Genomic DNA, 57,671 nt, shown 5'->3' on the forward strand with positions numbered 1-57,671 from the left:
CGACGGTGCCAGTTTCTTCATTACGTAGCGAGGCGCGCGGGTATTCGGGTTTGCAGCCGGGGACGTTGAAGTCGATCACGCCGGGGACCACGGAGGGGCCGACGGGTTTGGCGTCAGCGACCGGGGGTAAGGTCGATTTGGGCAACACGTTCGTATCTGGCCGGACTTGGGAGGTCTGGGAGATGGTGTTGGGGGTGACGACTTGTTGCTGTACCTGGACTTCCGGCGGGGGAATGAACGGGGGTGGCGGTGCCAGCAGCTTTGGTGGCGGCGGTGGCGGTATGTCTGGTGGTGGTGGCGGTGGTTTGATTTCTTCGACGAGTTTGGTCTCCAGGGGCTTTTGGATGAACTCGACTACTTTGACCCCTAATCCGTTGATCAGGGCGTACACGAGTACGACGTGAAATGCAACGACCAGCCCTATCCCTAGCAACTTCTTGCCCGGCTCTTGCTGGCGATTTGAAAAATCCATACAACAACTCCTGCGTCTCTTACGCTTATTCAGTTAACTCAAAAAAATGTACTTACGTCTTATCGATGAGGGAAGCACTTGATCATATGATCCAAGCGATCCAGGCAATCCAGGCAATCACTTGTCAACAGAAACTGTGACAAGGATGCATCTGCGGTAACTTGTTGCAAATCACACGAGTATGGAAATGCACACAACCGGTCAATCTGGCTGCATTCAGAATTTTTATTGGTGAGACGATTCTGACAAAGAAGAAAGTGACGGAGCAATGCCCCATCACTTCGTGTCAGAGAAAAATATCGCAGGCATACTAAGGCTCAGCATGTCCTGGATATCAATTACATCTTCGCGCGCAATGTCAGATAGAACTGACGACCACTTTGATAAATCGAACGCGGCTGATCTTCGTTCAGCGCATAGTATTTCAACGTTGGATTGTTCAGATTCTGCGCATCCAGAGAGATACTAAAGTTGTCATTGATCTTATAGCCAAAAGAGGCAGACACTGCACCCGTTGCTGCCTGGGAGAATGCTGTTTCACGATCAAGACCACTGAAGAAACTAGAACGATAGCTGTAAGATACACGAGCATTGAACTTGTCGTCTTCATAGTAACCGCTCAAGTTGAATGTATTCTTGGATGCACCGACAACCTCTTTGTTATCTGCATCTTTTGCATCCGCATAAGTGTAGTTAGAAGAGAAGCCGAAATGATTACCCAGTGGCTGTTCGTAAGCTAGTTCGATACCTTTGACTTTAGCGCTGGTGTTGATCGGCACAGACAAGATGTAAGGAACCATCGCGCCTTGCGGCACTTGAGCGCTGTAAGTCATGTAGCTCTTAGAGACTTGGCCAATACCTACATAGCTAGTCAGATCCATGTAGAACAAACCAGCAGAAACCAGCGAACGTGGCGCGAAATACCATTCCAGAGAGGCATCAAAGTTGTTTGAACGAATTGGTTTCAGATCCGGGTTAGCACCACTACCGCTACCAACACCGCCGACTACTGCCGGAGGACTCAGACTGATGGAGCTAGCCAGAGCACCGAAGTCAGGACGTGTCATCGTTTTGGAAATCGCAAATCGAGCGACTACATCTTTTTGTACGTCAAAGCGCAAGTTACCGCTAGGCAGAACATCATTATAAGTATTGTCAAACTGTTGACGCACGAATGGTCCAAACAATGAAGTTGTGATGGCACCAGGTGCTTTTGCGTCAGCAGAGAACGGTAACAAAACGCTTTCTTTGGTCTGTACAAAACGTAAGCCGAAGTTTCCGCTCCAGCCTTGACCTTCCAGATTGCTTTGAACATATGCTGCTGTCGTATTTTCTTTCAAAGCAAACTCAGACGCCCAGTTTTCGCGTGAACCATCAGTTGGACGCAATGCGTATTTAGAGGCATAAGCTGCCAGTTGTTCCGCCGTGTAGGACCAGACATTAGTCGGGAAGTTGCCACCCAGACCGCTACCGAAATTACCTGGATAGGTTACGGTACCACCAGAAGGTAACGCACTCCATACTGCGCCACTCAGCTCAGGACGTTGATTGTTGACGAAGTCATTATTGCGCTTATGCTCAGTACCTCGCACACCAAATTTCAATGTAGTGAACACACCTTGATTAATCGCATACTCACCATCAAGCTTTGCCCACGTTTCTTTATCTTTAACGTTAATCTGCTGATCACCGAAAATCCAGTCAAGACTGGTGTTAGCGTTACTTGCATTATTCGCAGATCCCAAGCCCCAGCTAGCGGCACTACCGATACCGTTCAACGCCCATGATGCGCCAGTACCCTTACCTGTATCCCATTCAGCGACATCTTGTGTGGTCGTTTTACCGACACCACTTGAAGTGCCCAACTGCGCATTCAACTTCAACGAACTATTGACTTTCCAATTTGCATCAACGTTGTAGAAATTGGTTTCAGAGCCCGCATCAGGACGAGAAATCTGATCGTAGATACCATATTGCGTACCAGCGACACCTGTAAAATTGGCTTTAGTCAAAGTCTTCACGCCGTTAGTTGTCGTGACAACATAACCAGCATCCGGTGCCTGACCATCGCCTTTATTGATGAAGTGAGTGCCCCACATCATGTAGTTGCGATTGTAGTTAGCGGCATCCAGGGTCGAGCTAAAAGCATTGAAATCAATCGAGAAATCATTGCTAGGCTTGAATTGAAAATCGATCAAACCACCTTGACGCTTACGTGTTTGTTCAAACAACGCAGAACCAACTAACACCGGATAATAAGCACCGGCTAAGTCGGGATTCGATTTTCCGACTTTGCTATTCGCACCGATCTGCTCGTAACCCAGCAATTCCTGACCATCTCGACGCAGACTGCGCTTTTCCGAGAACGCCTGAACCATGACACCGAAAGTGTTTGTATCATTTTTCCAGTTCAGCAAGGCACTGACTTGTGGATCTGTCTTTTTAGGCAAATCGGCATACACTGCGCCCAAAGTGACTTCTGCGGTAAATTGCTTTTTGAACTCTAGCGGCTTACGCGTGATGATGTCGATAGAACCGGCAACACCACCTTCTACCAGACTGGCTTCAGAGCTCTTATGAACTTCAATACGGCTGACCAGTTCGGATGGCAGCAGTGTGTAACTGATGCTACGACCAACACCAGGGCCACTTTGATTCAATACAAACCAGTCGCCTGCAGCCATATTGTGGCCGTTGATCAATGTCTGGGTCAGACTTGGGTTAGTACCACGCATACTGACGCGATCGTTTTCATCGAAACCACCCTCATTACCACTTGCAGAGCTGGTCGTTACACCAGGAACGCGTTGCAGAGAATCAGCAACGTTCTTGTCCGGCATCTTGCCAATATCTTCTGCAGTGATCACTTCCAGATGTGATTCCGCATTACGCTTTTGATTCAAAGATTGTTGTGCCGCTGCACGGATACCAGTCACAACAACTTCTTGCGCTTTAGGTTCAACCTGTTGCGCGTGTGCCGACATGGCGACTGTCATTACCAGCACAGCAACGCCAGAAGCGATCGGCGTCAGTTTAGGTGTCGAATTACTTTTCATTTACTCCCCCAAGATTGATCAATCAAAACTACTTGATGCCCCACTGCCAGAGCTTTTGTTTTTCCATGCAGATGAGCGTTTCGATACAACTTACTACTAAGCTTGAATTGCAAAACCACTTAAATGCCACAATTGAAAACATATTTTTTAATGCGCTCTATAAATGCCTGCTCTTTGAACTATTTCTGCTTTTTATCCGATTAAGATCAGGCGTCCTACACCAGCCTTAGCAAAACCAGCAGAGCCAATTGCGAAACCTCGTCGTACCGATACCAGATTCTAGTGGCACGACATATTTCGAAATTTTTTACCTCAAGATTTTTGCATTGAACTCACTGTAGATACCTCAAAAGTGGTTGTCAAGCGGTATCTACGTGGTATTATCGAAGTCATTATTGGTATTAACAATAATCATTAAGAAAAACATATAAGTATATGTTTTAAAACTATTTTTATTTAAATAATTTAAATTTTTTAGAGAAGTGGACTGATTAGTTTTTACAACAACAGAAGAATCTCATCTACTCTTATGAGAAGAATGTTTTTGTGATGAAATTTTTAATATCCGTGCCACCAATACAATCAGGGATTGCCCGACAAATCTCATGCCGGGCGATATTTTAAGTACCCTACAGATAGAAAAACAGGCCTTAATCATGTAGCCTGCAAGAAAATTGCTATTAGTTTCGTTAAGCATGCAAATAGTAAGCGCGTAATAGTCACATGTATTTTCATTCTTAAATTGGTATTAATGTCTTATTAAAAATTGGACTATTGGGTACAATAAATACCAAATGCAAAGATCCATGACCGAAGCCTCTCGCCAGTAATCACAATTTCGCCCACCACTGATCAGTGGCGGCGATCAATAACGACATCTACAACCATGACAACACAATTAGCCGCCATACGTGAATGGCGCGACGTCAGCAAAAAGACTCTTCTGAATGAGATTATTCCGGGCGGCCGACCAGCCGTATTGCGAGGATTTGTCGATGCCTGGCCAGCCGTCCGGCATGCCAAAATATCGGCCGCAGCGATCAGCACATACCTAAAAAAGCTCGACACAGGCAAACCTGTGGATGCCATTCTGACGCCACCGGAAGTCAGGGGAAGAATTTTTTATAACGAAAATCTGGATGGCTTTAATTTTTTACGTAATCAGGTCAGCGTATCTTCCGTCGTCGATCAGGCATTGCGTTATGCACAATTCGCCACAGCGCCGTCTGTCGCAATACAAAGCGCGATGATTACCGAATGCATGCCGCGCTTTATCGATGAGCATGCACTGCCGTTCATGGATAGACAGATTTTGCCAAGACTCTGGCTGGGCAATGCAATTACCACACCCGCACATATCGACACATCCTACAATATCGCTTGTGTAGTTAGCGGCAAACGTCGTTTCACACTGTTCCCACCTGATCAAGTCGCCAATTTATATATCGGTCCGCTCGACTTCGCGCCAACCAATTCACCAATCAGCATGGTGTCATTTACGCAGCCGGATTTTGTTCGCCATCCAAAATTTAAAGACGCACTAACACAAGCGCAGTTCGCTGAATTGCAACCCGGCGATGCGATTTTTATTCCTACCTTGTGGTGGCATCATGTGGAATCACTAAATGCCTTTAATGTACTGGTCAATTACTGGTGGACCAATGCCGTCGCTCCTGCGCAAGCGAGCACACCTTTCGAATGTCTGCTTCACTGCCTGAACAATTTTAAGCATCTGCCACCCGATCAGCGCGAGGCTTGGGGAGCGCTTTTTAAGCATTATGTATTTGATGGTAGCGCCGATCCTGCAATACATCTACCCGCGAATCGGCGCGGGGTGCTTGCTGGTCGCTCGGCATAAAATTAACGCTCCGGCAGCGGAATCCACTCGGACTCACCAGGTACCAGCGGGAAAATAGAGGCGTCCTGATTCGTCCATGCAATTTTTGCGGCATCAATTTTTTCCTTGTTAGTGGCGACAAAATTCCACCATAAAGCTGGTGGCGATTCCAGCGCCGCGCCGCCCAATAACATCAATGTCGTATCAGCACTTGCCAGGAGTATCGCATTCTGGCCTTGCTCCAGCACAATCAGCGTACCGGCAAGAATAGGCTCGCCATCCAGAAGGACACTGCCCTCAACGATGTACACGCCGCGCTCGGGATAATTCGCGGTCTCATTTGAGATAAGCAAGCTGCGGCCTTCGGAAATCCAGCCCGCAACATACAAGGTAGGACTATGGCAAGCGACTGGGGAGTTCTGTTCGTATGCCTGCCCCGCCAGCACATGCAAACGCACGCCATCCTGCTCTATCATTGGCAAATCCTTCGCAGGATAGTGATGAAAAGCCGGTGCAATGTCCTCATCACTGGCGGGTAAAGCCACCCACATCTGCAAGCCCTGAATTGCTATTTGCTGCTCACGGATGTCTTCCGGCATACGCTCAGAGTGAACAATTCCACGCCCTGCTGTCATCCAGTTGATATCCCCGGGAACGATACGCTGCACGCTTCCCAGACTATCTCTATGCATCATCGCACCAGAAAACAAATAGGTCACCGTTGCCAGACCAATATGCGGATGTGGCCGTACATCACCGACATGCGTTCCGGCCTCAAACAATGCAGGTCCCATATGATCAAAAAACACAAAGGGGCCGATACGACGCACTTCTGCATCCGGCAACAGGCGCCGGATAGGAAAGCCGATGTCACGAGTCTGGCCATGGATTAATTTACGGATGCTAGTCATTACATGTCCTTTGTATCTGGATGGTCGTTTTTCTAGATTAATTGAGGGTAGCAGCTTGCAAGATTTTCTGTCAGCGCGCTACACTGAGTTTTTGCCCAGCATAAAGTCTGTTATCGCCTGCTATGCCAATTCAGTATCTCGCTCAACTTACCTCACCTAAGCGCACGGCTCAAGCGAATCTGCACTTGGGCGTCACGTTAGCAAGTATCGCAGGCGCATTGAATGCAGGCGGTTTTCTGGCAGTCGGTCAATATACCTCGCACATGACCGGCATTGTCTCATCCGCAGCCGATGATTTGGTCCTTGGCAGACTAATTCCCGCCTTTGCCGCGGCGCTGATGCTGTGCGCCTTTGTTCTCGGATCTGCTAGTACCGCACTCATGGTGAATTATGCCAAGCGTAATACACCACAGTATATTTACACCCCCGTATTGCTGCTGGAAGCAAGTCTGCTGATCGTATTTGGTTTGGTTGGCACAAGTCTGCGCCAGCACGAAGTCATCACCGTGTCCTTCACAGCAGTATTGCTATGCTATGTGATGGGCTTGCAAAATGCACTGATTACCAAAATCTCCAATGCAGAAATCAGAACGACACATGTCACGGGATTAGTAACCGATGTGGGAATAGAGCTAGGCAAAATGATTTACTGGAACAGGGACAAAGTCAATCCAAGTCACGGGGAAGTTGCTGCTAACCGCTACAAACTGAGATTACATCTCATGCTGATCAGTGCTTTTTTTTGCGGAGGATTATTGGGTGCCGCAGGATTTAAATATCTGGGCTTTATTTCGACATTGCCTTTGGCTCTAGCACTGGTGACGCTGTCGATTGCACCACGATTCAAATCCGCATAAATGCAGAAAAAAAGCGCCTCATCATGATCAGTGATGAGACGCTTTTTTATTCTTTGCTTTACACGAGACTCAATCTAATTTAGCAGCATGCTCGCGCGTCGCATGGAAGACAACACCCGGCCAGCGCTCCTGAGTGAGTTTTAAATTCACGCCGGAAGTCGCAAGATAAGCCATGTTTCCGGCTGCATCAAAAGCAATATTGCCACCGGCACTGGAACGTTCAAAATCTGCCAGCATTTTTTTGTCATCGCAGGTAATCCAGCGCGCACTACTGATGCTAGTTCCTTCAAATACGGCATCGACACCATATTCGTTTTTCAAACGGCTGGCGACCACTTCGAACTGCAAGACACCAACTGCACCCAACACCAAATCGCTGCTGACTACGGGTTTGAATACCTGTACTGCGCCCTCTTCACCTAGCTGCTGCAAACCTTTTTGCAATTGCTTGATTTTGAGTGGATTCAGAATACGCGCCGTGCGGAAAAAATCCGGTGCGAAGTAAGGAATACCGGTGAATTGCAACAGCTCACCTTCAGAGAAGCTATCGCCGATCTGCATGTTGCCATGGTTTGGCAAACCGATAATATCGCCGGCATATGCTTCTTCCACTTGCTCACGTGACGATGCCATAAAAGTCACCACAGACGACACTTTGATGTCGCGGTTCAGACGCAAGTGTTTAAGTTTCATACCGCGCTCAAAACGACCTGAGCAAACCCGCAGGAAAGCAATACGATCCCGGTGAGCCGGATCCATGTTCGCCTGAATCTTAAAAATAAAACCGGAGAACGGCACTTCAGTTGGCACGACAGAACGCACACTGGCATCGCGCTCACGCGGCGCCGGAGCCCAGTCGAGCAAGGCGTTCAGAATTTCACGCACACCAAAGTTATTGATTGCCGAACCGAAAAACACCGGTGTCTGCACACCGGCTAAGAAATCAGCAAGACTGAACGGATGGGACGCGCCATGTACCAATTCGACCTCCATCTTCAGTTGTTCAATCTCAAGCGGAAACATTTCTGCCAGACGCGGATTGTCGATACCTTTGATGACTTCGAACTCTTGGTCGGCACGCTCACTACCCGGAGTGAACAACAAGATTTCATCGCGCAAAATATGGTAAACACCGCGGAAAGTCTTACCCATACCGATAGGCCAGGTAACAGGCGCACACTGGATCTTCAGTACCGATTCCAGTTCATCGAGCAACTCCAGTGGATCACGTGTTTCACGATCCATCTTATTGACGAAGGTAATAATCGGCGTATTACGCATGCGGCAGACGTTCAGCAGTTTCAGTGTCTGCTCTTCCACGCCCTTGGCAGCATCGATCACCATTAAGGCAGAATCGACAGCGGTCAGCACACGATAAGTATCTTCGGAGAAATCCTGGTGACCAGGCGTATCCAGCAAGTTCACCACATGGTCGCGGTACTCGAACTGCATGACTGAAGACGCGACGGAAATACCGCGTTGCTTTTCGATCTCCATCCAATCGGAAGTGGCGTGACGACCGCTCTTACGCGCCTTTACTGTACCCGCCAACTGGATCGCGCCGGAAAACATCAGTAACTTTTCAGTCAATGTTGTCTTACCCGCATCCGGATGGGAAATAATACCGAAAGTACGGCGACGTGCGACTTCACGCTGGATCAAATCGCTGGAGACAACACTGAGAGGAGCGTCGGACTGAATTGCTTCAGATTCGTTGGAAGGAGTAAGGTCAGACACGGTAATGGCCAAATTAAGCAAAGCTGGCTAGTTTAACGGTGTTTGGGGTTTGTGTCGAATAGACTACTGCTATGACAAAAATCGTGACAACGAACATGAGGAAAGCTACCTCGAGCCTGATCCCACATGGCGCACAGACAAAAACAGGTCAAAAAAGACAGATCAAAATCAGGCATGCGATTTTGCATAATCCAGGCACCGCTGACGAACCCAGTCACGGGCATCTGGATAATCATCAAAAAATTCTATCGGACAGATGTCTTTATAAAATTTCTCGTACACAGGCTCGATAAAATTCCGTCCGTCGACATCTGGTGCAGCGACATATACGCTGCCAACCAACTGATATTTACTGACTGCACCGCGGGCTTTATCTGTGAGTAATTGCAAAGCTTCTTTTGGACAAAGCAAAGAATTACTAACGATGGCAATCGTGCCCCAGGGACCTTTAAGTGACAATTCCTGAATCGTGGGCAGCATGGAATCTACCCACTCCTGCACCAGCTCAGTATTCCAGGGGCCGGTGACTTCTGAGACCAAAATCTGGCCATCCGTATAAATTTTAAAATTTCCGTGGGGTCGCATACACTACTCTTATAAATGTAATAACAAATTTTCAGAAATGCGTACTACTATTGGCATATCTTGAAAACTAAGTTGATTCGACATAGGAGTTCATGTGATACGGAAACTTTTTTACAAAAGACTCGGCACTTTATTGATGCAACAACTGATCAAAAAATGATACGGATGTTTGCAGTCAAATAGTGAATGAACGACAATGCTGTGACTGAATTTTAGTGTCTTCGGCCATTTAACAATGTGAAGCAAGGTTACAAATTTGTTAAACAATCTTAAGCATTAATTCGCGATCAAACGCAATAACGACTTACCTACCCTTTAAATAATCATACTGATGGACGAAAGCGTAACGACTTTCGTCTCTGATCAACGATAAGAAACGATAGACCAAAAGGATTCTGATTGTTGACCATGTCTCCACAAGGCTGCTGATGTTTTATGTAAAAAGAGTAAAAAAGCAGGATGAACTGCAAAAGATATTTGCTCTGCGCTACCAGGTGTATTGTCTCGAAAAGATGTTCCTGGATGCCAAGGATTATCCCGAGGGCGTAGAGAGCGATGATTACGATGAATCGGCAATTCACCTGGGTGCGTTTGCCTCAGGCGACAATATCGTGGGTTCGTTACGTCTGGTGCGTTCGACGACTATGCACTTCCCGATTTTCGATCACTGTAAGGTCTCACAACTGCCCAAAGGTGCAAACTCGCTAGAATTTGCCGAAATATCCCGGCTCATCATCAGCAAGAAAAAAAGAGCCATGATACGGCCACCGAAACAAACGATACCGCCATCAATCGGCGCGGTACGCAGCGACTTTACCGATTTTGGAATTTCCGATTTATTGATGGAACTGTTCCGCGTGATGTTTACTTATTCAAAACAACGCGGTATTAAATATTGGCTCGCCGCGATGGAGCCTAGCCTGATGCGCCTGCTGCAATACCATCATTTTAATTTTCGGCAAGTAGGTCCTGCCACCGACTACTACGGACAGGTCATTCCCTGCATTGCCTCTCTGGAAGAAATCGAGGAACAGTTCTCACAACAAAATCGTGAATTTTTCCTGGAATTTGCCAAACATATGACGGACCCGAGAATTGGCATTCATGAAGAAACGATGTGGCCTCCCAAAGAATTCAGATAATGGGTATATCAAAACAGATGCTACCTATATGAAACTCCGTGGAACAATCCGGCAGACATAGCAGTCTGAGTAAAAAGATGGTTTAATCTTTCTCTTGGTTAACTTATATTAACGCTAAGCTTCCCTGAATTTCACTGGATCTCGCATGACAAAAAAATTTATTGCTGGCGTATTAGCCAGTATCGCCCTGCTTCCGCAACTCGCTTTCGCATGGGGAGCAGACGGCCATCAAACCGTCGGGGCTATCGCTGACAATATGCTAACTGGGACCAAGGCCGGTAGCAAAGTCAAAAGTCTTCTAGGTACGCGCACACTGGAGCAAATCTCGGTCTGGGCGGATTGCGCCAAGGGGATCAGTCCCGAAAAAGATTTTGCCTATACGGTGACAGGCCGCTTCGCTGAATGTCAGCCATTTGAAAATCCTGAAGATATTCAAGCCTTCGCCGATTTTGTACGCCGAAATAACAATGCCTGCAATCCTGGCGCGGATGAAGAAACCTGCCACAAACAATATCACTACACCGACATCAGCTTGCAGCATGATCATTACAAAACCGGTTTTGCCGGCACCAATGATCACGACATCGTGAACGCTATTCAAGCAACCATCGCTGTCTTACGCGGGCAAAAAGCGCCAGCCCCATTCAATATTAAGGACGAGCGCGAAGCCCTGATGCTGCTGACTCACTACGTTGGAGATATCCATCAGCCTCTGCATGTGGGGTCGATTTTCCTGGATGCCGATGGCAAAATCCTCAACCCGGATGATAAGGGACTGGACAAAACCACGAATACGATAGGTGGTAATGCCCTGCAATGCCCTTGCGGCAATCTGCATTCCTTATGGGATGACCTGCCACAGAACTTCAAGCGTGGCAGAATGAACGACTTCCTGACGAAGAAAGCCAAGACGATCGCAAAAGACACAGCCCCTCCTGAACAATGGGCAGTCCTGTGGGCGGATGACGCCATTCGCAATGCGCGTATCGTTTTTGCAGGCGCTCAGTTCAGTGAACGTACACCCAATGTCAAGGGCAATAACTGGTCAATCGCATTACCTCTGGCGTATGAAAGAACGATGGCGCAAGTCAAAGAAGAGTCGCTGACCAAAGCAGGTGCTCATCTGGCGCAATTGCTGCAAACGATCTGGCCTGACTAAGGAGTAAGATGAATGCCTCATCAGGGTTACTATTTTGCCTCAATAAATCCTGACAAACTGAGGCATTCATTATTCGTTTGAAATGGCCGTTTTCTGTATTTTTGTTTATTGTAGTCGTTACGCGTAGTTGTTCGGATCGCTATGAATACGTCACTATTTCATTGAACGCTGTCGTCTGTCAGCAGCGTGTTTAAAATCTACAACCAGGAGTACCCATGTCTTTCTCACCCTTTCGCTGGATCAAGAACAGTATCGTTTTTGTCTGGAGGACGCTGGATTTTGGCCGCCGGCTTATCCTCAATTTCATTTTACTGGCACTCCTCATTGCACTGGCGGTAGGCATCTTTGGTGGGTCTGCGAAAAAAATTGACGATAAAACGGCTTTGCTGCTAGATCTGAAAGGTACGCTGGTTGAACAGAATACCGGCAGTCTGCGTGACAACGTCCTGGCAGAGGCGCAAGGTACAGCAAAAAAAACAACGCAACTGCGTGACATCCTGACCGTACTAGATGCAGCAGGCAAAGATCCCAAGATCACCAGCGCAGTCTTGCTGCTTGATGAGATGCAAGGTGCAGGCTTACCGATGCTGCGTGAAGTCGCCGCCGCGATTGACCGCTTCAAAGCCAACGGCAAAACGGTCGTCGCCTGGGGCTCGAGTTACGATCAGCGCCAATACTATCTGGCCTCGCATGCCACTGAAGTTTATTTGCATCCTATGGGCAACATCATGCTGAACGGCTTTGGCCGCTATCGCAATTACTATCGTGATGCACTCGATAAAATCGGTATCACCGTCAATCTGCTGAAGGTCGGTACCTATAAGAGTTTTGCCGAACCGTATATTGCCAACGAACCGTCTGCCGCCGCGACCGAAGCCGAGAGTTTCTTGTACAACGCGATGTGGGCAACTTACACCGGTGATGTAGAAAAAGCGCGCAAGCTGCCTGCTGGCAGCATCATGCAAGGCATCGACCAGTTACCAGAACTACTCAAAGTCACAGGCGGCGACATCGCCAAAATGGCTGTCAATACCAAACTGGTCGACGGTCTGAAAACACGCGACGAGTTGCGTCAGCTAATGATAGGCAAAGGTGTCAAAGACGATCAGAACAAGAGTTTCAAGCAGGTCGGCTTTGACGATTATCTGGCTCGTCAGGTACCTAAATTTCTCGGTGATGCCGTTGGTGTTGTGATTGCATCCGGCGAGATCAGCGAGGGCACTGCGCCAGCCGGATCAATCGGCGGACTGTCAACAGCAAATCTGATTCGCAAGGCGCGCGAAGACGACCAGATCAAAGCAATTGTCTTACGCGTCGATTCACCGGGCGGCAGCGCCTTCGGTTCAGAACTCATCCGTCGAGAACTTGAACTGACTCGCAATGCAGGCAAACCCGTTGTCGTCTCTATGGGCAATGTCGCCGCCTCTGGCGGTTATTGGATCTCGATGTCGGCAGATGAAGTGATTGCCGATGCAACGACAGTGACAGGATCAATCGGTGTGTTTGCCATCTTGCCGACGGCTGAAAAAGCACTGGATAAAATTGGCGTGCATACCGGTGGTACAACAACCACATGGCTGGGCGATGGTTTCAATCCTATGCGCCCTTTGAATCCAAAATTCGGTGAAGTTATTCAGGCAAGTATCAATCATATTTATGACGACTTCACTAGCAAAGCCGCAAAAGCGCGCAAGACCACACCGGACAAAATCGATGCAGTGGCACAAGGCCGCGTCTGGACGGGGCAGCAAGCCAAAGAACGCGGCTTGATCGATACGGTCGGCAGTTATGGTGACGCGATTAAATCTGCGGCAACACGCGCCAAACTCGGCAAAGATTTCCGCGTTTCTTACATCGAACGGGAACCCTCAAAATTTGATCGTCTCTTCACTATGTTCGGCGCCTCCGTTACCCAAGTCTTGAATGATCAGTTTAAGCTCGCCTTAGTACCGACGGGTGTACCACCAGCAGCGGCAACACAAATCGCTAAAGAGTTGAGCTGGCTGGCGGACCTAAATAAAGAAGGTAAAGGTTACGCGGTGATGACGCATTGTCTGTGCGGCGTTCCCTGAATCGTCGATTCTCAGATGATCTGAAAAAGCGAGCCTGATAGCTCGCTTTTTTATTTTCTGTCTTTTTATTTTCAATGCTGATAGTTTGAGTTTTTTAAACTTCTGAGTCTCTGTATTTACAAGCATTGAAAAAAATAATAGCAAAACCAATTGCCTGTTTTGTGAGATTAGCTTCACCCAATACTTACCATACAACGTTACGCTACCTAGAATTCGGACCCAGCACTCATGTCAGCGCAGCGATATAATGCCCAACCCTAGTCATTATTTTTCAGCCCCATTATGTTCACACCACCTGTCGCCAGTACACAACCCGATTACGCTCTGCTCGCCCGTCAGGTCAGCAGTATCCTTGAAGGAGAGACCGATCTTACGGCGAATGCCGCGCAATTTTCTGCGCTGGTGTATGACACGATTGCGGATCTGAACTGGGCCGGTTTTTATCTGGTTAAACCGGCGAAAAGTAGTTCCGGTAATACGCAGCAGGAATTATTAGTTGGTCCGTTTCAGGGTAAAGTTGCCTGCGCCCGTATCCCATTCAGCAAAGGTGTCTGCGGTGCATCGGCATCACAACGCCGAACTATTCTGGTGCCGGACGTGCATGCGTTCCCTGGTCATATCGCGTGCGACTCAGCATCAAATGCCGAGATCGTGATCCCTGTGATAAAAAATGGCGAACTGTATGGTGTGTTTGATATCGATAGCCCAAGCCTGAATCGGTTTAATGAAGAAGATCAGGCGGGCTTAGAGGCAATGGTTGCGGCCTTTGTCGCTGCGACAGATTTCACCTAATCGTTTTGCAAAAAAAACAAAAAAGCACCAGTGAATGCCGGTGCTTTTTTTACGCCTCAAATTTTGTTAAAACTGAGTTACTGAGTTACTGAAATTATTCGAATAAGCTCGAATTGTAATGATTAAGCACGGGACTTTCTTGCCTCTTCTTCATATAATTCTTTTTTAGATAATTTACCGACCGGTGTCTTTGGCAAATCTGCACGGATGTCCATTGCCTGCAACATCTCATGCTTGCCCAGTTTGTCTTTCAAGAACTCTTTTAACTCTTCCAGCGTAAAGCCTGCAGCGCCGGCTTTGAGCTTGATAAAAGCTTTCGGTGACTGGCCGCGATACTCATCGGGAACACCGATCACGCTGACTTCGGCTACTGATGGATGTTCATATACCGCCTCTTCGATATTGCGTGGATAGACGTTGTAACCGCCGCACAAAATCATGTCTTTCGTACGATCAACGATGTACACAAAACCTTCAGCATCCATGTAGCCGACATCACCAGTACGGAAAAATCCATCCGCCGTAAATGACTCGGCAGTGGCCTCCGGCTTCTTCCAGTATCCTTTCATGATATTCGCTCCGGCGACGCAAATTTCTCCACGCTCACCTATAGCGACATATTTGCGTGCGTCATCAACGCTAGCAAATTTAAACGTAATACCCGGGGTCGGCAATCCGCACGATCCAGGCTTACGCGGGCTCATGATCGATGTAAACGTACCGGTCGGCGAGGTCTCAGTCATTCCCCAGCCTTCAAGCAAAGTACAGCCGGTGATGCTCTGAAATTGTTGCAGGACTTCCGCAGGCAAAGGTGCACCGCCGGAGTTGCAGAATTTTAGCGAACTCAGATCATGATTTTTGATATCGGGATAATGGATGATCGCGGTGTACATCGTTGGCACACCTGGGAATACGGTAATCTTTTTCGATGACAAATCTTTGACTACGGCATCGACATCAAAACGCGTATGCAAAACGATCTCGGCGCCCAGTCGTATTCCAAATAACATATCTACCGTGAGGGCATAGATATGGAATAGCGGCAGCACAGCAAGCAGGCGCTCTGCCCCCTCTGTCAATACGGGCGGATCGACATTCAGTGTCTCCATGATCTGACTGACCGCGGTGGTCAGGTTGCCATGCGTGAGCATCGCACCTTTTGGCAAACCCGTGGTACCACCGGTGTATTGCAAGACCGCGACCGTTTCTTTGGGATCTGTCGCAGAGATTGTCTGATACTGTCCGTCGTTCGCCAGTAGCTGCGCGAAAGGCACGTGCAAGACGTCTGCCGGAATGGCGCATAGCTGCCGCGCCTTGTCGAGACTGGCGCGCACTGCATCTGGGTAAGGCGACATTTCGGCAATGTTACCGATGATGAGTTTTTGCAAGCGCGTATGACCAAGCATTTTCGCCATCTGCGGATACAGCATTACCATATCTAGCGTGACGAGCATATCGGTTTCGCTATCGGCGATCTTGTGCTCGAGGACTTTTTCAGCATCGAGAGGCGAATAATTGACGACCGTACCACCCGCTTTGAGGATCGCAAAAAAACTGATTACATAGTGCGGGGTGTTAGGCAAGAACAGACCAACATGAACGCCGGGCTTCACACCGATCTGCTGAAATCCTTTGGTCGCCTGATTAACCAGGGCATGCAATTCACGATACGTCGTTTTCTTGCCCATGAATTCCAGCGCAACATGATCCGGCCATTTGGCGAAAGCCTCATCGAGCAATTGCGGTACCGGCATGATGGGCAACTCCGCATCCCAACGTACACCAGCGGGGTAAGATTGTATCCAGGGAAAATCACTCATATTGTCTCTCTCACTCGGTTGGAAATGAAATATATTGCGGGTAGTGAATTACTATACTCCCACCTGTATTTTTTAAGTGCCTAATTAAAACCTGCGGTATATACCCTATTTTTAGGCATACTCCCTTTTAAATTTATATTTAGTGACACAAAGACCAAGGTCATATTGCCGTCAGCCCTCCATCCACCGCCAGCTGATGTCCCGTCACAAATGATGATAAATCAGAACACAGCCACAGCGCTGCATTGGCGATTTCTTCGGCTTCGCCAATGCGGCCAATCGGATGAATACTCTTGATGGTTTTTTCGCGGCGAGGCTCGCGCTCAAGCGCATGTGTCAGCATCGGCGTACGGATCACACCGGGACAAACGGAGTTGACGCGAATACCGGCTCGACCGTATTCCGCCGCCGCAGTTTTGGTGAGGCCAACTACCGCATGTTTGCTTGCAGCATAGATAGGCTGCAAGGGTGCGCCGACCAGACCTGCGACTGAGGCGGTATTGACGATATTGCCACCGCCTTGTTTCAGCATCTGGGCAATCTCATACTTCATGCATAACCAGACACCTTTGACGTTCACATTCATGATTTTGTCAAAGGTCGCCTCGTCCGAACCAGCGAGTGGCAAATGCTCAATCTCGATCCCGGCATTATTGAATGCGCAGTCAAGCCGTCCGTAAGCATCGACAATTCCGTTGATCAGTGCCTCTACTTCGGCGGCGTTCGCGATATCCGTTTTGACAAAACGTACCGCACCACCTGCTTGCGCGATCATCGCCTGCGTCTCTTCAGCACCAGCCACATCAATATCAGCAATCGTCAGGCGGGCACCGGCTCTGGCAAATGCCAGGGCCGCAGCGCGACCAATACCGCTGGCCGCGCCCGTGACCAATACGGATTTTTCTTTAAATGTCATGTCTGTCATTGCTGCGTTCCCGTTGAATTAATTTACAGTCCTATGATGCGAAAATCCCCGGCAGCCTTCAACGTCGAATTTAAAGCTACCGGGGTGAAGAACAGCGATGCTGATTAGTGTGCGCTGATCTTATATTTTTTTAATTCCATTTTGCCGATCTGGTTACGATGAACTTCGTCAGGGCCATCCGCCAGACGCAAGGTGCGCGCCTGCGCATAGGCATAAGCAACTCCGAAATCATTCGAGACCCCGCCACCGCCATGCGCCTGGATCGCCCAGTCAATGACGGTACAGGCCATATTCGGTGCAGCGACTTTGATCATCGCGATTTCTTTCGCGGCAGCTTTGTTACCCACGGTGTCCATCATCTGCGCAGCGTTCAGAACCAGCAAGCGGGCCTGATCAATCAGGATGCGGCTATTGGCGATACGCTCCAGCGTGACCCCCTGCTCTGCTACCGGCTTACCGAAAGCAACGCGCTGCAACGAGCGATTACACATATCTTCAAGCGCGCGCTCTGCCAAGCCGATCAGACGCATGCAGTGATGAATACGGCCGGGACCAAGACGACCTTGGGCGATTTCAAAACCGCGTCCTTCACCCAACAAAATATTCGATACCGGCACACGCACATTGTCAAAAACGACCTCGCCGTGACCATGCGGCGCATCGTCATAGCCAAAGACGGGCAAGGCGCGCAAAATCGTTACGCCCTTGGTGTCACGCGGTACGATGATCATCGATTGCTGCTTATGGCGATCGGCATTATCCGGATCGCTCTTACCCATGAAGATAAAAACTTTACAGCGCGGATCATTGGCACCGGACGACCACCACTTACGCCCATTGATGACATAATCGTCACCCTCACGCACAATCGATGCTTCGATATTCGTGGCATCTGATGAGGCCACCGCAGGCTCGGTCATCGCGAAGCAAGAGCGAATCTCGCCATTCAGTAAAGGTTTCAGCCATGTTTCTTGATGTTCCGGCGTGCCGTAGCGGGCAAAGACTTCCATGTTGCCGGTATCCGGTGCAGCACAGTTGAAGACTTCTGCGGACCACAGAGAACGACCCATGATTTCGCACAACGGCGCATACTCAAGATTGGTCAGACCCGCGCCGTGGCTGGATTCGGGCAAGAACAAGTTCCACAAATCGGCTGCACGCGCCTTGGCTTTCAGTTGCTCGACAATCTTCGTCGGAATCCAGGGATTGCCGGCTTTACGGTTCGCTTCGATCTCACCATAGAAGGTGGCTTCATTTGGATAAATATGTTCATCCATGAAGGCGATTAGACGCGCTTGCAGCGCTTTTACTTTTGGGCTGTATTGGAAATCCATGCTGTGTCCTTGCTAAAAAATGGGAGCGTCGTTTGTCTTACAAAAATGAGCTAATCAGCTAATCAGCTGATCAGGTAACCACCATCAACGTTAATACAGGCGCCAGTGGTATAGCTTGCGGCCTGCGACGCGAGATACAGGACAGTGCCCGCCATCTCGCTAGGTTCGGCAATCCGTTTCATCGGAATACGGCTTAAGGCTTTTTCCAGAATCACCGGATTGTGAAATAAAGCAGAGGCAAATTTAGTATCGGTTGCGCCAGGTAATAAGGCATTGGCACGGACACCCATGGGGGCACATTCCAGCGCAAACGATTTAGTCATGGCGATAACTGCAGCCTTGGTGATGGAATAGATACCTTGCATTGCCCCAGGAATCACGCCGTTGACAGAAGCAACGTTGACGATGCTGCCACCACCATTTTTTGCCATCAATTTGACACCGGCGGATGACATGAAGAAGTAGCCGCGGATATTCACATCCACCGTTTTTTGAAAGGCACCGGCATCGGTCTCCGTGATGTGACCAAAGTAAGGATTGGTTGCGGCATTGTTGACCAGAATATCGAGTCGTCCGTGCGCAGCCTCGATATCGGCAAACAAGGCGTCGATCTGCGCCATCTCACCGATGTGGCAGGCACGTGCTTCCGCCTTGCCACCAGCAGCTTTGATGGCGGCGACAACCGTCTCACAGGCATCGGCCTTGCGACTAGACACAATCACGGTGGCGCCATGCGCTGCCAGCGTTTTTGCCACTTCTTCACCAATGCCGCGACTGGCACCGGTGACGAGCGCGACTTTGCCGCTCAGATCAAATAGATCAACCACATCAGTCGAATTTGCCATGCGCCAGCTCCTATACGTAGGTAATATGTTTGGGGAGATTTAATTGTTCAAGATGAGAAAAATTATTCAGGTAAGCAAGCGCCAGTTTGGCGGGCTTACCTTCCGATGGCGGCTGTAAGTGAAGACGTGTCACAGCACTGTTTACCAGCGACCAGTTCAGTTCAGAAAACTTCGCGTCGGGAAAACCCAGCACATGCTGACAAATGGCAGAGATCGTGCCACCCGAGGTAAATATCACGATGTTTTTTGCAGTATCAGGATGGTGAATCTGACGCTCTAATGCAGTAATGCAACGCAGGCGAAAAGCCATCCAGGTTTCTGAATATTCGTGATCAAACTGCCCTGACATCCAGCGCGTAATCGCTTGTGCAAAAATATCTTGAAACGCCTGCTTGCCATTTGGGGTCGTAAGCAGGAACCGTTTTACCTCAGCCGGATCATCGAAGGCGGGCACATGTTTGGCCAATACTTCATGATGGTTGTACTCGTTAAAGTCGGGGTCACACTCCCAGTCTGCGACATTGAGCCTGTCTTCGGTTATGCCCTGCAAGCAAGCGATCGCCGTACGCGCAGTCTGTACATGACGGTGCAATTTACCTGTGACTACCCGCGATACTGCCAGATCGCGTGCTGCCCACCAGCGCCCCAGATGCTGCGCCTGCTCCTTGCCCAACTCAGATAGCTGATCATAATTTTGCTTACCGAAGGACGCCTGTCCATGCCGAACCAGATAAATTTGTGCCATTGCGACGACCCTTCAGTTTGCAGAGCGAATTCAGAATGAGTCGAGTGTAAGGCTCAGGATATAATTGATCAAATAAATAGTTATTATCAAGTTAAATTAATTTCATGCATATTTCAAAAGTCGATCTGAATCTGTTCACGGTATTTGAGGCTATCTATACCGAGGGCAGCGTGACCCGCGCAAGCCAGAAGCTGTTTCTGACGCAACCAGCGATCAGTCACGCACTGAACAGGCTGCGCGTCATCTTTGAAGACCCCCTATTCACCCGCCAAGGGCATGCCATGGTTTCTACACCATTGGCACGCAGCATCATAGAACCCGTAAGACAAGCGTTACGCGGTTTGGAAGTTACTCTGGCGGATGCAGGCAAGTTCGACGCGATGCTGGCGAACAAGCAATTCAATCTGGCTTTGCGTGACGTTTTGGAATCAACGGTACTACCGCCTTTACTCAAGAACATCACGGAGCAAGCGCCACAGGTCAGCCTTGCGGCGATTCAGGTCGAGCGCCGCGAACTCGTCAGCGAACTTGCCGCAGGGAGCATTGATCTGGCGATTGATATGTTATTACCCTTACCGAATGAAATCCGCCGTCAAAAAATAGTGCAAGACACCACCGTCGTCATCGCACGCAAAGACCATCCAGCAATTAAAAAAGGCAAGTTAGACCTAGATACTTATTTGCAAGCAGAGCATGTACTCGCCAGTTCAAGACGGAAGGGTATGGGATTGGAAGATTTTGAATTGAGCCGCCTCGGCTTGCAAAGACGCATACGGCTGCGCTGCCAGCACTATTTTGCGGCTTGTCGTGTCGCCAGTCAGACAGATCTGTTGCTCACCATGCCGGAAGGCTACGCACGGATTGCGAATCAACAGTTTGACAATCAGATTTTGTCGTTTCCATTACCAATGCCGTCCTGGGATGTGTATTTGTATTGGCATGAGAACGTAGAAAACGATCCAGCTAATCGCTGGCTGCGCGAGCAAGTCACCGCAGGGTTTTTGACAAAAACCAAATAAGATTTACGCAAACTCTATTTGATTTTTCTTGGAGAAATCTCAGAAAATTATTTCGTCGACTTATTCGGGTCTGAATCAACTTGCGGGTCAGGCAATAAACACGCGTCGACAATTTGCAAATCATTATCTTTTGCAAAACTAAGAACGAAGTGGTAGGCCAGCGGTTCAATCTCACGCAAGGCCTCATTCACGACAACAGAGCGCACACCATTCAACAAAATAGGACGTACAAACGGCGAGTAAATCAGGTGCGAGTTTCTCCCTGCATCAGGGCGAAAACAGGACATGGCACCGCACAGGCGCTCAGCCCAATCGCTGGGACGAAACTGTTTTCCATCACTGGTAACTCCTTGGATGAAAAATTCGCGTATCGGTGATGAAGTGTTTTTGATGGAATCGGCCATGTGATCGGCTTGCTCTGAACCTAAGAAGACAACCTGGCATCCATTGTAGGTCGGTAAACCTTGCGCCAAGCTTTCAAATAACCTGAGTATTATATCTTATAGAAGACTTGATTCAAAAACTGATCGCAGATAAACCCGTTTTGATGCATGCGAAGAAATGTTACCCACTAACTATAGTGTATTTACGAACTTAGTAAAGCTTACTGGCAGAATGACTCGGTAAAACAGTAACAAAACTACGGGTCGAACTGTTCAATAAGAAAAAGGCTTGCCGGAATACGCAAGCCTTTTTTATCGCCTTGACACAGATGCAAACTCTCGCGTCAAGCATCCTCAGAGGAAAGGTCCGAAGCACTCATTTCAGTTTTGAACAGCGCTGCATCCCGGACATTTTTTTGCACCGCTACGGCCGCAAACAAACTCAGTACGTAGGACATCGCGTAAAAACCTTTTTCGCTCAGGACAATCGTTGCATTCCACAAACCCACAGCAAGTAAAAGCAAGGCGGCACCAACCGATAACCAGCACAATCCAAAGTACAGCCCCGTCACTGGAATACCTTCCTGTTTGTCACGCACGGATTTTTGTAAAGAAATCGCAGAGAACAGTCCATATAAAATGAGGGTGAAGTAATAACCTTTTTCATTCAGCTGCATAGTCGCATTCCACAGACCAATTGAATAAGTAAGGGCACCGATAAACAGGGCAAGCCAGGACGCACCGATAAATGCGCCGGATGGGGCGCTTTGTTTTAGTTTCAATTGATTTCCTTCAGTCTTTTTTGCAATGCTGCAATAAGTAAATTAAATATATCTTACCTGCGTGAAAAGGGACGCACGGCAAATTTATAACCAAACCGCAAAGGAGAGCAATAACAACAGCAGCATCCACAACAATAATGCCCGCCAGACCAGCCCGACGGCACTTTGCAATGATCTTGGTGAAGCTTCCGCACCTGGCTGGCTTTCGATATCCAGACTGTCAACATCCACGGCACTGGCATCAGCGCTCAATACCATCGCTTTTGCTTCAGGTTCGCCAAGACGTACCCCCAAGGCGCCACCACCCGCCGACAGAATGATGCCTACCAGTTCATCTGACCAGCGGTCAGCATAATTACGCCATGAGTACACTGCGTCCTCAAAATTACCTACGACAGCAAATGCAATCGCCGTAAGATGCGCCGGGATCCAGTCTATCCAATAAAAAATTTTCGTTGCATATTGCCCGAACTCTTCGTTCTTCATATGTTCTGGCTCATTCCAGGCTCGTGCCAGGTACTCGGCAACACGGTACATTACGGCACAAGCTGGCCCAACCGGCATCAGAAACCAAAAAAATACACCGAATACATTACGGTGAGTCGCGATCAGTGAGCGCTCAACCGCGATCCTGGAAATTTCAGAGATATCCATGCCGGACGTATCGAGATGCGTCCATTCGGCGAGATGTGCTTTAGCCGCATCTTCGTCACCGGAGCTCAGTGCCAGCTGGATGGAGGTGAAATAATGGCTGTAGCGTCGGAAACCGAGAGTCAGATAAACGATCAGCACATTCCATGCAAGCGCTGCAAATGGATTGATACGCAAACACAACCAATAGATCAATGCCGTAGGTAAAGTCAGTGCGATAACGAGTATCCACCATCCCATGCGACCGTGTTTGGCCTTACCTGCGTTACACCACGACTCGATCTTTTCTGCCAGATTTTGTACCTGTAAATAAATCGGATTGTCGACCCGCAAAGGTTTCAATTGTTCGATCAGGAGCGCACAAAGTATGGAAATGAATGTCATGGTGAGATAGTTTAAATCGTTTCCAGCTTGAAATGGATTTGTTAATGCGGCAAGTGTAAACTGATTTAGCTGGTTTATGAAGCCCAGCATTATTGCGAGCCTAAGCGCTTACTGCCTTATGCCCGCAAAAAATGAAATAAGTTACGTAACATGCCTGCCGTTGCTCCCCAGATAAAGTGCTCACCGTAGGGCATCGCATAGAAAGTTCTCTGACCTTTTCCGTCAGGCAAATCAATTATGCGGCGCTGATGATGGCATCCATCCATTAAAAAAGACAAGGGCACTTCGAATAATGAGGCGACCTCAAAAGGATCTGTTTTTAAATCAAACGGAGGCTGCACTAATGACACAACCGGTGTGACCTGATAACCAGTACCAGTCTTATAATCGGGCAATACGCCAAGAACATTTACGTGCCTGCGGTGCAGGCCAATTTCTTCCTCAGTCTCGCGCAAGGCAGTCTCGATCGCTGACCGATCGCTATCCTCAAACCTGCCACCGGGAAAACTTATTTGCCCCGCGTGATCATTCAAATGGGCCGCCCGGTGGGTCAGCAACAGAGTTAAGCCCGTGTCGCGCAACACAAGGGGCATCAATACTGAAGCAGGTTTAAAGCTGCGAATCGTCGAGAGCAAATGCTCATCAGTTGTTTCCGGAGTCCAAACTCCCGGCTGTGCAAAACGCTGTTTTAGCCATGCTGAGGATAAATGGGATTCTGGTACGGCATCCTCTCCCGCAACAGAGTGCACAGGCAATTCCTCTGGATTGAACTTCAATTTCACACCGACTTCCTTAATTAAACTACTCGGGGCTTTTAGTGATGAGCTAATATTTATTTCATTTCAAAATGCAAAAAAGGGACGCCGAGGCATCCCTTTTTTGCAACGCATGACAAACAATATTACTCTGCTTTCGCAGCTGCTGTCTTACGTGTTGGCAATTTCTCTTTAATACGAGCAGATTTGCCTGAACGTTCACGCAAATAGTACAACTTAGCGCGACGTACATCACCGCGACGTTTAACTTCGATCGAAGCGATCAGCGGAGAATACAATTGGAATGTACGCTCAACGCCTTCACCAGATGAAATTTTACGAACGATGAAGTTTGAATTCAAACCACGGTTACGACGGGAGATGACAACACCTTCGTAAGCCTGTGCACGCTTACGAGTGCCTTCAACTACGTTGACGTTAACAACTACTGTATCGCCAGGAGCGAATACAGGGATATTTTTGCCGAGGCGTGCAATTTCTTCTGCCTCTAATTTTTGGATCAGATCCATTTTTTACTCCTGATACCATCTTGCTGACGCTATACCTGCTGTGCTCAGTAGAGGATGGGGTTAAACAAGCAGGTCAATACCTGCACTTAAAGTCAGATCCTAGGAAATGACTGAACTACAAACTACTCAAAAACTTCTCGTCAGCCTTGCTCAGCAAACCTGCATCACGCGCCTGAATAATCAGGTCGGGGCGTTTGCGCAGGCTCGCTTCCAACGATTGTTCACGACGCCATTTTTCAATGTCAGCATGATTTCCCCCCATCAAGACGGCAGGAACTGGAATTTCTTCAAATACATCCGGTCTGGTGTAATGCGGGCAATCAAGGAGGCCATTTACAAAACTATCCTGTACGGCAGAATCATCATCATGCAAAACCCCTGGCAATTGCCTGATGACGGCATCCATCAACGCCATCGCTGGAATCTCACCACCAGATAATACAAAATCGCCTAGACTAACTTCCTCGTCTACATACTGATTAAGCAAACGCTGATCAACCGCTTCGTACCGGCCACAGAGTAAAACAACACCATCCAGTTGCGATAACTCCATCACACGTCGATGCGTCAAAAGACGTCCCTGCGGTGACAGATAAATTACTTTGGAAGCAGCATTATTTCCGGACTGTACCTGACGCTGTTTTGCTGCATCAATTGCTAACTGCAGAGGTTTAGCCAGCATCACCATACCAGGACCCCCACCATAAGGCCGGTCATCCACGGTACGATGTCTATCTGTTGTGAAGTCACGGGGATTCCACAGAGATATAGCACACTTTCCCTGTTCAAAAGCACGACGAGTGACGCCGGACTTGGTCAGCGCAGCAAACATTTCAGGAAACAATGTAATGACATCAAACTGCATATCGCATGCCTTTCGATCTCAGAAAACTATTTCTCATTGCAGCACGCTTAATAATCCAAGCCCCAGTCGACGATAATTTTGGCGCTCTTCAGATCAACCTCTTTGATAAAGCTGTCTACGAAGGGAATCAACCGTTCCGATTTAGCCAAATCAGCCTCAGAGACGTTAGCTGCTGCAACCCGTAAAATAGGATGAGCACCATTATCCATCAAGTCTCTGACCTGACCTAAGTCTTCACCTTGCAAGTTGTGCACTGATGCGCCAATCAGATCCACCCAGTAGAACTCTCCATCCGGTAAGACTGGGAAATGACTACGGGGAATCTTAACAATTGTGCCCTTGAGCGCTTCCGCTGCATTTCTGTCAGCGACGCCTATTAGTCTCGCAACAACATCCTCGCCGTGAATCTTGGACTCCATGCGATCAACATCGTGCAATTCAGGCCATATTTTCGCATTCTCCAGCCACCATGTTTTGGCGCTGAGCAACGCATCGGCATCATTGGAGTAAGGGTGCACTCTTACCCAACCATGAATGCCGTATGCCCCCGAGACGTAGCCCACTAGGACTAAATCTTCAGGAACATGCACTCCAACTGATATCACTTGCTAACAATCAGGCAGCAATTAAGCTGCAGCTTTGCCAGATTGCGCTACCAGACGAGCAACTGCTGGTGACAATTGTGCACCAACGCCTTGCCAGTAAGCCAGACGATCTGCTGCAACACGTACTGTCTCAGCATTACCATTTGCGATCGGATTGTAAAAACCGATGCGCTCGATGAAACGACCATCACGACGATTGCGTGAATCTGTTGCAACGATATTGTAGAAAGGGCGCTTTTTTGCGCCACCACGAGCTAAACGAATAACGACCATAATATTTCCAAAAAATGTCTAAACGCGGAAAAAGCCGCAAATTATAGCCTGCTTCGAGATCAAACCGCAAGCACTATCCAAGATTCAGTCGTGTTTTACCGACGATGTCCGGGCGACTAACCCAGCCGAGATTTGAGAATAAGCCAGCAGGGGGCATCGTCTTGCTCTAGAATCACGCATTACTTTGCAGAACACCTATGAATACCATCCATAAAAACAAAACCATCACTACCCTGCTTGCCGCAACACTCGGAAGCGCGGGTCTGCACCGCTTCTATTTAAAAGGCAAGCAAGACATTTGGGGCTGGCTACACTTAGCAACACTACCATTGTCATGGCTGCTTGGTCATTTCTTTTTCGGCTCGCCACTACTTGTGACTGCAAGTCCATTTATCTTGTCATTTTTAATTGCTATGCTAGAAGCATTAGTACTTGGACTGACAGCCGATGAGAAATGGGATCAGCAATATAATGCGCAATCCGGGCAAACCAGTGAATCTTCATGGCCTTTAGCACTGATTTTAGTATTAAGTCTTGGGGTAGGAGCTTTTGCATTAATCGCCACAATTGCACGCGCTTTTGACCTGTTATATACGGGTGGCTCTTTCGGCTGACATAAGAAACAATCTCAATAAAAAAGCGGCCTCAGCCGCTTTTTTATTGTTTGATCAGCACACTAATCAGAACTGATCTTCAGTCAACGCCAAAACACCGGCACTACCTTCTACAATAGAAGTACGCAATCCCTGAGCCGCAGACAATATGTGATCTGCGAAGAAACGTGCCGTAGCGATTTTAGTCTTATAAAAACTAGAATCACCCTCACTCGCCTGCAATTTATCCTGGGAGATCAATGCAGCCCTAGCCATTTGCCAGCCGCCAAGCACAATACCAGCCAGTTTCAAATATGGAACGCTACCGGCAAACACCGCTTTAATATCCGTTTTAAAATTCGCCGCGACAAAAGCGACTACCTCCTCCATAGCATCTGCACCCAATACCAGCTGGCGCTGGATTGCCTGCAAATCATCGGATTGCACTGCAGCTAATTCGGATGCTGTTTGACGCACCTGGGCAATCAGCGCCCTGGCCGTTGCGCCGCCATCACGAGCAGTTTTGCGACCAACCAGATCGTTTGCCTGAATCGCCGTCGTACCTTCATAAATCGTCAGAATCTTGGCATCACGGTAGTGCTGAGCCGCCCCAGTTTCTTCAATAAAGCCCATTCCACCATGTACCTGAACACCTGTTGACGTAACATCCAAAGACATTTCAGTAGACCAACCTTTGACAATAGGCACCAAGTATTCGTAGCAAGTCTGATTTGCTTTACGCACAGACTCATCGACGTGGTGATGAGCTGCATCACTCGCAGCTGCGGCTACATAAGCAAGCGCACGGGCACCCTCAATCTGCGCACGCATCGACATAAGCATACGACGCACATCAGGATGATGAATAATAGTGACGGGGCCAGCAGAACCCGATAAATCACGCGACTGAACACGGTCTTTCGCATAGCCTACGGCTTTTTGATATGCACGCTCAGCGATACCAATACCTTGCAGACCGACCCCGAAACGAGCTGCGTTCATCATGATGAACATGTATTCAAGGCCACGATTCTCTTCGCCAACCAACGTACCTATCGCACCGCCGTTATCACCAAATTGCAGTACTGCCGTCGGACTCGCCTTAATACCCAATTTATGCTCAATCGAGACGCAGTGCGCATCATTGCGCGCGCCCAGGGAGCCATCCGCATTTACTAGGAATTTAGGAACAATAAACAGAGAAATACCTTTGACGCCCTCGGGTGCGTCTGGTGTGCGAGCCAACACCAGGTGAACGATATTTTCAGCCATATCGTGCTCACCATAGGTAATGAAAATTTTCGTACCGAAAATTTTATAAGTACCGTCGCCCTGAGGAACTGCGCGTGAACGCACCATTGCCAGATCTGATCCCGCCTGCGGTTCAGTCAAATTCATCGTGCCAGTCCATTTACCGGCAATCAGATTTTCAAGATAAATCGCTTTTTGTTCATCACTGCCTGCCGTCAACAATGCCTCAATCGCACCATCACTTAATAACGGGCACAAGGCAAAAGAAACGCTCGCCGAATTCAACATCTCGATACACGGTGTAGCGACCAGCTTTGGCAAACCCTGACCACCAAAATCAGCTGGATGCTGCACGCCTTGCCAACCAGCCTCACCAAACATCTTGAACGCTTCTTTAAAACCTTTAGTCGTGAAGACCTCGCCGTCTTTCCAATAACTCGGCGCCTGGTCTCCTGGCCAATTTAAAGGGGCAACAACTTCGCCAGTAAATTTTGCATTTTCCTCTAATACAGCTTCAACAGTTTCCGGCGTCGCGTCTTCACAACCTGGCAGGGCATTGACTTCGGCAAGACCCGCCAGCTCGTTCATCACGAACAGCATATCTTTCAGTGGCGCTACATAACTCATATTTACTCCATGAAAAAGGACAGGATGATCAGGATCATGTCAGAACCAGAGAAAATACTCTGTCAGCTTGACGACAAACCTGCCTATCCTGTCCTGTTAATATTCCAAGACTGCTCACGACAAACCGTGTTTGCCGTGCTCACATTGAATTGATTAGCCTAACTCGGCAACCAGTTGCGGTACGATTTCAAATAAATCACCAACGATACCGTAATCAGCCACAGAGAAAATTGGTGCTTCAGGATCTTTATTAATTGCCACAATGGTTTTTGAATCCTTCATACCTGCCAGATGCTGAATTGCGCCAGAGATACCGACAGCGATATACAACTGCGGAGCAACGATCTTACCGGTTTGACCAACTTGCCAGTCATTTGGCACAAAGCCAGCATCAACTGCCGCACGAGACGCACCCATCGCGGCACCAAGGCGGTCAGCCAGCGGCTCCAAGACTTTAAATGCGTCACCAGAACCCATACCACGACCACCAGAAACGATCACTTTCGCCGCAGTCAGTTCAGGGCGATCTGATTTAGCGACTTCACGGGAAACGAATACAGATTTGCCTGAATCAGCAACAGCAGCAATGCTTTCAATCGCAGCAGATCCACCTGTAGCCGCAGCATCAAAGCCTGTACTACGCACAGTGATTACTTTCACCGCATCGGCAGACTGTACGGTTGCGATTGCATTACCTGCATAAATTGGACGCTCGAACGTATCAGGCGAATCTACTTTAGTAATTTCAGAAATTTGTGACACATCGAGTTTAGCCGCAACACGTGGCAAAATATTTTTGCCGTAAGCGGTAGCAGGCGCCAGAATATGGCTATAAGCGGAAGCAATTGCCAACGCTTGCTCAGCAACATTTTCAGCTAAGCCATCAGCGAAATAAGGTGCATCTGCGTGCAATACTTTGCTGACACCAGCAATCTGAGACGCCGCCTGGGCAGCGGCAGCAGCGTTATGACCAGCGACCAGGATATGAACGTCGCCACCACATTGAATAGCAGCAGTAACTGTGTTTAATGTACTTCCCTTCAAGGAAGCATTGTCGTGTTCAGCGATGACAAGTGTAGTCATGATGTTTTCCACATTGGTTGAACCAGATCATCTGGCACAAAGATTATTCTTAAGGACTAAGGACGAATGAATTAGCTGATAACTTTAGCTTCGTTCTTCAGCTTGGCAACCAGAGTCGCGACGTCAGGCACTTTAATACCGGCGGAACGTTTTGCTGGTTCAACGACTTTCAAAGTCTTCACACGTGAGGTCACGTCTACGCCCAGATCCGCTGGTTTTACATTGTCCAATTGCTTCTTCTTGGCCTTCATGATGTTTGGCAAAGTGACGTAGCGCGGCTCGTTCAGACGCAAATCTGTTGTGATGATCGCTGGCAAAGTCAACGATAAAGTTTCCAGTCCGCCGTCAACTTCGCGTGTCACGGTCGCTTTGCCATCAGCAACGACAACCTTGGAGGCAAAAGTCGCTTGTGGCCAACCCAATAAGGCTGCCAGCATCTGACCTGTCTGATTGCAGTCATCATCAATTGCCTGCTTGCCCAGTATGATCAGCTGAGGCTGCTCTTTGTCAGCCAGCGCTTTCAACAGTTTAGCCACTGCCAGAGGCTGCAGTTCAGCGTCGCTCTCGACTAAAATACCGCGGTCTGCGCCGATCGCCATCGCAGTACGCAAAGTTTCCTGGCATTGCGCGACACCACAAGATACCGCGACAACTTCAGTCACAACGCCGGCTTCTTTCAAGCGCATTGCTTCTTCAACGGCGATCTCGTCGAAAGGATTCATCGACATTTTGACGTTGGCGATATCCACGCCAGTGCCATCGGATTTGACGCGTACTTTGACGTTGTAGTCGACTACACGTTTGACTGGTACCAGGACTTTCATAGTTCTGCCTTTACTGAGCTAATTTTTGAACAGAGATGGTGAAACGGATTAATTCTGATGAAGCGAATGTTGCGAGTGCAGCAAATTGACGTATACGTAAACTTCATCAATTATAAGACTAAATTGGTCTAAGCCACACAATTTAGCACGATCGTTCTTTTCAATCCAGAGCCACAGTAGAGCAGAACACCTAAACAAATGGTTTTCCACAACAAACGACTACATGGATCATGCATAAAAAAAGCTCACTTATCGTGAGCTTTTCTATACTGAGAATTGGTGAATTAATGCTGACATGCTGTCACGCTATTATTTACGCTTAATAAAATACTCGTACTCTTTGCTGTTTTCCAAATGAGAAAGTAGTTCATTGCCAGTTTGCTTGGAGAATGCTTTGAAATCTCTCACTGAACCCGGATCAGTTGCAATGACATGCAATACTTCACCAGTGATCATATCTGCCAGGGCTTTTTTGGTCTTCAAAATTGGAAGCGGACAATTCAATCCGCGAGCATCCAGTTCTTTATTGTATTGCATGATTTTTTCCAGTAGCGGGAATAAACAATTTGAACAGCAAAATACTTACTAAAACATTTGCACCAATTCTACCGGAAATTTAATCAAGATGGTGCAACGCAACAACGAGACCCCGGATTCCACATTGATTAACAATTGTTTGCACAATTTTAGTGAGTATCTGTTGTTAGCTGATCACTCAAGAACTTGCCCAATCAGCAAATACCGGCTCCAGACCTTGAGTACGCATCCAATCTGCCATCGCATAACCAGTTCCGGCACGCCAGGGACGTAATTTTTCAGGACTGACCAGACGATACTCTAATAATTCGGGGGACAATTGAATATTGCCCGAGGCTTTTACATGGTAGGCGATAATGACTTCGTTTTTTTTTGATGAACTCATATACGCCAATGAGACTCACCTGATCGGCGTCGAGATTAGTCTCCTCCTTCAACTCGCGTGCAATCCCCTCTTCCGGCGTCTCACCACGCTCCATAAAACCAGTAATCAGGGCGAAAGTTTTTTCTGGCCAGGCAGCATTCCTTGCAAGCAAAATATGGCCCTCAACCTCGACCAGCGCGGCTAATACCGGAAGTGGATTGTCCCAATGTGTCCAGTGACCTTCCGGACACGCCAGTCTAAGTCGGGAAGCTTCTTGCTCATCTGCGCGGTGCGCCAGTGACGCGGCACATACGGGACAAAATTTTAGTTCCATTATTGGGGATCGTTTAACGACCAGTGCGAGGAATTTGCGGCTGCTTAGGATGAAAGCGCGCCATAGAATATGCGTCGACAAATACGCCGTTGCGCAGCGAGTGCGCACGCATCGTGCCCTCGATCTCAAAGCCAAACTTATTGTACAAATGAACTGCCGCCGCATTATCACAATACACCGTCAATTCAATACGCAATACGTTGAGCCAGTTATCTGAGAGACTTAATATCTCAGCCAGTAAGGCAGTGCCAACACCGCGCCCGGTGAACGAATCCGCGACCGCCATGCCCAGACCTGCCACATGACGACGACGTGATTTTTTTTCGAGATGCAAACCTGCCGTGCCCACTACAACACCGTCATACACTGCAATTAACAAAGTGTCGTCAGGATTAAATTGCTTTAATCGTTCCTGCCACATTTCTACCGTCGGGTGCGGCAATTGCAAAGTACTTGTAAACGCATTGGTACTTGCATACACCCGTTGGATCTGGGCAGCATCTGCTGGTTCGGCACGGCGTATAAAGATCATAGGCGCTCTTTAATCCAGTTAGGTACATCAGCCAGCGCTTTTAACAGACCGCTAGCATCAGTACCGCCGGCCTGAGCAATATCAGGGCGACCGCCACCTTTACCACCAACCTGTTGCGCTACGAAATTGACCAGCTCACCTGCCTTAAGTTTAGAGGTTGAATCCTCAGTCACACCAGCAACCAAACTGACCTTGCCATCATTCACAGCAGCTAAAACAATTGCAGCTGTTTTCATCTTGTCTTTCAGCTTGATCATGGTTTCGCGCAGAGCTGTCGCATCCGCCCCCTCCATAACCGCAGCCAACACTTTGACACCGTTGACGTCTACGGCTTGTTCCAGCAAAGCATCACCCTGATTCGCTGCCAGCTTGGATTTCAATACCGTTAATTCTTTTTCAAGAGACTTAACGTGATCTTGCCATTGTGCTATGCGCTGTGTCAATTTCTCCGGTTGCGTTTTTAATGCACTGGCAATGTCATTGACACGTTGATTTAAGGTTTGCACCAGATCCAGAGCGACTTCGCCAGTGACGGCCTCGACGCGACGAATCCCTGCGGCAACACCGCCTTCAGACACAATTTTAAATAATCCAATGTCGCCTGTACGCGACACATGGGTACCGCCGCACAACTCACGCGACGTACCAATGTCCAGCACACGCACTTCATCACCATATTTTTCGCCGAACAACGCCATTGCACCATGCTTGATCGCATCGTCATACGACATCACCTGCGCCTGCGCAGCGGCGTTAGACAAAATTTCACGATTAACAATAGTTTCGACCTGCAAAATCTCGGCATCGGTCATCGGCGCGTTGTGACTGAAATCGAAACGGGTTTTCTCAGCATCAACCAGTGAGCCTTTTTGCGATACATGAGCACCCAGCACTTCACGCAAAGCCTTGTGCATCAAATGTGTAGCCGAGTGATTGCGCACTGTTTGCGCGCGCACGGCTGTTGCGACTTGCGCATGCAAACTTTGACCGAGTTCTAATGCACCTGAGGTCAAAGTACCGTGATGACCAAAGACATCCGCCTGAATTTTTTGCGTATCAGCGACTTCAAATACAGCGCCGCTAGTCGATTTCAACACACCAGAGTCACCACACTGACCACCGGATTCAGCATAAAAAGGCGTTACGTCAAGCACCACGATACCAGCCTGCCCGGCTTCTAATTTGGACACAGCACTGCCATCCACATATAAGGCAATCACTTTACTATCGTTGCTCAATTGCTCGTACCCGACAAATTTCGTTTTGTCGCCACTATATTCAATTGCTGCGGCCATTTTGAATTTGCCTGCGGCACGAGCGGTTTGCTTTTGATGCGCCATGGCAGCATCGAAACCAGCCTCATCCAGAACCACATTGCGCTCGCGGCAGATATCTGCAGTCAAGTCCAGCGGGAAGCCGTAAGTGTCATAAAGCGTAAATGCGGTTGCGCCGTCCAGATTTTTACTATCTTTGGCCAGAGCTGCTTCCAGAATCTTCATGCCATGTTCCAGCGTTTCGCCAAAACGCTCTTCTTCCTGTTTCAAAACCTGAGCAACGCGCTCGCCAGCCTCTGCCAACTCAGGGTAAGCAACGCCCATTTCTTTCACGAGATCCGCGACCAATTTGTAGAAAAACGGTTGTGGCTGACCCAGCTTGTGTCCATGGCGCAAAGCGCGGCGCGTGATACGACGCAAGACATAACCGCGTCCTTCGTTACCAGGAATAATGCCATCCACAATCAAAAAGCCTGCACAACGAATGTGATCGGCAATCACTTTTAAGGAATTGTGGTTCAGGTCTGTACAACCGGTTTCACGCGCTGCTGCCTTGATCAGATGCTGAAAGGTATCGATCTCATAGTTGGAATGCACATGCTGCAATACCGCGGCAATACGCTCCAGTCCCATACCGGTATCGACGCAAGGCTTTGGCAAAGGATGCAAAACGCCTTGCTCATCCTTGTTGAATTGCATGAACACCAGATTCCAGATTTCGATAAAACGATCGCCGTTTTCATCAGGAGAACCCGGAGGACCACCCCAAATTTCTGGGCCATGATCATAAAAAATTTCAGAGCACGGACCACATGGCCCTGTGTCTGCCATCTGCCAGAAATTGTCTGATGCGTAGCGAGCGCCTTTGTTATCACCGATGCGGATGATGCGCTCAGGCAGTACGCCGATTTCGTTTTTCCAGATATCGTAGGCTTCATCATCCTCCTGATACACAGTCACGGTCAGTTTGTCTTTTGGCAGGCCATAGACGACTGTCAGCAATTCCCAGGCATAGTTGATCGCGTCGCGTTTGAAATAATCGCCAAATGAAAAGTTACCCAGCATTTCAAAAAATGTATGGTGACGCGCTGTGTAGCCCACATTTTCCAGATCATTGTGCTTGCCACCGGCACGTACACTGCGTTGGGCTGTGGTGGCGCGGGTGTAGTTGCGCTTGTCCTGACCAAGGAAAACATCCTTAAATTGCACCATACCGGAGTTGGTAAACAACAAAGTCGGATCATTACCAGGGATCAGGCTGGACGAACGGACTCGTGTATGGCCTTTAGATTCGAAAAAGCTGAGGAATTTATCGCGGATTTCAGACGAGTTCATAGTAATTTTCAGGGCAGATTGATGCGGTTTTAAAGGTTAGCTCTTGATTATACGTGATAACTTCGCGCATTTTCTCGTCAAAACTCATTTCGACCAGGCAAGTTTCAGCGTGTATTGACATGCCAACCGAGAATAATATTCTCCACACCACAGATAAAACAAAACCCGCCTGGCATCGAATACCAGACGGGTTCTACAGAAAAATACTACAGTGAAGCGTTTTACTTATTGTGCGGGAGCACTTGCGGTACGTGCATTGTGTTTTTTCGCGTAGATTTTTTTACTTGCGCGATTTTCTTCATGCTCCAGTTTCGCACGTTCTTTTTTCGTTACGTTGCCATCTGCTTTAGCGGCTTCTTTGTCTGTTTCGATTTTTGCTTCGCGCTTTTCAAGGTTCGCTGTTTCTTGTGCAGTCAAAGCGCCACTATTCACACCATTAGCGATACGTTTTTGTTGATTCTCTTGACGCTTGTCGATGTTAGGCGTGTTTGTGTTTTGAGCAAACACAGGGATAGCAAACAAAGTTGCAACGAGTACGGAAACGAGTTTAACTGATTTCATGATAGTGCCTTTCTGTGTTGTAAAAGTGGAGCGCTTCTTAATTAATCTGAGTCATTTTTTGTATCACTCATGAGCCTATAACGAGCTCGAATACAAGCCTGATGACATGAAAACTGTAAGCCGTGTAAGAAATCGTAACCGTCAACCCAGGCGATAATTCCACCAATACTTTAGGTAATAAAGTCGTGGGAAATCAAGTCGATCCTGTCGGTACAAAACGCATCCACACCCCACCCGACAATCTCGCGCGCCCGCTCTGGCGTATTCACCGTATAACAAAATACACCATAACCTGCAGCCTTGATTTGCGCAGTAAGCTCAGCGGTCAAATGACGGTAATTTGTATGCAAAGCGACCGCTGAAAGAGTTTGTAGTCGCTGTTGCCAGTCGTTCTGAATCTGATCCGTCAGATATCCGCGAGGTATCTCTGGAGCGGATTCTCTGGCACTCATCAGAGCATCAAATGAGAACGATGAAAATAAAACTTGTGCCCCCGCTTGCATTTGCCGGGTCATCTGCGCAACCACCTTACCCGTTTCCGTCTCAAAACCTGGCACGGGTTTAATTTCTACATTCATCCAGATGCCGTGCTCAAGGCAGAATGCCACTACTTGCTGATAGCTCGGAACGAGCTCTCCCGCAAAGTCATTTGAAAACCAGCTACCCGCATCCATCTGCATTAAGGCATCTGCCGTCGTGCTGGCAACGTTGCTATCGCCACGAACAGTTCTGCCAAATAAAGGATCATGCATCAGCACAGGTATGGCATCCTTTGATAACATGACATCGAATTCAACCGCACGGAAGCCATACCTGAGACCACACTGCATCGCAGCAAGGGTATTTTCCGGAGCCAGAGTGCCGCCGCCCCGATGAGCGACAACTTTAGGATAAGGCCACATCATTGCTCTCCATGTTGACTCTCCGATTTGCACAAAAAGAAAACGTACAGGATATATGCAGACCACAGAAAAAAACAAGACCGCACTCGGACATATTCGGGTTCTCGATCTGACACGCGTACTTGCCGGCCCATGGTGCGCACAAAATCTCGCAGATCTCGGTGCAGAAGTAATTAAAGTTGAAAAACCCGGGTCTGGCGACGACACCCGCACCTGGGGCCCTCCGTATCTGCAGGACGCAGACGGCAACAACACGACTGAAGCAGCCTACTATCTCGCCGCCAACCGCGGCAAACAAGCAATCACCATCGATATAGCCACAGCAGAAGGTCAGCAAATTATTCGCGAACTGGCACAGCAATCCGATGTAGTTCTTGAGAATTATAAAGTTGGCCAGCTTAAAAAATACGGGCTGGACTATGACAGCCTCAAATTATTAAAACCAGACCTGGTGTATTGCTCGATCACCGGTTTTGGACAGACGGGCCCATACTCTCATCGTGCGGGTTACGACTTTATTGTGCAAGGCATGGGTGGCTTTATGTCGCTGACTGGTGAACGCGATGACCTGCCCGGCGGAGGTCCGCAAAAAGCAGGTGTTGCAATCGCTGACCTGATGACAGGGATGTACTCAACCATCGCCGTAATGGCAGCGCTGACCCATCGTGACCGCACTGGCGAAGGCCAATATATCGACATGGCACTGCTTGATGTACAGGTCGCGATGCTGGCCAATATGAACACGAATTATCTTGCCAGTGGTAACGCGCCAAAACGCTGGGGCAATGCCCATCCCAACATTGTGCCTTACCAGACCTTTGCAAGCTCTGATGGTCATATCATTGTCGCAGCAGGTAACGACGGGCAATATCGTAAATTCGTTCAAGCGGGTGGACGTCAGGATCTGGCCGATGACGATCGTTTTATCAGTAACCCACTACGCGTGCAGCACCGCGACATATTGGTTCCGCTGCTGGCAGCCATGGTGCAGCAAAAAACAAAACAAGAGTGGATCGATGTGCTGGAGGCGGCGGGCGTACCTTGTGGCGCGATCAATTCGCTTGATGAAGTCTTCGACAATCCTCAAGTCATCGCACGGCAGATGCAGATGGATTTACCACATCCAAGTGCAGGTAAAGTCAAGCTTGTAGGTAGTCCGATGAAGATGTCAGCAACACCCGCAGTATATCCGCTAGCACCGCCCCTACTTGGGCAACATACCGATCAGGTGTTACAAGACTTACTCCATTATGACGATGAAAAAATTGCCGGACTAAGATGGAGCGGCGTCATTGGTATTAAGCCGCTGTAACGCAACACCAAATTAAGGAATTAACGATTATTTACCTTGTCACACAAACCAAGGTCAACAACCGTGCGCTACGCTGCGTTAAGGACATATCATCAATGTTGCGGAGTCTGTCATGCGTAAAGTAGCGATCCTCATTTCTGTCCTGGTCGCGAGCCAATTAACGGCTTGCGCCACACGGGGTTATCAGGCATACCAGGATTCTTCCAGTTCCCCATATCCGTCAAACTACCAGACACCTTATCCGGCACAGAACCCAGCGTATCCTAATCAATATCAGCAGCCAGCCTACCCTCAATATACGCAAGGATATCAGGCACCTGCTCCTGCTTATGTCGAAGTCGCTACCATTGTCGGCATGCGTGAAGTCGGGCAAGCCAGTCATAATCAAGGCGGTGCTGGCGCTCTGGTCGGCGCTGTACTAGGTGGTGTGATCGGTCATCAGGTCGGCAAAGGCGATGGCCGCAATCTGGCGACACTCGGCGGCGCAATAGCTGGTGGCATCGTCGGCAACGAAGTCGAACGAAACAATGCTCCGCAAAAAATAAAAACCGAAATGACCTTACGTATGTCAAACGGCGAACAAAGAACTGTGTTGATTGAACCAGGTTCTTACTACCGGATTGGTGACCGCATCAAGGTCAGTCATCAGAATGGTCAGCTGAATATTGTTCAATAAATTTTCACTGCACTGTCAAAGATAAAAAAGGGAGCTATATACCTATATGCTCCCTCTCTTATTCCTATTGATAAAAATCAGCGATATTGGTTAATCGCATCTCGGGTTTCCTGCGCTATCCGTCTTGCCGCTTGCGCGTAGTCTTCAGAGATAACAGGTTTGGCGTATAAAATTGCCCGTGACGAATTGATCATCATGCCTGTACCTGACAGCGTCTTGCCAGACGAAACGGTTGCTGCAATATCTCCACCCTGCGCGCCAATACCTGGCACCAACAGTGGCATCTCACCTATGATCTGACGGACTTGCGCTAATTCATTCGGAAATGTCGCACCGACAACCAGCGCACATTGTCCATTCGTATTCCATTTGTTGGCAACCAGCTGAGCCACGTGCTGGTACAAAGGTTTGCCACCTGCATCTAAAAATTGCAAATCAGATCCGCCAGCGTTTGAAGTGCGGCACAGCACAATCGCACCACGATCTTTCCACTCCAAATATGGCGCAATAGAATCAAAACCCATATATGGATTGACTGTCACAGCATCGGCATCGTAGCGCTCGAATGCTTCACGCGCATATTGCTCAGCCGTTGCCCCGATATCACCTCGTTTAGCATCCAGAATGACAGGAATAGCTGGATAAGTCGTCTTGATATAGCGGCAAATGGCCTCAAGCTGATCTTCTGCACGTAAAGCCGCAAAATAGGCAATTTGTGGTTTAAACGAACAGGCGAGATCGGCCGTTGCATCAATCATCGTCTTGCAAAAAGCAAAGATTGCGTCCGGCTGGTTCGTCAGTTCCGGCGGGAAACGCGATATATCAGGATCTAGCCCAACACACAGGAGAGAATTGTTTTTCGCCCAAGCCTCTGTCAATTTTTCGATAAAAGTCACGATTATTCCTCTATATATTCTTTACGCATATTTTTGCAGCATTATCATCCGCACCAGATTCATAGCTCAGATAGTTTGCCATAGCCATGCATTATAACTTGATGGAATAGTCGTTAATCCCTGAAACGTCCGAATACCGACGAGGTATCACAGGCATCTATGTTTCTTATTTGATTATCCATCTCATAAGGTCGATAATTAGATGAAACCATTATCTCTCGCTCATTATTTCCATTTACCTCTGTCACAATGAAAAATACCGTTCCTGGCCAAATCGATTTACTAGCGCTGGATAATCAGTTTTGCTTCGCCTTGTACTCCGCATCTCTGGCGATGACAAAAACCTACAAGCCTTTGCTAGATAAAATCGGACTAACCTATCCGCAATATCTGGTCATGATGGTGCTATGGGAGCACGATGGCATTTTGGTCAAGAACATAGGCGAAGCCTTATTCCTTGATTCTGGTACCTTAACTCCACTCCTGAAGCGAATGGAGGCAGCAGAGTTGCTTACCCGTAATCGAGATGAGATTGACGAGAGACAAGTCAGGATACATCTGACAAAACAAGGCAAATTACTGAAAAAAGCAGCAAAAGAAATTCCCCTGCAAATCATGTGCGCTAGCGGACAAACTAAAGAGACTCTGATCAATTTAAAGACCCAACTCTCTCAGGTTAGAAATGATTTAACGGAAAGCAATTTATCCTAAGGCGTAGTTATTTTCAAAATTTTTCGCAAATTAGATTGCACGCAATTTAATTGTGTACTATTATATTTTCACTGGCAGATAAAGCCACATTAGAATCAATTTTCAGACTGGCTTTACTATAATTTTGACGCAACTCTCACGCAAGACAACTCAGGAGAATCACATGCAAGTTCTTTACACAGCAAATGCGACAGCAACCGGTGGCCGCGATGGTCGTGCCGCTTCAGATGACAATCAATTAGCAGTTAAACTGACTACGCCAAAAGAGCTCGGTGGCGCAGGCGGTGAAGGGACGAATCCTGAGCAAATGTTTGCCGCAGGCTACTCAGCATGCTTTATCGGTGCGATGAAATTTGTTGCAGCCGCAACGAAAATTGCATTGCCTGCCGAGACATCTGTGAACGGTTTAGTTGGCATTGGTCCAAATGGCAAAGGCGGATTCGGACTGGAGGTCGCACTGAATGTCTCCATCCCAGGTATGGAACGTACTGCAGCAGAAGCACTGGTTGCGAAAGCGCACGAAGTTTGCCCCTACTCTAACGCGACACGTGGCAATATTGATGTGAAAGTCACCGTAGTGTAACCAGCATCAGTAAATCAGCACCAATTCAGTAAGATTAAAGCGCCCGGAAAATTATTTTTTCCGGGCGCTTTTTCGCTAAAATGACTGGATGACTACCTCATCAAATCAAGTAAGCAGTATTCCTAATCTCGGTAAACAGTTCCTAGCTCAGGAATTGACATATGCAAAACTGATACCGGCTTTGCGCAAGGCATTTGCCAGCGACATGGTTGCACCACGCAGGCATGTGCACACATTGTCGGAAAACCCCGCCTCTACTTTATTACTCATGCCAGTCTGGCAAACGCACGGCACAACCGGTGTCAAGCTGGTAACAGTGGCGCCTGAGAATAATGAAGCCCCATCGGTGCATGCCATCTTTATCCTGTTCGATACGACGACCGGTACACCCCTCGCCATGATGGATGGGGAGGAACTAACGCTCAGACGAACCGCTGCCACATCAGCCTTGGCCTCTGCTTATACATCTCGCGCTGACAGCGAACACCTGCTAATGGTTGGAACAGGCAAACTGATTCCCTACCTCGCAACAGCACATTGCCAGGTACGCCCCATCAAAGTAATTACGGTGTGGGGGCGATCACAGGAAAAAGCAGAACAAAGTCTGCATGCAATACTAGAACAACGCGAACTACCGAAAAATATTCAGTTAAGCGTAGCAACAAATCTCAGCAAAGCGGCAGCGCAAGCGGACATCGTCAGTTGCGCAACAACTAGCAGCCAAGCCATCGTGATGGGACACATGGTGAAAGCAGGTACTCACCTTGATCTGGTAGGTGGATTTACACCCAATATGCGTGAAGTCGACGATACACTAATGGCGAAAGCACAGGTTTTTGTTGACACCTATGCAGGCGCACTAACTGAAGCGGGCGACATAACACAAGCATTGGCAAATACTTGTCTGGAACGCAGTTCGATCGTCGCAGAACTCGCAGAGCTGGTAAGCGGCGAGCATCGCGGCCGGTCAGACGAGCAACAGATCACTCTCTTTAAATCGGTAGGCACTGCGATTGAGGATTTATGTGGAGCAAATCTAGCTTGGGAAGCCTATCAAACAAGTATGGTGAGGTCTATCTGACGGTTCATTCGCTATTACATTTACTAACAATACTTACCCTGCAACAACTTGGTTTTCTTGATCTACTGCTATATCCTTGTTAAGTATCAACAGACTTCAAGTTAATTTATAAAAACTAACTTGCACCAGTTATTATGAAATCAGCACTATTAGATTTGTCACAAGAAGCCAAACTATCAAAAAGCATCAGGCAAATCTATTACGACTTTAAAAATCTCGGATACTTTGATCAGTACGGTTCTTCTTGTGTTGCCATGGCTGCATTACTTAGCAATTTGTTGGAAAAACAAGGATTCAATACGAAAGTGCAGGCATGCTATGCCATTGTGAAGAATTCAGATCAACAATTCTTTCTCGGGTACAAAGGTTATGCAAAAACAGGGCAAGTGGAAGGTCACGCTGTGTGTATTGTTAATGATCGTATTTTGATTGATTTTGGTCTGGGTAATGTAAGAAAAGATTTCGACTCACAATTTCACAGAGCAATTTGTTCCGACATTGATATGAATCCAAGTCAAGGCTATGTCGCAAGGATTCATATTAATGAAAAAACCACTATTGAATGGCACACAGACTGGATTCCTCCTGACATTGCCAACGAATACATGCAGCAAGCTCCTTTGTTAGAGCCAATTATCAGTAATTACGAGCGTTACAAGAAAAACAGAATTGCTTTTCTTATTAAGCAATTAGTATTTCAGAATAGAAAAATATCTGTAAACAATATCGTTCGTATCTAGTGAAAGAAATGCCGTCGCTCATAGTAAGTACTAATTTTATATTCAGCTATTTAACTGACTGTCTCTGTCAACCACTCAAAGCCTCTTTAGCCGCCTGCTCTGGTGTCAGTCCGTCAAAAAATAAATCGGTGAACCAATCGATTTCTTCTTCAATGTGTTCTTGCGCTTGATGCAAAGTCGCGCCACCGGCGACCAAGAATCCCTCAACTTCAGTGCACCATGCAATCAGCGCTACAGTGTCAGGATCAAGTTCTTCATTTTTCTTTGCCATGCTATTTCTCCCCGACGATCAATACGTCTGACTATTAAACCGATAGTAAGACACTCAACTTGTACTTTACCATGGGAGTCGGTCGGTAAGCACCGCTCAAGTGATCAGACAAAACCCAGATTACGTGAACTTGCATTAAAATTTTTGAGATTGGGCAGCAAGGACAATAAATCTGTATCAGAGGCTCCCAGCCATTTCCCCAGCGTCGCGGCATATTGATCAACCGACGTCGTAGGCAGTAAGCGACCCTGCCCCACATCATCGGGCCCGTCACTCGCGACAGCAGGTGGTGTACCGTAAAAGCGCTTGCCGTTGACCGCGCCACCGAGCATAAAGTGCATGCTACCCCATCCGTGATCTGAGCCGTCATTATTTCCACTCAAGGTACGGCCAAAATCAGACGCAGTAAAACTGGTGACGTTATTAGAAACACCCAGCTCAACCGTTGCACTATAAAACGCGGACAAAGCATCGGCGACGCTTTTTAATAATCCCGGATGCGTATCCAGTAATCCATCATGGTTATCAAAGCCCCCCATAGATACAAAAAATACCTGCCGCTTGGCGCCTAATGCACTAGCGCTGGAGATCATTCTGGCGACCATTTTTAACTGATCCCCTAAATTGTTATTCGCAGGAAAGACCGTATTGATTGCTGGCGCGCCAGCTAACGCAGAGGTCAAGGTATTATTTGCATCCATGGATCGCCGCGTAACACGGTTATATTCGTTTTCAAATAAATTCGCGCTAGTCTGACTCATCAATGCCTGTAACGCACTTGAGCATGCGGCAGAACCAAACAACGGCTTAGTAGAGGCTGATAATGGTACGGATCCTGTTGTCGATACCTGATACTGGACTGCGGTATTCCCCGACAAATACACGGCATTACCAGAGACGTTCACGCACGTAAAAGTGGAATTGCCATTACCGGACTGAAACAAGTCGCCCATCCTGCCGCCCCAGCCTGACACCGCCCCCTCAGGAGCGGACGATTGCCAGACAGATTGCTGGTCGTTATGCGAAAAAAGTTTTGGCGGTAATGGCACAGTTTTATTTGTGTATTGTAATTTGCTGGTCGGCTGTATCAGCGTGCCGACATTCAGCAACACGCCCATCTTGCCAGCATCAAAAATCGGTAGCAACGGAGCCAGCTCTGGCGCTAGCGCATATTGCCTGCTAAATCCGGCATTATCTACAGGAGCAAGCGAAGGTGTCAGTATGGTCGATGACAGGCTATCCCGGCTATAAGCCAATGTCGGACGCAGTTGCTGGTAAGCCGCATAGTTACTGGAATCATACGGTACCAAAGTATTACCGTAGTCATTCCCGCCATACAGAAATACACACACAATCGCCTTATAGTCGTTCGCAGTAGCGGCCGATGCCTCTGCCATGGCCGCCAGATTCAGCGCCCATGGTGTAGCGACGCCAGCCAAAGAAAGTGCCGATGCTTTTCTCAGAAATGCCCGACGTGAAGCACCCATCTTATTCATATTGTCCATGATGCTTCCTTATTTTTGAACGATAAATTCTGGTGCTGCCATGACCATCGTCAGGGCAGAATAAATACGGTTATTACGTGCGGCCAGCGTACCGCCCGGCATACTATTGATCGCATTACGTATCAGGTTGTATGTCGCGCTACTAAGCTGACCAGCAAGCAAAATCAGGTTCAATTCATCGACTAAGGACTGAGCATTATCTGCCAGCGGTAGTAAGGCGGTGTAGTCGGCAGTGACATCGCCGATACCAACGCTCACAACACGCTGCATAAAATTAACATAACCGATCACCGTCGATTCATTGGTAATCTGAAACTCTGGCGCAACCAATGAAGCATTGGCAATCACCGTATTTGGTGGTACATAACCGGGGCGAAAAAAATTAAATACCGAGGGTGAGCGCAGAGGACTTTGTCCAAGGCGGGTAGCGGGATCAGAGGTATCGCCAATACGCCACACACCGCTCGGTGAATTCGCATTGAACGCTCTGGCCCAGGCGGTCAGTCTCAGAATAGGTTCGCGCAATTTGCCAAAAGCAGGATCACTGATCTTTGCATCATTACGTGCTTCACTATCAAGCAAGATTGCCTTGATCACGGCAGTCAAATTACCTTTGACGCCATTCCCATCGTTGTTAAAAACACCGGCGACTCTTTGCAGATAAGCAGGACTTGGATTGCTGCATACCAGGCGCTGTATCAATTGCCGGCTAATAAACGGTGCGACATTGGAATGTGCAAAAATACCATCCAAGGCGAGCTTCAAACTATCAACACCATTCGTTCCGGCGGGAATAGTCATGCCAAGAAAAGTCTTAGCACCGAGTTCGTGCCGGCTTGGCACCTGAACCATAGGCCGACGCAAAAAATCCGGTGTCGTCAATTTCAAACTATCAATGCTGAAATCCCATCCGGTAAATACTCTGGCGAGCCCGGTTATGTCGTCCAGAGTATACGATTCGATAGTAGCGCCGTTATTTAGCTTGTTGCTGCCATCCAGATTCAATTGCAATAAGCCAATGCTAAATAACTGCATTACCTCGCGTGCGTAATTTTCGTCAGGCAAAGCGCCCGTAACCGGATTGTATTTGACGTTGCCGCGAAAGGTCAGGTATTGCCCCATCGGAGCACTAGTAGATATTTGCTGCAGCAAGGTCCGGTAATTGCCAAAAGCATTGGTCTCCAATAAATCGAGATAAGTCGCCGCCGAAAATGCTTTCCATCCGCCACCGATCAAGCCATCAATCGCTGCAACCGTAATTTCAGATAAGGCAAAGGTGATGCGCTGCCGCAAAGTGTCGGGTGAGGCAATTAATTTGTACCAGGCGACTGAATCAAATCCTGCTTGCGAGTTGCGGAAAGTGTCTGCGTTATAGCTATTTGCTACTAGCCAGTCAAATCGGCTGGTGGACGCGGGCAAAGCGAATTGCTCATTCAGCCAGCCCTCATAACCTAATTGCTGCACCCGGCTAATTTGCGCTCTGGTAGCACCCATCGATGCCTGCGCCAAAAATCTGGCCGCCTGTGCCGACGAGATGCTGGCAGATGATGGCAAACTTTGAGAACTGGCTACAGGAGGTGAAGACATTGCCTGGTCCGCGCTAACCGGATTAGCGGCATTAGAAGTGACTCCACCAGAACCACCGCATCCGCTCAACACCAGTGCAGACAGCATACCGCTGGCAACACCTGCGCCCGATAAACGTGATATCACCTGCCCCTCAATATTAGTGCCATTAGTGAGATTGGTGCCATTAGTGAGATTAATGAAATCGTCTGATTTGGCTAAACTGATCGAATCTGGTCTATCTGCTAAGCTCGTAGTCTCTGACATGGGTGTCTCCGTTGCGATGGGCGATCATTTAAAAGATGTCCGTTTTTTCTGTGTTTTACATCTCGTTCTCACATGTTGAAACAATAGATAAGTTGACGCAGGATTCCTATCCGCAGTTTGTAAGTAGATGTCACGCAAACTGATTCAGGATCAATGTGATCGCTACTAGGTGTTCCATCAGAATTTGTTCTGCGTTCCGTCCGAAAATTTTCAAATACTCACCCGAACGATCGTCAAGCCTGCTTACCGAAGTCTCCAATTGTTACAAATTAGCGAGAGCCGATTATGAGTAATTTTGGTCTGAGGCGAGCGTTGTATTTGCCTGTAATATCGAATTACTAAGCAACGCCAGCAAAGAATGGCAAACTAGCTCAGAATAGCTGTCGATTCATCAACGATGCCAAGGTCTGCTATAGCGGCACTGTAGTGCTCACTTGTTGCGCACATTAGCGATTACTTATAGCAGTCACCTCAGCACGATTCCCAAACGCCCATCAAATGGAGAAGCAAGTCATGACCTCTCTCACTATCAACAACAAAGTACATACGCTAGACACCGATCCGAACACGCCTGTTCTATGGGCGTTACGTGATTCATTAGGTTTGACCGGCACCAAATTTGGCTGCGGCCAGGCCTTATGTGGTGCCTGTACTGTGCATGTGAACGGGCAAGCAATACGCTCGTGCGTCACACCAATTTCAGCAGTAGCGGGACAAAAAATTACGACCATTGAGGCAATGTCGGGCGACAAAGTTGGCAAAGTCGTACAAGACGCCTGGATCAAGCACGATGTGGCGCAATGCGGCTACTGTCAAAGTGGACAGATCATGAGTGCCACGGCCTTGTTGAAGTCGAATAAAAAACCGAGTGATGCTGATATTGATTCAGCAATGGCAGGCAATATCTGTCGTTGCGGGACCTATGTCCGTATCCGCGCTGCGATCCATGATGCAGCCAGCCACCTTGCCTGAACCAGGAGACGATCATGCATTTTGATACCCGCAATGAATTACCAAAACAATTGCAAGCCATGCTGAGCAAAGAATCCGGTGCCAGCAATTCGATCAGTTCACAGGCGGATCTGCCACGTCGCCGTTTTTTGAAAGTAGCCTCACTCAGCGGCTTTGCACTTGGCGTCTATCCTCTGATCGGTGCAGCACAAACCAATGCAGACGGATCTGGCGCTAAAGCGAGCGAACTCAAAGTAACCGAGCAACCGGCAGCATTTGTCCGGATTGATAAAGACGGTACGACAACAATCACGATCAACCGGCTCGATTTTGGACAAGGTGTACAAACTGGCTTACCTCTGATCCTTGCAGAAGAACTCGATGCCGACTGGAGTAAAGTCAAGAGTGTGCACGGCGACAGCAACCCAGCCTATGTTGATCCTGTGTTTGGCATCCATCTGACCGGCGGCTCCAGTTCCATCAAACACTCGTACACCCAGTACCGCGAACTCGGTGCCCGTATGCGCTCAATGCTGGTCGCTGCAGCGGCGAAACAATGGAATGTGGACCCTGTCAGCTTAAAAACACAAAACGGCGTAGTGATTGGTCCTGGCGGCAAGAAATTGACTTATGGTGAACTGGCAGAAGCTGCCATGAGCCTGCCAGTGCCAGAAAAAATCAGCCTCAAAGATCCAAAAAATTTCCGCCTGATAGGCAAGCCTGTAGGCCGGCTTGATGCCAAAGCAAAATCCACAGGAACGCAACAATACGGCATTGATACCCACCTGCCTGGCATGCTGACGGCCGTTGTTGCACGCCCTCCCGTGTTCGGCGGCAAAATCGCCAGTGTCGACGACACAGCGGCAAAAGCAATTCGCGGAGTGAAAGCGGTTATCCGTATCCCGGTTGATCGTGGCGGCGAAGGGATTGCCGTGATTGCCGACGGTTACTGGCCGGCAAAACAAGGCCGTGATGCGTTGAAAATCCAGTGGGATAATGCCGCCGTCGACAAAGCCGACAGTGCCCAGTTATTAGCCAGCTACAAAGAGCTGTCCAAACAAACTGGCAAATTGAAATACAACGACGACATCTCAAAACTGGCGGCAGCACCACTCAAGATTGATGCCGAATTTGTCTTTCCGTTTTTAGCCCACACGCCAATGGAACCCTTGAACTGCACCGTAGCATTCACGGGCGACAAGGCAGAACTATGGGTCGGTACGCAAATGCCAGGCCTAGACGGTTTTGCTGCCTCAAAAACACTGGGTATTCCCCCGCAAAACGTCAAGGTTAATACCCAGATGGCCGGTGGTGGTTTTGGTCGCCGGGCCGTACCGACCAGCGACTTTGTTGTTGAGGCATGTAACGTCGCCAAAGCCGCCAAAGCAGCAGGTCTCAACGCAGCTGTTCGCACATTATGGAGCCGGGAAGACGACGTGAAAGGTGGCTACTATCGCCCTATGCACGTACACCGTGCCCAGATTGGTTTCGACGCGAAAGGCCAAATTGCAGGCTGGGATCACGTGGTCGTCGGACAATCGATTCTGGCTGGTACACCGTTTGAGGCAATGATGGTCAAAGATGGAATCGACGCCACCGCATTGGAAGGCATGAGAGAGCCGTATGAAATTCCTATGCGTCTGTCAGTTCATCATCCCAAAATCAACGTCCCGGTATTATGGTGGCGCAGCGTTGGCTCCACCCATACAGCATTCGTGATGGAGACTCTACTCGATGAGATCGCCACTGCCACCAAGCAAGATCCAGTTGCCTATCGTCTGAGCCTGATAGGTAACAAGCATCCGCGTCATAAAGCGGCGTTGGAACTGGCCGTCGCGCAATCTGGCTATGGCAAAAAAACACTGGCGAAAGGTCATGCATGGGGTGTCGCGGTTCATGAGTCCTTCGAATCGGTAGTCGCGTATGTTATCGAAGCATCGGTCAAAGATGGTACGCCGATACTGCATAGCGTAACAGCCGGCATCCATTGCAATCTGGCAGTCAATCCTAAGAGCATCGAAGCACAAGTTCAGGGTGGCGCACTCATGGGTTTATCGATGTGCATGCCAGGTGCGGCGATCACATTGAAAGACGGCGTAGTGGAGCAGAGTAATTTCGGTGATTTTGTGGTGCCACGCATTACCGAGATGCCCAAAGTCAGTGTCCATATCGTACCAAGCGCTGATGCACCAACTGGCATGGGCGAACCAGGTGTACCGGCACTGGCACCAGCTTTTGCCAATGCCATAGCTAAGATCACTGGCAAACGCTTACGGGAATTGCCGTTTAAACTGGTTTAAACTAGTTTAATCTGGGCTTACATTTAGTGGAGATAAGTTAGCTGTAGTTAGCTATAACAAGCCAACTTGAAACTAGCTCGAATAAAAATGGGGTGGCAGTTGCCACCCCATTTCACGTTTACAACATTGCTTTAAATTTATTGCATATCCACAAAAAAATCCCACCCGATACAAAGTACAGAGCGGGATTCGGCAAAAATGCGCTTATATTAACAAAGCACGTCTTTAGTATGTCGCAACCAGGGATACACCACTAATCGTCGTATAAGCATTTAGCAGCAAATAGTATGTGCCTGCTGCCGGCGTGCTGACTGTGATAGTCTCTACGGTCGTCGCACCATCCGATTTTTGGGTGTAAGACGATGTCGTCGGTGCGGAACCCAGCTTCTCGTAAATATCAGCATCACCGGTACCGCCGGTAGTTTTGAATGTGACGCTGGTTTTACCTGCCGGAACAACGATTGTATAGACTTTGCTAGCACCGGCGGCGAGTGAAATACCTGTTACCGGCACTCCATTCGTCAATACATTCGATGGCGTTCCTGTCGTGTAGTTTGCGACAATCTGAACACCACTTGATGCTGCATAACCATTCAGCAATACATAGTAAGTACCTGCTGTTGGACTGGTTAAGGAAACGCTTTCAGTCGTAGAGGAACCATCTGACTTTTGCAAATAAGTCGTTGTTGTCGGTGCTGAATTTAACTGCACATACAAATCAACGTCACCTGTGCCGCCAGACGTCTTAAAGGTAGCGTTGGTAGACCCAGAAGGTACGACGAATGAGTAAGACTTCTGCTGACCTGATGTGAAGGAAAGTCCCGTCACTGGTACGCCGTTAGACAAGACTGTGGTCGTTGGCGGCACCACGACACCACAACCTCCGTGAACACCGACTGTGTTAAATGCCGTAGTGACATCAGCCACGGTATAGCCGCGATTTGCCGCTGCCTTTTCTACACCGCAAGCGCCTTGATCGAAGGTGCTATTTGCAGTCCAGTACAGGCGGTTTGCATCCGCCATGACTTCAAATGCTTTACGGGTATTCCAGCCCGAAGTTGTTGCCAGCAAGTAGAAGGCTTTGTTGAACACACCGCTGGTGTAATGCACATCGAGGCTGCTGGTGTAGTTCGCTGCATTATCGATAGAACCGCCATCCAGCGGTGGATTGTACATATAACGCAAAGCACCACTGGCTTTGAAAATATCAACACCAACTTTAAAATCGTTAGTCCCTTTGACATAGTACTTGACTGCTTCACCGGCCATATCCGAGAACGCTTCGTTCATACCACCGGACATGCCAGAGTAAGTCAGATTCGAGTTCTGTTCTGTGAAGCCGTGACTAATTTCATGACCAGTCACATCCAACGCTGTCAATGGGTAGAAAGTAGAAGCACCGTCACCGAAATTCATTGCTGTACCATCCCAGAATGCATTTTCGTAGGCAGAGCCGTAATGTACGCGCATCATCAATTTTTGACTGATCGGACGTACACCCAGATAAGTCTGGTACATGTTGAAGACCTGATTACCAAAGTAATGCGCGTCATTCATCGGGGAGTAAGCACCGTTCACTGTTTTGACAGTATTGCGCGGGCAGGTAAAGCTGTGCAACGTGCCGGAACCGGACGTCGCGTTGTTCATGTTGTAGGTATCAACATTCGTGCTGCTCAACTTGCAGGTAGAGCCGCTGACTAACACGTCTAAATAACCATAACCAGCTGTGGTGCCGTATTCGTATTGGCCTGTTTTGGCGTTACCACCAGGACCTGTGCCGCTCAGAGTGTGAGTCAGGCCTTCCCATTTTTGTAAAACTGCACCGGTATTGGCGTCAATCACATAGTGCGGCCGGCTAGGCTTGGCAGGATTGGAGGTATCCAGGAAAGACACTACGTAAATCAATTTAGCAACGTTATTTGCACCGAGTTGCACATGCAATTTTGCCTGCTCATTGTCCGTGGAATTAACACGTGACTGCGTCTTTGCCAGAGTCAGTGCTTGCGACGCTGAATACAGAGGATTGGCGCTAGGCAGATCGTTCGTCACATTCCTCAGCATCGCACCGGATAGCGTTGGCTGCGTAGCACCAGGCATCACATGCTCAACGATTGCCTCACCCCAGACAGGTACGCCCTGGTGAAACTGCTGGTAGCGTGTTACCACTTTACCGTTAGCATAAGTCTGGCTGCGAACTGCCTGCAATTCACTGGCCGATAGCCCAAGTAAATCTCTTGTCGCTACTGTGCCGCTTAAAGACTTGGCAGCTGAGAGCGTTGCGGCAGACGCTACGTATTTATCCAACTCAACACGTTCAGCAGCCATCGCATTGCAGGCACCTGCAACCAATACCGCCAACAATGTTGGGCGTAATATTTGTGTCAACTTCAAAGCTTGTTCCATATACTCTCCATTTTCAAATTGCCACAGGGATTATGTCCCTGTGAGTATTAGCGAACGCGGTTAGCGTTGATATAAGTCAATCTAAAAAAACCAAGTGGATCAGAGTAAGGGCATTTGATCTGTATCCCAGCAAATACACTGAAAATTCATGCTGAACCAAGTCCAATTCTCCAGCCGATTCAACTCGCTATTGCCCAATAGCTGACACGCAGTTAATCAGACATTAAAAGGCTTGGAAATGTAGTCGTTGTAATATTGCAATGTGAAAAATGTTACATTTACGTCACCACAATAGAAAATTCTGATCCTATTACTATTTGGCACAATTACCACAATTAGTTATCAGTCTGGAAATATAAAAAAATGCCATTATGCCTATTTTTATAAACTAAGTTTTTACAAAAAGATAATGAACTATTTTAATATTGTGTAAGCTTATCAAGATTTGACAATCAGGCTTTTTTACTCTGTCTGAATTACTATCAGCCACTCAATCCATGGACAAAACAATGGTATCGCTGAATTTCAAACTCGCAGATTCTCATGCGCACAGAAAAGAAATTCTGAGCATTAATAATGAATACATGACTTGGGTCGTAGCTGGAATTGAAGCCTCATTCGGCATACCGGTCGCAGACCTGCTCGGCATGTCCGTTCCTGAATATGGCGAAAGTGTGATCGACAAAGTATGCGGCGATACGCCACCGCGCGGTGCTTTCTATCTGGTGGAACTGGATGATGAATTAGCTGGCATGGTCGGCTTGCGCTACCTTAGCGCTGGTATCGCTGAAATTAAACGTTTATACATCCGCCCAGATTTTCGCGGCAAACACCTCGGAAAAACTTTTTTATGCAAAATACTCAGCGATGCTAAAGCATTCGGATATCAACGTGTCGTTCTTGATACCGCCCCTTTCATGCTATCCGCTCAGCATCTCTACAAAGCCATAGGATTCAATGACTGCGCTCCCTACGAAGGAACCGAAGTAGCGAGGTCCTTGCAGAACAACTGGCATTTTATGGAGATGGATTTGAACAAAATAACACTGAATCAAACGACATCCGAGCAGTAACTAGACGCTCATATTCATCACCTCATTGTCACTGCCTCACTTTCGATTGCGCAATACTTCACCAATAAAAATGCAGACAGGTGAGGCCTGGCGCCGATTTGGATAACAAAGACGACCGTCCCGGAATTCGGATGCCAACGTCAGCATTCAGGAATCAGAGTTCAGCCAATCATCCATAAAATTAAAACAAAACGCTTACCGCCAGGCAGATACTAAGCTTTGCATTACCTCGCCGCAATTGAAACTCAAATGAATTCCGGCCGCCAAATAATCAGGCTAAGCAACTGATTATTAAAGTATTTTCAATAAATTCGACGAATCGGTCTTGAAATAGACGCCCCTCGCCCATATAATTAGCACTCGTCGGGAGAGAGTGCTAATAACACCTCGCTCACTTAAGAATTTACGTGTAGCTATATCTGGTCAGCGATTCACTTTTCTGCCCAATTGCAAATAGAGCTACACATTATTTTGTAAAACCATTGCTATTTATAGCTAATCAAAAGGAGTTTGTATGAACCTTCGTCCCCTGCACGATCGCATTATCGTCAAGCGTCTGGATCAGGAAACAAAAACTGCATCCGGTATCGTATTGCCTGACGCAGCTGCTGAAAAACCAGATCAAGGTGAAGTACTCGCTGTTGGTAACGGCAAAGTGCTGGAAAACGGCTCTGTACGCGCATTAGAAGTCAAAGTGGGCGACCGCGTCCTGTTTGGCAAATACTCTGGTCAAGCAGTCAAAGTTGACGGTAACGAAGTTCTGGTGATGCGTGAAGAAGACATCTTCGCGATCGTACAGAAGTAATCCCTACCCGTATCACAATCCCATTCAAGATTCTGGAGATTTAACATGGCAGCTAAACAAGTAATTTTCGGCGATGATGCACGCGCCAAGATCGTTAATGGCGTGAATATTCTCGCTAACGCAGTTAAAGTAACATTAGGTCCTAAAGGCCGTAACGTTGTTCTGGAGCGCTCTTTTGGCGCACCTACAGTCACTAAAGACGGTGTTTCAGTCGCTAAAGAAATCGAACTGAAAGACAAGCTGGAAAACATGGGTGCACAACTGGTGAAAGAAGTGGCTTCCCGCACTTCTGACAACGCTGGTGACGGTACAACAACAGCGACCGTTCTGGCACAAGCCATCGTTCGTGAAGGTTTCAAATATGTAGCAGCTGGTTTCAACCCAACTGACTTGAAACGCGGTATCGACAAAGCGGTTACAGCCATCGTTGCTGAAATCAAGACTCTGTCCAAGCCAACAACAACCAACAAAGAAATCGCTCAAGTTGGTTCCATCTCTGCCAACTCCGATGCAAACATCGGCGACATCATTGCCAAGGCAATGGACAAAGTCGGCAAAGAAGGCGTGATCACTGTTGAAGATGGTAAATCTTTGGACAATGAGTTGGACATCGTTGAAGGTATGCAGTTTGACCGTGGCTATCTGTCACCGTACTTCATCAACAATCCAGAAAAACAATCTGTTATCCTGGAAAACCCGTTCATCCTGTTGTTCGACAAAAAAATCTCGAACATCCGTGACCTGCTGCCAGTATTGGAACAAGTTGCAAAATCCGGTCGCCCACTGCTGATCATCGCTGAAGATGTCGATGGCGAAGCACTGGCAACTCTGGTTGTGAACAACATCCGTGGCATCCTGAAAACTGCTGCTGTTAAAGCACCAGGCTTCGGTGACCGTCGCAAAGCCATGCTGGAAGACATCGCTATCCTGACCGGTGGTCAAGTGATTGCTGAAGAAGTTGGCCTGACACTTGAAAAAGCGACTCTGGCAGATCTGGGTCAAGCTAAACGTATCGAAATCGGTAAAGAAAACACCACCGTGATCGATGGCGCTGGCCAGGCTGTTGGTATCGAAGCACGCGTTAAGCAAATCCGCGCGCAAATCGAAGAAGCAACTTCTGACTACGACCGTGAAAAACTGCAAGAACGCGTTGCCAAACTGGCAGGCGGCGTTGCTGTAATCAAGGTTGGTGCTGCAACTGAAGTTGAAATGAAAGAGAAAAAAGCTCGCGTTGAAGATGCTCTGCATGCTACTCGTGCTGCGGTTGAAGAAGGCGTTGTTCCTGGCGGTGGCGTTGCTCTGTTGCGCGCACGTGAAGCAGCTGGCGTGATCAAAGGCGACAATGCGGATCAAGAAGCAGGTATCAAGTTAGTATTGAAAGCTATCGAAGCACCATTGCGTGAGATCGTTGCAAACGCTGGTGGCGAACCAAGCGTTGTGGTCAATGCGATCATCAACGGCAAAGGTAATTTCGGTTTCAATGCTGCCAACGATACATATGGCGACATGATCGAAATGGGTATTCTGGATCCAGCCAAAGTAACACGCTCCGCATTGCAAAATGCAGCGTCTGTTGCTGGCCTGATCTTGACAACTGATGCTTTGGTTGCAGAACTGCCAGAAGACAAACCAGCCGGTGGTATGGGCGGTCATGACATGGGCGGTATGGGTGGCATGGGCGGGATGATGTAATTCCGCAAGGGCTTACATGCTGACCACGTACGAAGCTTGGCACTGATTTAGTGCTGACTTAGTGCTAAATCAGACGCTAGGAAAAGCCTCACAATTCTGTTGTGAGGCTTTTTTATTTTTAAGTTTCGATTTTAGAATCAACTACCCCTCAATTTAATTATCCGATGCTGCAAAAGCAGTGACATCAATCCTTCAATATTTGACAGGCCAGCCGTTCGCGACAAGTCTATTGGATTGTTCACACATCGTCGTATTCATAGAGTAAGATTCTCAACGCAAATATTTCTGTTTCCCGAGAACCTATTGATCTGCGCTCGCGTATTGGCGGAGTCAGCTGAATCTACACATTAAGCTCTATTTCAACGCTCACATCCAAAAGCAACTATGAAATCCTCTCTGACGCGCTGGTCCGTTATCGGCTACCTCCTCTTCTCTGCTTTTTTAATCGTAATGGCCTGGCGTACGCACAGTGAAACGACGATTGCTATCGTCGCAAGTTCGGTGTTGATGTTTGCAATGTGCTGGGCTAATGCAACGCATTTATTGGGGGCGAAAACTGCGCTGAAATTCATGCTGATCGCAGTCAGTTTTGGCTGGTTTGCCGAACAAATGGGATCGTCACGCGGCTGGTTTTTTGGTAGTTATGTTTATACCGATGTGCTCGGATGGCGACTGGGCGATGTGCCGGCGGTGATCCCGCTGATGTGGTTTGCACTGACCTATTCCTGCTATGTGATCAGCAATCTGATTGTATGGCGTACACCGGTCGACACCAAATCAAGCTACAGCAATATCCTGTTTATGTCGTTTCTTGCGGCAATGCTGGTTACCGCATTTGATCTCGGCGCAGACCCTTACATGGTGTACAAGCTCAAAGCCTGGATCATGACAAAAACTGATGGCTGGTGGTTTGGCGAAACGATCCAGGGTTTTTTTGGCTGGGTCTTTGTCTCACTCATGATTTTGCTGACCTTCCGCTTATCCACGCAGGATCTTCGATTACAGGCCGGGAGCACCTATGGGAAGCGTGACGCATTGCTGCCTATGGGTTTGTATGCCAGCGCGATGGTATTTCAATTACTGGTCGGCTATCCGGTCGAAATCCGTAGCATGACAGTGTTTGTGATGGGCATTCCTCTGCTCTGCGCCTGGGCAGGCTGGCGGCAGTGGAATAATCATGAAACAAATATAGTTCCAGTCAGCAAAATCAGCGAAGCGCAACTTGATCAATCGCAGTACCAGGCCGATCCTTTGGCAGATACCACCATTGCCAACATCGTCGGACCATGGGCATTACCGTCTGCCAGTGGTATGGCACACCTCGCCAGCCACGCAATGCAGTGGCGAAAAATCGGCATCGTGAATCAGCAGTTTGATCAGTGGCAAACCAATGCCAGTATTCAACACTGGGCACCGGCAGATAGCAGCACCCCGGCAGAAATTACTCAGGCATTGCAAACCTACCTGGCTAACGGTCAAGCTTTGCCAGTCTGGGCAGATCTTGCCAAAATCCGTCGTGCCGAAACGCTGTTTATCGATTACGGCATGCTGTCATGCACTCTGCTGTTTTGTTCAAGCCTGCCGGAATGCTATGTGATCCCCGATTTGTCCGCCGTCTTACACGTCGCCGGACAACTGGAAAAACATACCGAATACAGAATACGGTCAACGGCTGCGATGATTTTTCCCGTCATGATGAAAGACGGACTCACCAGCCCCGATGGTAGTGGCATCGCGCAAATTCTCAAAGTCCGTCTGATTCACGCGACGATCCGTAATCTGATTTTGCATGGAAAACCCGAAGATGTCGTATCAGCTTTAGGTAACAGACAAAACGATAAAGATGCTGGCATCATCCCACCGCTGGCTGCGAATGCATTACCAGAAACCTCGAACAATATGTACCAGGCGCTGTTTGCACACGGCTGGAAATTAGGCGAGGACGGCTTGCCATGCAATCAGGAAGAGCTCGCCTATACCTTGTTGACCTTCGGTTATGTATTCTTACGCAGCCTGCGTCGTCTTGGTCTAGGCTTATCGCAAGACGACGAAATTGCTTACCTGCATAGCTGGAATGTGGTCGGCC

General features: G+C 48.2%; 50 protein-coding genes and 2 pseudogenes (1 of these 52 running past the window's edge). 20 read left to right on the top strand and 32 right to left on the bottom strand.

Going from position 1 to position 57,671, the window contains the following annotated elements:
- Window positions 1-433, bottom strand: a pseudogene (locus ACO0K3_RS03965) (energy transducer TonB); the annotation flags it as partial.
- 377 nt (window positions 434-810) lie between these two features.
- Window positions 811-3,528, bottom strand: a complete 2,718-nt coding sequence (locus ACO0K3_RS03970) for a TonB-dependent receptor (RefSeq protein WP_422982121.1) — start codon at window positions 3,526-3,528, stop codon at window positions 811-813.
- Window positions 3,529-4,414: 886 nt separating this feature from the next.
- Between ACO0K3_RS03970 and ACO0K3_RS03975 the strand changes: the two genes are divergently transcribed.
- On the top strand, window positions 4,415-5,386 hold the full coding sequence (locus tag ACO0K3_RS03975; protein ID WP_422982123.1) for a cupin-like domain-containing protein: 972 nt from the start codon (window positions 4,415-4,417) through the stop codon (window positions 5,384-5,386).
- 2 nt (window positions 5,387-5,388) lie between these two features.
- Here the strand turns inward: ACO0K3_RS03975 and ACO0K3_RS03980 are convergent, their stop codons facing one another.
- Window positions 5,389-6,276, bottom strand: a complete 888-nt coding sequence (locus ACO0K3_RS03980) for a pirin family protein (protein WP_422982125.1) — start codon at window positions 6,274-6,276, stop codon at window positions 5,389-5,391.
- A 122-nt stretch (window positions 6,277-6,398) separates the two neighbouring features.
- On the opposite strand from ACO0K3_RS03980, the gene ACO0K3_RS03985 reads away from it, so the two are divergent.
- Entirely contained in the window at window positions 6,399-7,133 is a 735-nt protein-coding gene (locus ACO0K3_RS03985) for a YoaK family protein (RefSeq protein WP_422982127.1), read from the top strand.
- 69 nt (window positions 7,134-7,202) lie between these two features.
- Here the strand turns inward: ACO0K3_RS03985 and ACO0K3_RS03990 are convergent, their stop codons facing one another.
- Both ACO0K3_RS03990 and ACO0K3_RS03995 read right to left on the bottom strand, forming a co-directional pair.
- Window positions 7,203-8,834: a peptide chain release factor 3 gene (locus ACO0K3_RS03990; RefSeq protein ID WP_422957818.1), complete on the bottom strand. Its 1,632-nt coding sequence runs from the start codon at window positions 8,832-8,834 to the stop codon at window positions 7,203-7,205.
- A 204-nt stretch (window positions 8,835-9,038) separates the two neighbouring features.
- Complete coding sequence (locus tag ACO0K3_RS03995; protein ID WP_422982129.1) at window positions 9,039-9,455, bottom strand: hypothetical protein; 417 nt, start codon at window positions 9,453-9,455, stop codon at window positions 9,039-9,041.
- A gap of 428 nt (window positions 9,456-9,883) precedes the next feature.
- Here ACO0K3_RS03995 and ACO0K3_RS04000 point away from each other — a divergent pair, with 428 nt between their 5' ends.
- The 4 genes from ACO0K3_RS04000 to ACO0K3_RS04015 all read left to right on the top strand — a co-directional run bounded on the left by ACO0K3_RS04000 (window position 9,884) and on the right by ACO0K3_RS04015 (window position 14,620).
- Window positions 9,884-10,597, top strand: coding sequence for a PEP-CTERM/exosortase system-associated acyltransferase (locus tag ACO0K3_RS04000; RefSeq protein WP_422982131.1), 714 nt, complete (start codon window positions 9,884-9,886; stop codon window positions 10,595-10,597).
- Window positions 10,598-10,742: 145 nt separating this feature from the next.
- Window positions 10,743-11,756 (top strand): S1/P1 nuclease, encoded by a 1,014-nt coding sequence (locus tag ACO0K3_RS04005; RefSeq protein WP_422982133.1) that lies wholly within the window; start codon window positions 10,743-10,745, stop codon window positions 11,754-11,756.
- A 215-nt stretch (window positions 11,757-11,971) separates the two neighbouring features.
- On the top strand, window positions 11,972-13,828 hold the full coding sequence (gene sppA / locus ACO0K3_RS04010; RefSeq protein WP_422982135.1) for a signal peptide peptidase SppA: 1,857 nt from the start codon (window positions 11,972-11,974) through the stop codon (window positions 13,826-13,828).
- Window positions 13,829-14,110: 282 nt separating this feature from the next.
- Window positions 14,111-14,620: a GAF domain-containing protein gene (locus ACO0K3_RS04015; protein WP_422982137.1), complete on the top strand. Its 510-nt coding sequence runs from the start codon at window positions 14,111-14,113 to the stop codon at window positions 14,618-14,620.
- Between the two features lie 122 nt (window positions 14,621-14,742).
- Here the strand turns inward: ACO0K3_RS04015 and ACO0K3_RS04020 are convergent, their stop codons facing one another.
- From ACO0K3_RS04020 to ACO0K3_RS04040, 5 genes are all read right to left on the bottom strand, one after another.
- A complete protein-coding gene (locus tag ACO0K3_RS04020; RefSeq protein WP_422982139.1) occupies window positions 14,743-16,440 on the bottom strand; it encodes a long-chain-fatty-acid--CoA ligase in 1,698 nt (565 codons plus the stop codon).
- Window positions 16,441-16,600: 160 nt separating this feature from the next.
- Window positions 16,601-17,365 carry an SDR family oxidoreductase gene (locus ACO0K3_RS04025; protein WP_422982141.1) on the bottom strand — a complete coding sequence of 255 codons (765 nt, stop codon included), beginning with the start codon at window positions 17,363-17,365 and terminating at the stop codon, window positions 16,601-16,603.
- A gap of 104 nt (window positions 17,366-17,469) precedes the next feature.
- On the bottom strand, window positions 17,470-18,699 hold the full coding sequence (locus ACO0K3_RS04030; RefSeq protein WP_422982143.1) for an acyl-CoA dehydrogenase: 1,230 nt from the start codon (window positions 18,697-18,699) through the stop codon (window positions 17,470-17,472).
- Between the two features lie 62 nt (window positions 18,700-18,761).
- Complete coding sequence (locus ACO0K3_RS04035; RefSeq protein WP_422982145.1) at window positions 18,762-19,544, bottom strand: SDR family oxidoreductase; 783 nt, start codon at window positions 19,542-19,544, stop codon at window positions 18,762-18,764.
- Window positions 19,545-19,554: 10 nt separating this feature from the next.
- Window positions 19,555-20,289, bottom strand: a complete 735-nt coding sequence (locus ACO0K3_RS04040; RefSeq protein WP_422982147.1) for a histidine phosphatase family protein — start codon at window positions 20,287-20,289, stop codon at window positions 19,555-19,557.
- A gap of 104 nt (window positions 20,290-20,393) precedes the next feature.
- Between ACO0K3_RS04040 and ACO0K3_RS04045 the strand changes: the two genes are divergently transcribed.
- Window positions 20,394-21,308, top strand: a complete 915-nt coding sequence (locus ACO0K3_RS04045) for a LysR family transcriptional regulator (RefSeq protein ID WP_422982149.1) — start codon at window positions 20,394-20,396, stop codon at window positions 21,306-21,308.
- A 47-nt stretch (window positions 21,309-21,355) separates the two neighbouring features.
- Here ACO0K3_RS04045 and ACO0K3_RS04050 read toward each other — a convergent pair whose 3' ends face one another.
- The 8 genes from ACO0K3_RS04050 to rpsP all read right to left on the bottom strand — a co-directional run bounded on the left by ACO0K3_RS04050 (window position 21,356) and on the right by rpsP (window position 26,536).
- Window positions 21,356-21,712 (bottom strand): DUF3579 domain-containing protein, encoded by a 357-nt coding sequence (locus tag ACO0K3_RS04050; RefSeq protein WP_422982151.1) that lies wholly within the window; start codon window positions 21,710-21,712, stop codon window positions 21,356-21,358.
- Window positions 21,713-22,035: 323 nt separating this feature from the next.
- Window positions 22,036-22,473 carry an inner membrane protein YiaA gene (yiaA, locus tag ACO0K3_RS04055; protein WP_422982153.1) on the bottom strand — a complete coding sequence of 146 codons (438 nt, stop codon included), beginning with the start codon at window positions 22,471-22,473 and terminating at the stop codon, window positions 22,036-22,038.
- A gap of 84 nt (window positions 22,474-22,557) precedes the next feature.
- Window positions 22,558-23,508 (bottom strand): CobD/CbiB family protein, encoded by a 951-nt coding sequence (locus ACO0K3_RS04060; RefSeq protein WP_422982155.1) that lies wholly within the window; start codon window positions 23,506-23,508, stop codon window positions 22,558-22,560.
- Window positions 23,509-23,624: 116 nt separating this feature from the next.
- On the bottom strand, window positions 23,625-24,290 hold the full coding sequence (locus ACO0K3_RS04065) for a CoA pyrophosphatase (RefSeq protein ID WP_422982157.1): 666 nt from the start codon (window positions 24,288-24,290) through the stop codon (window positions 23,625-23,627).
- Between the two features lie 119 nt (window positions 24,291-24,409).
- Window positions 24,410-24,793 (bottom strand): 50S ribosomal protein L19, encoded by a 384-nt coding sequence (gene rplS / locus ACO0K3_RS04070; RefSeq protein WP_422957791.1) that lies wholly within the window; start codon window positions 24,791-24,793, stop codon window positions 24,410-24,412.
- A gap of 115 nt (window positions 24,794-24,908) precedes the next feature.
- Window positions 24,909-25,658: a tRNA (guanosine(37)-N1)-methyltransferase TrmD gene (trmD, locus tag ACO0K3_RS04075; RefSeq protein WP_422982159.1), complete on the bottom strand. Its 750-nt coding sequence runs from the start codon at window positions 25,656-25,658 to the stop codon at window positions 24,909-24,911.
- A 47-nt stretch (window positions 25,659-25,705) separates the two neighbouring features.
- Window positions 25,706-26,248, bottom strand: coding sequence for a ribosome maturation factor RimM (gene rimM / locus ACO0K3_RS04080; RefSeq protein ID WP_422982161.1), 543 nt, complete (start codon window positions 26,246-26,248; stop codon window positions 25,706-25,708).
- A 36-nt stretch (window positions 26,249-26,284) separates the two neighbouring features.
- Entirely contained in the window at window positions 26,285-26,536 is a 252-nt protein-coding gene (rpsP, locus tag ACO0K3_RS04085) for a 30S ribosomal protein S16 (RefSeq protein WP_262838614.1), read from the bottom strand.
- 197 nt (window positions 26,537-26,733) lie between these two features.
- On the opposite strand from rpsP, the gene ACO0K3_RS04090 reads away from it, so the two are divergent.
- A complete protein-coding gene (locus ACO0K3_RS04090; protein WP_422982163.1) occupies window positions 26,734-27,150 on the top strand; it encodes an NINE protein in 417 nt (138 codons plus the stop codon).
- A gap of 66 nt (window positions 27,151-27,216) precedes the next feature.
- On the opposite strand, the gene ACO0K3_RS04095 is transcribed toward ACO0K3_RS04090, so the two are convergent.
- The 9 genes and pseudogenes from ACO0K3_RS04095 to ugpQ form a co-directional block, all read right to left on the bottom strand.
- Window positions 27,217-29,007, bottom strand: a complete 1,791-nt coding sequence (locus ACO0K3_RS04095) for an acyl-CoA dehydrogenase (protein ID WP_422982165.1) — start codon at window positions 29,005-29,007, stop codon at window positions 27,217-27,219.
- Between the two features lie 153 nt (window positions 29,008-29,160).
- A complete protein-coding gene (locus tag ACO0K3_RS04100; RefSeq protein ID WP_422982167.1) occupies window positions 29,161-30,090 on the bottom strand; it encodes an electron transfer flavoprotein subunit alpha/FixB family protein in 930 nt (309 codons plus the stop codon).
- A gap of 71 nt (window positions 30,091-30,161) precedes the next feature.
- A complete protein-coding gene (locus ACO0K3_RS04105) occupies window positions 30,162-30,914 on the bottom strand; it encodes an electron transfer flavoprotein subunit beta/FixA family protein (RefSeq protein ID WP_422982169.1) in 753 nt (250 codons plus the stop codon).
- Window positions 30,915-31,223: 309 nt separating this feature from the next.
- On the bottom strand, window positions 31,224-31,451 hold the full coding sequence (locus tag ACO0K3_RS04110) for a sulfurtransferase TusA family protein (RefSeq protein ID WP_422957783.1): 228 nt from the start codon (window positions 31,449-31,451) through the stop codon (window positions 31,224-31,226).
- A gap of 178 nt (window positions 31,452-31,629) precedes the next feature.
- Window positions 31,630-32,149: pseudogene (locus tag ACO0K3_RS04115) on the bottom strand (NUDIX domain-containing protein).
- Between the two features lie 13 nt (window positions 32,150-32,162).
- Window positions 32,163-32,681, bottom strand: coding sequence for a GNAT family N-acetyltransferase (locus ACO0K3_RS04120; RefSeq protein ID WP_422960979.1), 519 nt, complete (start codon window positions 32,679-32,681; stop codon window positions 32,163-32,165).
- Window positions 32,678-35,290, bottom strand: a complete 2,613-nt coding sequence (gene alaS / locus ACO0K3_RS04125; RefSeq protein WP_422982171.1) for an alanine--tRNA ligase — start codon at window positions 35,288-35,290, stop codon at window positions 32,678-32,680. Before alaS ends, ACO0K3_RS04120 begins: the two co-directional genes overlap by 4 nt.
- A 225-nt stretch (window positions 35,291-35,515) precedes the next feature.
- Window positions 35,516-35,851: a hypothetical protein gene (locus tag ACO0K3_RS04130; RefSeq protein ID WP_422982173.1), complete on the bottom strand. Its 336-nt coding sequence runs from the start codon at window positions 35,849-35,851 to the stop codon at window positions 35,516-35,518.
- Between the two features lie 170 nt (window positions 35,852-36,021).
- A complete protein-coding gene (gene ugpQ, locus ACO0K3_RS04135; protein ID WP_422983158.1) occupies window positions 36,022-36,753 on the bottom strand; it encodes a glycerophosphodiester phosphodiesterase in 732 nt (243 codons plus the stop codon).
- A gap of 55 nt (window positions 36,754-36,808) precedes the next feature.
- Here ugpQ and ACO0K3_RS04140 point away from each other — a divergent pair, with 55 nt between their 5' ends.
- Both ACO0K3_RS04140 and ACO0K3_RS04145 read left to right on the top strand, forming a co-directional pair.
- Complete coding sequence (locus ACO0K3_RS04140) at window positions 36,809-38,065, top strand: CaiB/BaiF CoA transferase family protein (RefSeq protein WP_422982175.1); 1,257 nt, start codon at window positions 36,809-36,811, stop codon at window positions 38,063-38,065.
- Window positions 38,066-38,177: 112 nt separating this feature from the next.
- On the top strand, window positions 38,178-38,741 hold the full coding sequence (locus ACO0K3_RS04145) for a glycine zipper 2TM domain-containing protein (RefSeq protein WP_422982177.1): 564 nt from the start codon (window positions 38,178-38,180) through the stop codon (window positions 38,739-38,741).
- A gap of 77 nt (window positions 38,742-38,818) precedes the next feature.
- Here the strand turns inward: ACO0K3_RS04145 and pyrF are convergent, their stop codons facing one another.
- A complete protein-coding gene (gene pyrF / locus ACO0K3_RS04150) occupies window positions 38,819-39,637 on the bottom strand; it encodes an orotidine-5'-phosphate decarboxylase (RefSeq protein WP_422982179.1) in 819 nt (272 codons plus the stop codon).
- A 249-nt stretch (window positions 39,638-39,886) separates the two neighbouring features.
- Here pyrF and ACO0K3_RS04155 point away from each other — a divergent pair, with 249 nt between their 5' ends.
- The 4 genes from ACO0K3_RS04155 (at window position 39,887) to ACO0K3_RS04170 (ending at window position 42,752) form a co-directional block, all read left to right on the top strand.
- Complete coding sequence (locus ACO0K3_RS04155; protein WP_422982181.1) at window positions 39,887-40,348, top strand: MarR family winged helix-turn-helix transcriptional regulator; 462 nt, start codon at window positions 39,887-39,889, stop codon at window positions 40,346-40,348.
- A 163-nt stretch (window positions 40,349-40,511) separates the two neighbouring features.
- Window positions 40,512-40,931 carry an organic hydroperoxide resistance protein gene (locus tag ACO0K3_RS04160; RefSeq protein ID WP_422982183.1) on the top strand — a complete coding sequence of 140 codons (420 nt, stop codon included), beginning with the start codon at window positions 40,512-40,514 and terminating at the stop codon, window positions 40,929-40,931.
- 88 nt (window positions 40,932-41,019) lie between these two features.
- A complete protein-coding gene (locus ACO0K3_RS04165; RefSeq protein WP_422982185.1) occupies window positions 41,020-42,012 on the top strand; it encodes an ornithine cyclodeaminase family protein in 993 nt (330 codons plus the stop codon).
- Window positions 42,013-42,146: 134 nt separating this feature from the next.
- Window positions 42,147-42,752 (top strand): hypothetical protein, encoded by a 606-nt coding sequence (locus tag ACO0K3_RS04170; protein WP_422982187.1) that lies wholly within the window; start codon window positions 42,147-42,149, stop codon window positions 42,750-42,752.
- A 67-nt stretch (window positions 42,753-42,819) separates the two neighbouring features.
- Here ACO0K3_RS04170 and ACO0K3_RS04175 read toward each other — a convergent pair whose 3' ends face one another.
- The 3 genes from ACO0K3_RS04175 to ACO0K3_RS04185 form a co-directional block, all read right to left on the bottom strand.
- A complete protein-coding gene (locus ACO0K3_RS04175) occupies window positions 42,820-43,023 on the bottom strand; it encodes a hypothetical protein (RefSeq protein ID WP_422982189.1) in 204 nt (67 codons plus the stop codon).
- A 104-nt stretch (window positions 43,024-43,127) separates the two neighbouring features.
- Window positions 43,128-44,528 (bottom strand): DUF1501 domain-containing protein, encoded by a 1,401-nt coding sequence (locus ACO0K3_RS04180; protein WP_422982191.1) that lies wholly within the window; start codon window positions 44,526-44,528, stop codon window positions 43,128-43,130.
- A gap of 9 nt (window positions 44,529-44,537) precedes the next feature.
- Window positions 44,538-46,361, bottom strand: a complete 1,824-nt coding sequence (locus ACO0K3_RS04185) for a DUF1800 domain-containing protein (RefSeq protein WP_422982193.1) — start codon at window positions 46,359-46,361, stop codon at window positions 44,538-44,540.
- 513 nt (window positions 46,362-46,874) lie between these two features.
- Here ACO0K3_RS04185 and ACO0K3_RS04190 point away from each other — a divergent pair.
- Window positions 46,875-47,333 (top strand): (2Fe-2S)-binding protein, encoded by a 459-nt coding sequence (locus ACO0K3_RS04190; RefSeq protein WP_422982195.1) that lies wholly within the window; start codon window positions 46,875-46,877, stop codon window positions 47,331-47,333.
- 14 nt (window positions 47,334-47,347) lie between these two features.
- A complete protein-coding gene (locus tag ACO0K3_RS04195) occupies window positions 47,348-49,612 on the top strand; it encodes a molybdopterin cofactor-binding domain-containing protein (RefSeq protein WP_422982197.1) in 2,265 nt (754 codons plus the stop codon).
- Window positions 49,613-49,837: 225 nt separating this feature from the next.
- Here ACO0K3_RS04195 and ACO0K3_RS04200 read toward each other — a convergent pair whose 3' ends face one another.
- A complete protein-coding gene (locus ACO0K3_RS04200) occupies window positions 49,838-52,015 on the bottom strand; it encodes a M4 family metallopeptidase (RefSeq protein WP_422982199.1) in 2,178 nt (725 codons plus the stop codon).
- 584 nt (window positions 52,016-52,599) lie between these two features.
- On the opposite strand from ACO0K3_RS04200, the gene ACO0K3_RS04205 reads away from it, so the two are divergent.
- From ACO0K3_RS04205 to ACO0K3_RS04220, 4 genes are all read left to right on the top strand, one after another.
- Window positions 52,600-53,088 (top strand): GNAT family N-acetyltransferase, encoded by a 489-nt coding sequence (locus tag ACO0K3_RS04205; protein WP_422982201.1) that lies wholly within the window; start codon window positions 52,600-52,602, stop codon window positions 53,086-53,088.
- Window positions 53,089-53,602: 514 nt separating this feature from the next.
- A complete protein-coding gene (gene groES / locus ACO0K3_RS04210) occupies window positions 53,603-53,893 on the top strand; it encodes a co-chaperone GroES (protein WP_186916759.1) in 291 nt (96 codons plus the stop codon).
- A 45-nt stretch (window positions 53,894-53,938) separates the two neighbouring features.
- A complete protein-coding gene (groL, locus tag ACO0K3_RS04215) occupies window positions 53,939-55,585 on the top strand; it encodes a chaperonin GroEL (RefSeq protein ID WP_422957998.1) in 1,647 nt (548 codons plus the stop codon).
- A 384-nt stretch (window positions 55,586-55,969) separates the two neighbouring features.
- Window positions 55,970-57,671: the 5' portion of a carotenoid biosynthesis protein gene (locus ACO0K3_RS04220; RefSeq protein ID WP_422982203.1), read on the top strand. It continues 578 nt past the right edge of the window; only the first 1,702 of its 2,280 coding nucleotides appear in the window; it begins with the start codon at window positions 55,970-55,972; its stop codon lies beyond the right edge, outside the window.

The sequence above is a fragment of the Undibacterium sp. Rencai35W genome (assembly GCF_049340185.1).
In the GTDB taxonomy this organism is placed as follows: Bacteria; Pseudomonadota; Gammaproteobacteria; order Burkholderiales; family Burkholderiaceae_D; genus Undibacterium.

Bases quoted from the DNA above. Each gene is read 5' to 3' on its own strand.
- ACO0K3_RS04025 (WP_422982141.1), bottom strand. From the start codon at position 17,365: ATGACAGACATGACATTTAAAGAAAAATCCGTATTGGTCACGGGCGCG.
- ACO0K3_RS04110 (WP_422957783.1), bottom strand. From the start codon at position 31,451: ATGCAATACAATAAAGAACTGGATGCTCGCGGATTGAATTGTCCGCTT.
- groL (WP_422957998.1), top strand. From the start codon at position 53,939: ATGGCAGCTAAACAAGTAATTTTCGGCGATGATGCACGCGCCAAGATC.
- ACO0K3_RS04175 (WP_422982189.1), bottom strand. From the start codon at position 43,023: ATGGCAAAGAAAAATGAAGAACTTGATCCTGACACTGTAGCGCTGATT.
- rpsP (WP_262838614.1), bottom strand. From the start codon at position 26,536: ATGGTCGTTATTCGTTTAGCTCGTGGTGGCGCAAAAAAGCGCCCTTTC.
- ACO0K3_RS04095 (WP_422982165.1), bottom strand. From the start codon at position 29,007: ATGAGTTATGTAGCGCCACTGAAAGATATGCTGTTCGTGATGAACGAG.
- ACO0K3_RS04145 (WP_422982177.1), top strand. From the start codon at position 38,178: ATGCGTAAAGTAGCGATCCTCATTTCTGTCCTGGTCGCGAGCCAATTA.
- ACO0K3_RS04100 (WP_422982167.1), bottom strand. From the start codon at position 30,090: ATGACTACACTTGTCATCGCTGAACACGACAATGCTTCCTTGAAGGGA.
- ACO0K3_RS04195 (WP_422982197.1), top strand. From the start codon at position 47,348: ATGCATTTTGATACCCGCAATGAATTACCAAAACAATTGCAAGCCATG.
- ACO0K3_RS04000 (WP_422982131.1), top strand. From the start codon at position 9,884: ATGTTTTATGTAAAAAGAGTAAAAAAGCAGGATGAACTGCAAAAGATA.
- trmD (WP_422982159.1), bottom strand. From the start codon at position 25,658: ATGCAGTTTGATGTCATTACATTGTTTCCTGAAATGTTTGCTGCGCTG.
- ACO0K3_RS04005 (WP_422982133.1), top strand. From the start codon at position 10,743: ATGACAAAAAAATTTATTGCTGGCGTATTAGCCAGTATCGCCCTGCTT.
- ACO0K3_RS04190 (WP_422982195.1), top strand. From the start codon at position 46,875: ATGACCTCTCTCACTATCAACAACAAAGTACATACGCTAGACACCGAT.
- ACO0K3_RS04165 (WP_422982185.1), top strand. From the start codon at position 41,020: ATGACTACCTCATCAAATCAAGTAAGCAGTATTCCTAATCTCGGTAAA.
- ACO0K3_RS03985 (WP_422982127.1), top strand. From the start codon at position 6,399: ATGCCAATTCAGTATCTCGCTCAACTTACCTCACCTAAGCGCACGGCT.
- ACO0K3_RS04180 (WP_422982191.1), bottom strand. From the start codon at position 44,528: ATGGACAATATGAATAAGATGGGTGCTTCACGTCGGGCATTTCTGAGA.
- ACO0K3_RS04030 (WP_422982143.1), bottom strand. From the start codon at position 18,699: ATGGATTTCCAATACAGCCCAAAAGTAAAAGCGCTGCAAGCGCGTCTA.
- alaS (WP_422982171.1), bottom strand. From the start codon at position 35,290: ATGAACTCGTCTGAAATCCGCGATAAATTCCTCAGCTTTTTCGAATCT.
- ACO0K3_RS04185 (WP_422982193.1), bottom strand. From the start codon at position 46,361: ATGTCAGAGACTACGAGCTTAGCAGATAGACCAGATTCGATCAGTTTA.
- ACO0K3_RS04140 (WP_422982175.1), top strand. From the start codon at position 36,809: ATGCAGACCACAGAAAAAAACAAGACCGCACTCGGACATATTCGGGTT.
- ACO0K3_RS04060 (WP_422982155.1), bottom strand. From the start codon at position 23,508: ATGACATTCATTTCCATACTTTGTGCGCTCCTGATCGAACAATTGAAA.
- ACO0K3_RS03995 (WP_422982129.1), bottom strand. From the start codon at position 9,455: ATGCGACCCCACGGAAATTTTAAAATTTATACGGATGGCCAGATTTTG.
- rplS (WP_422957791.1), bottom strand. From the start codon at position 24,793: ATGGATCTGATCCAAAAATTAGAGGCAGAAGAAATTGCACGCCTCGGC.
- ACO0K3_RS04015 (WP_422982137.1), top strand. From the start codon at position 14,111: ATGTTCACACCACCTGTCGCCAGTACACAACCCGATTACGCTCTGCTC.
- ACO0K3_RS03970 (WP_422982121.1), bottom strand. From the start codon at position 3,528: ATGAAAAGTAATTCGACACCTAAACTGACGCCGATCGCTTCTGGCGTT.
- ACO0K3_RS04050 (WP_422982151.1), bottom strand. From the start codon at position 21,712: ATGGCCGATTCCATCAAAAACACTTCATCACCGATACGCGAATTTTTC.
- sppA (WP_422982135.1), top strand. From the start codon at position 11,972: ATGTCTTTCTCACCCTTTCGCTGGATCAAGAACAGTATCGTTTTTGTC.
- ACO0K3_RS04035 (WP_422982145.1), bottom strand. From the start codon at position 19,544: ATGGCAAATTCGACTGATGTGGTTGATCTATTTGATCTGAGCGGCAAA.
- ugpQ (WP_422983158.1), bottom strand. From the start codon at position 36,753: ATGTGGCCTTATCCTAAAGTTGTCGCTCATCGGGGCGGCGGCACTCTG.
- ACO0K3_RS04205 (WP_422982201.1), top strand. From the start codon at position 52,600: ATGACTTGGGTCGTAGCTGGAATTGAAGCCTCATTCGGCATACCGGTC.
- ACO0K3_RS04160 (WP_422982183.1), top strand. From the start codon at position 40,512: ATGCAAGTTCTTTACACAGCAAATGCGACAGCAACCGGTGGCCGCGAT.
- ACO0K3_RS04155 (WP_422982181.1), top strand. From the start codon at position 39,887: ATGAAAAATACCGTTCCTGGCCAAATCGATTTACTAGCGCTGGATAAT.
- ACO0K3_RS04020 (WP_422982139.1), bottom strand. From the start codon at position 16,440: ATGAGTGATTTTCCCTGGATACAATCTTACCCCGCTGGTGTACGTTGG.
- ACO0K3_RS04090 (WP_422982163.1), top strand. From the start codon at position 26,734: ATGAATACCATCCATAAAAACAAAACCATCACTACCCTGCTTGCCGCA.
- ACO0K3_RS04200 (WP_422982199.1), bottom strand. From the start codon at position 52,015: ATGGAACAAGCTTTGAAGTTGACACAAATATTACGCCCAACATTGTTG.
- ACO0K3_RS04120 (WP_422960979.1), bottom strand. From the start codon at position 32,681: ATGATCTTTATACGCCGTGCCGAACCAGCAGATGCTGCCCAGATCCAA.
- ACO0K3_RS04130 (WP_422982173.1), bottom strand. From the start codon at position 35,851: ATGAAATCAGTTAAACTCGTTTCCGTACTCGTTGCAACTTTGTTTGCT.
- ACO0K3_RS03980 (WP_422982125.1), bottom strand. From the start codon at position 6,276: ATGACTAGCATCCGTAAATTAATCCATGGCCAGACTCGTGACATCGGC.
- ACO0K3_RS03975 (WP_422982123.1), top strand. From the start codon at position 4,415: ATGACAACACAATTAGCCGCCATACGTGAATGGCGCGACGTCAGCAAA.
- ACO0K3_RS04170 (WP_422982187.1), top strand. From the start codon at position 42,147: ATGAAATCAGCACTATTAGATTTGTCACAAGAAGCCAAACTATCAAAA.
- ACO0K3_RS04045 (WP_422982149.1), top strand. From the start codon at position 20,394: ATGCATATTTCAAAAGTCGATCTGAATCTGTTCACGGTATTTGAGGCT.
- ACO0K3_RS04040 (WP_422982147.1), bottom strand. From the start codon at position 20,289: ATGGCACAAATTTATCTGGTTCGGCATGGACAGGCGTCCTTCGGTAAG.
- groES (WP_186916759.1), top strand. From the start codon at position 53,603: ATGAACCTTCGTCCCCTGCACGATCGCATTATCGTCAAGCGTCTGGAT.
- ACO0K3_RS04105 (WP_422982169.1), bottom strand. From the start codon at position 30,914: ATGAAAGTCCTGGTACCAGTCAAACGTGTAGTCGACTACAACGTCAAA.